Annotated in this window: 52 protein-coding genes and 3 pseudogenes; 22 read left to right on the forward strand and 33 right to left on the reverse strand. The window is 69.9% G+C overall.

Translation table 11 applies throughout. The features are described from left to right. Nucleotides 1-152, forward strand: a 152-nt coding sequence (locus ACWFR4_RS31675) for an acetyl-CoA carboxylase biotin carboxyl carrier protein subunit (protein WP_453655738.1), incomplete at its 5' end; no start/stop codon positions are given. A gap of 133 nt (nucleotides 153-285) precedes the next feature. On the opposite strand, the gene ACWFR4_RS31680 is transcribed toward ACWFR4_RS31675, so the two are convergent. Next, nucleotides 286-825, reverse strand: coding sequence for a YbhB/YbcL family Raf kinase inhibitor-like protein (locus ACWFR4_RS31680; RefSeq protein ID WP_453467710.1), 540 nt, complete (start codon nucleotides 823-825; stop codon nucleotides 286-288). Nucleotides 826-1,071: 246 nt separating this feature from the next. On the opposite strand from ACWFR4_RS31680, the gene ACWFR4_RS31685 reads away from it, so the two are divergent. The 5 genes from ACWFR4_RS31685 to ACWFR4_RS31705 all read left to right on the forward strand — a co-directional run bounded on the left by ACWFR4_RS31685 (nucleotide 1,072) and on the right by ACWFR4_RS31705 (nucleotide 6,627). Continuing rightward, nucleotides 1,072-1,521 (forward strand): MarR family winged helix-turn-helix transcriptional regulator, encoded by a 450-nt coding sequence (locus ACWFR4_RS31685; protein ID WP_453655604.1) that lies wholly within the window; start codon nucleotides 1,072-1,074, stop codon nucleotides 1,519-1,521. 81 nt (nucleotides 1,522-1,602) lie between these two features. Then, entirely contained in the window at nucleotides 1,603-3,327 is a 1,725-nt protein-coding gene (locus ACWFR4_RS31690; RefSeq protein WP_453655605.1) for an MFS transporter, read from the forward strand. A gap of 281 nt (nucleotides 3,328-3,608) precedes the next feature. Then, the gene (locus ACWFR4_RS31695; RefSeq protein WP_453469216.1) at nucleotides 3,609-4,643 is read left to right on the forward strand and encodes a phosphotransferase family protein; all 1,035 of its coding nucleotides are present in this window, start codon (nucleotides 3,609-3,611) and stop codon (nucleotides 4,641-4,643) included. A 6-nt stretch (nucleotides 4,644-4,649) separates the two neighbouring features. Next, complete coding sequence (locus ACWFR4_RS31700; protein WP_453655606.1) at nucleotides 4,650-5,864, forward strand: acyl-CoA dehydrogenase family protein; 1,215 nt, start codon at nucleotides 4,650-4,652, stop codon at nucleotides 5,862-5,864. A gap of 175 nt (nucleotides 5,865-6,039) precedes the next feature. After that, nucleotides 6,040-6,627, forward strand: coding sequence for a TerD family protein (locus ACWFR4_RS31705; RefSeq protein WP_227292713.1), 588 nt, complete (start codon nucleotides 6,040-6,042; stop codon nucleotides 6,625-6,627). A 97-nt stretch (nucleotides 6,628-6,724) separates the two neighbouring features. Here the strand turns inward: ACWFR4_RS31705 and ACWFR4_RS31710 are convergent, their stop codons facing one another. Then, nucleotides 6,725-8,092 carry a phosphoribosyltransferase family protein gene (locus ACWFR4_RS31710; RefSeq protein ID WP_453655607.1) on the reverse strand — a complete coding sequence of 456 codons (1,368 nt, stop codon included), beginning with the start codon at nucleotides 8,090-8,092 and terminating at the stop codon, nucleotides 6,725-6,727. Nucleotides 8,093-8,276: 184 nt separating this feature from the next. Here ACWFR4_RS31710 and ACWFR4_RS31715 point away from each other — a divergent pair, with 184 nt between their 5' ends. Continuing rightward, complete coding sequence (locus ACWFR4_RS31715; protein ID WP_453655608.1) at nucleotides 8,277-9,074, forward strand: PP2C family protein-serine/threonine phosphatase; 798 nt, start codon at nucleotides 8,277-8,279, stop codon at nucleotides 9,072-9,074. A gap of 171 nt (nucleotides 9,075-9,245) precedes the next feature. Here ACWFR4_RS31715 and ACWFR4_RS31720 read toward each other — a convergent pair whose 3' ends face one another. Together ACWFR4_RS31720 and ACWFR4_RS31725 are read right to left on the reverse strand one after the other, a co-directional pair. Beyond that, nucleotides 9,246-9,668, reverse strand: coding sequence for an SRPBCC family protein (locus ACWFR4_RS31720; protein WP_453655609.1), 423 nt, complete (start codon nucleotides 9,666-9,668; stop codon nucleotides 9,246-9,248). Between the two features lie 34 nt (nucleotides 9,669-9,702). After that, nucleotides 9,703-10,713 carry an aldo/keto reductase gene (locus ACWFR4_RS31725; RefSeq protein ID WP_453655610.1) on the reverse strand — a complete coding sequence of 337 codons (1,011 nt, stop codon included), beginning with the start codon at nucleotides 10,711-10,713 and terminating at the stop codon, nucleotides 9,703-9,705. Nucleotides 10,714-10,857: 144 nt separating this feature from the next. Here ACWFR4_RS31725 and ACWFR4_RS31730 point away from each other — a divergent pair, with 144 nt between their 5' ends. Continuing rightward, entirely contained in the window at nucleotides 10,858-11,772 is a 915-nt protein-coding gene (locus ACWFR4_RS31730; RefSeq protein WP_453655611.1) for a LysR substrate-binding domain-containing protein, read from the forward strand. Here ACWFR4_RS31730 and ACWFR4_RS31735 read toward each other — a convergent pair. Further along, complete coding sequence (locus tag ACWFR4_RS31735; protein ID WP_453655612.1) at nucleotides 11,765-13,012, reverse strand: MFS transporter; 1,248 nt, start codon at nucleotides 13,010-13,012, stop codon at nucleotides 11,765-11,767. The genes ACWFR4_RS31730 and ACWFR4_RS31735 overlap by 8 nt on opposite strands. A gap of 212 nt (nucleotides 13,013-13,224) precedes the next feature. On the opposite strand from ACWFR4_RS31735, the gene ACWFR4_RS31740 reads away from it, so the two are divergent. Beyond that, nucleotides 13,225-14,184 (forward strand): NAD(P)H-dependent flavin oxidoreductase, encoded by a 960-nt coding sequence (locus tag ACWFR4_RS31740; RefSeq protein WP_453655613.1) that lies wholly within the window; start codon nucleotides 13,225-13,227, stop codon nucleotides 14,182-14,184. Between the two features lie 70 nt (nucleotides 14,185-14,254). Here ACWFR4_RS31740 and ACWFR4_RS31745 read toward each other — a convergent pair whose 3' ends face one another. The 11 genes from ACWFR4_RS31745 to ACWFR4_RS31795 all read right to left on the reverse strand — a co-directional run bounded on the left by ACWFR4_RS31745 (nucleotide 14,255) and on the right by ACWFR4_RS31795 (nucleotide 21,770). Next, nucleotides 14,255-14,944 (reverse strand): HAD family hydrolase, encoded by a 690-nt coding sequence (locus ACWFR4_RS31745; RefSeq protein ID WP_453655614.1) that lies wholly within the window; start codon nucleotides 14,942-14,944, stop codon nucleotides 14,255-14,257. Between the two features lie 11 nt (nucleotides 14,945-14,955). Beyond that, nucleotides 14,956-15,789, reverse strand: coding sequence for an SAM-dependent methyltransferase (locus ACWFR4_RS31750; protein WP_453655615.1), 834 nt, complete (start codon nucleotides 15,787-15,789; stop codon nucleotides 14,956-14,958). 150 nt (nucleotides 15,790-15,939) lie between these two features. Further along, nucleotides 15,940-16,086 (reverse strand): hypothetical protein, encoded by a 147-nt coding sequence (locus ACWFR4_RS31755; protein ID WP_453468709.1) that lies wholly within the window; start codon nucleotides 16,084-16,086, stop codon nucleotides 15,940-15,942. Nucleotides 16,087-16,159: 73 nt separating this feature from the next. Next, on the reverse strand, nucleotides 16,160-17,317 hold the full coding sequence (locus ACWFR4_RS31760) for an RNA-guided endonuclease InsQ/TnpB family protein (RefSeq protein WP_453655616.1): 1,158 nt from the start codon (nucleotides 17,315-17,317) through the stop codon (nucleotides 16,160-16,162). A 41-nt stretch (nucleotides 17,318-17,358) separates the two neighbouring features. Next, complete coding sequence (locus ACWFR4_RS31765; protein ID WP_453655617.1) at nucleotides 17,359-17,592, reverse strand: hypothetical protein; 234 nt, start codon at nucleotides 17,590-17,592, stop codon at nucleotides 17,359-17,361. Between the two features lie 58 nt (nucleotides 17,593-17,650). Continuing rightward, complete coding sequence (locus ACWFR4_RS31770) at nucleotides 17,651-18,277, reverse strand: glyoxalase (protein ID WP_453655618.1); 627 nt, start codon at nucleotides 18,275-18,277, stop codon at nucleotides 17,651-17,653. Between the two features lie 5 nt (nucleotides 18,278-18,282). Then, nucleotides 18,283-18,726, reverse strand: a complete 444-nt coding sequence (locus tag ACWFR4_RS31775; protein WP_453655619.1) for a helix-turn-helix transcriptional regulator — start codon at nucleotides 18,724-18,726, stop codon at nucleotides 18,283-18,285. A 67-nt stretch (nucleotides 18,727-18,793) separates the two neighbouring features. Continuing rightward, on the reverse strand, nucleotides 18,794-19,204 hold the full coding sequence (locus ACWFR4_RS31780) for a VOC family protein (RefSeq protein WP_266571662.1): 411 nt from the start codon (nucleotides 19,202-19,204) through the stop codon (nucleotides 18,794-18,796). 108 nt (nucleotides 19,205-19,312) lie between these two features. Beyond that, nucleotides 19,313-20,368, reverse strand: a complete 1,056-nt coding sequence (locus ACWFR4_RS31785; RefSeq protein WP_453655620.1) for a chitinase — start codon at nucleotides 20,366-20,368, stop codon at nucleotides 19,313-19,315. Between the two features lie 125 nt (nucleotides 20,369-20,493). After that, on the reverse strand, nucleotides 20,494-21,063 hold the full coding sequence (locus ACWFR4_RS31790; RefSeq protein WP_453655621.1) for a hypothetical protein: 570 nt from the start codon (nucleotides 21,061-21,063) through the stop codon (nucleotides 20,494-20,496). A 95-nt stretch (nucleotides 21,064-21,158) separates the two neighbouring features. Continuing rightward, a complete protein-coding gene (locus tag ACWFR4_RS31795; RefSeq protein WP_453468655.1) occupies nucleotides 21,159-21,770 on the reverse strand; it encodes a TetR/AcrR family transcriptional regulator in 612 nt (203 codons plus the stop codon). An 89-nt stretch (nucleotides 21,771-21,859) separates the two neighbouring features. On the opposite strand from ACWFR4_RS31795, the gene ACWFR4_RS31800 reads away from it, so the two are divergent. From ACWFR4_RS31800 to ACWFR4_RS31810, 3 genes and pseudogenes are all read left to right on the forward strand, one after another. After that, nucleotides 21,860-22,279, forward strand: coding sequence for a DUF4345 domain-containing protein (locus tag ACWFR4_RS31800; RefSeq protein ID WP_453468656.1), 420 nt, complete (start codon nucleotides 21,860-21,862; stop codon nucleotides 22,277-22,279). A 60-nt stretch (nucleotides 22,280-22,339) separates the two neighbouring features. Further along, nucleotides 22,340-22,748, forward strand: a pseudogene (locus ACWFR4_RS31805) (hypothetical protein). A 147-nt stretch (nucleotides 22,749-22,895) separates the two neighbouring features. Then, a pseudogene (locus ACWFR4_RS31810) lies at nucleotides 22,896-23,045 on the forward strand (VOC family protein); the annotation flags it as partial. On the opposite strand, the pseudogene tnpA reads toward ACWFR4_RS31810, so the two are convergent. Beyond that, nucleotides 23,037-23,300 (reverse strand): annotated as a pseudogene (gene tnpA / locus ACWFR4_RS31815) (IS200/IS605 family transposase); the annotation flags it as partial. The pseudogenes ACWFR4_RS31810 and tnpA overlap by 9 nt on opposite strands. Nucleotides 23,301-23,374: 74 nt before the next feature. Here tnpA and ACWFR4_RS31820 point away from each other — a divergent pair. Further along, on the forward strand, nucleotides 23,375-24,616 hold the full coding sequence (locus ACWFR4_RS31820; RefSeq protein ID WP_453655622.1) for an RNA-guided endonuclease InsQ/TnpB family protein: 1,242 nt from the start codon (nucleotides 23,375-23,377) through the stop codon (nucleotides 24,614-24,616). Nucleotides 24,617-24,656: 40 nt separating this feature from the next. Here ACWFR4_RS31820 and ACWFR4_RS31825 read toward each other — a convergent pair whose 3' ends face one another. Both ACWFR4_RS31825 and ACWFR4_RS31830 read right to left on the reverse strand, forming a co-directional pair. Then, a complete protein-coding gene (locus ACWFR4_RS31825; RefSeq protein WP_453655623.1) occupies nucleotides 24,657-25,400 on the reverse strand; it encodes a cysteine hydrolase family protein in 744 nt (247 codons plus the stop codon). Further along, nucleotides 25,397-25,984, reverse strand: coding sequence for an isochorismatase family protein (locus tag ACWFR4_RS31830; RefSeq protein WP_453655624.1), 588 nt, complete (start codon nucleotides 25,982-25,984; stop codon nucleotides 25,397-25,399). The genes ACWFR4_RS31825 and ACWFR4_RS31830 overlap by 4 nt, the downstream gene beginning before the upstream one ends. A gap of 195 nt (nucleotides 25,985-26,179) precedes the next feature. On the opposite strand from ACWFR4_RS31830, the gene ACWFR4_RS31835 reads away from it, so the two are divergent. The 3 genes from ACWFR4_RS31835 to ACWFR4_RS31845 all read left to right on the forward strand — a co-directional run bounded on the left by ACWFR4_RS31835 (nucleotide 26,180) and on the right by ACWFR4_RS31845 (nucleotide 29,355). Further along, a complete protein-coding gene (locus tag ACWFR4_RS31835) occupies nucleotides 26,180-27,178 on the forward strand; it encodes a GlxA family transcriptional regulator (protein ID WP_453655625.1) in 999 nt (332 codons plus the stop codon). A 69-nt stretch (nucleotides 27,179-27,247) separates the two neighbouring features. Further along, nucleotides 27,248-27,892: a TetR/AcrR family transcriptional regulator gene (locus tag ACWFR4_RS31840; RefSeq protein WP_453655626.1), complete on the forward strand. Its 645-nt coding sequence runs from the start codon at nucleotides 27,248-27,250 to the stop codon at nucleotides 27,890-27,892. Beyond that, nucleotides 27,889-29,355 (forward strand): MFS transporter, encoded by a 1,467-nt coding sequence (locus tag ACWFR4_RS31845; RefSeq protein ID WP_453655627.1) that lies wholly within the window; start codon nucleotides 27,889-27,891, stop codon nucleotides 29,353-29,355. Before ACWFR4_RS31840 ends, ACWFR4_RS31845 begins: the two co-directional genes overlap by 4 nt. A 63-nt stretch (nucleotides 29,356-29,418) precedes the next feature. Here the strand turns inward: ACWFR4_RS31845 and ACWFR4_RS31850 are convergent, their stop codons facing one another. Continuing rightward, nucleotides 29,419-33,648 carry a S8 family serine peptidase gene (locus ACWFR4_RS31850; RefSeq protein ID WP_453655628.1) on the reverse strand — a complete coding sequence of 1,410 codons (4,230 nt, stop codon included), beginning with the start codon at nucleotides 33,646-33,648 and terminating at the stop codon, nucleotides 29,419-29,421. Between the two features lie 90 nt (nucleotides 33,649-33,738). Here ACWFR4_RS31850 and ACWFR4_RS31855 point away from each other — a divergent pair, with 90 nt between their 5' ends. Then, nucleotides 33,739-34,689 (forward strand): helix-turn-helix domain-containing protein, encoded by a 951-nt coding sequence (locus ACWFR4_RS31855; protein ID WP_453468495.1) that lies wholly within the window; start codon nucleotides 33,739-33,741, stop codon nucleotides 34,687-34,689. A 14-nt stretch (nucleotides 34,690-34,703) separates the two neighbouring features. Here the strand turns inward: ACWFR4_RS31855 and ACWFR4_RS31860 are convergent, their stop codons facing one another. The 3 genes from ACWFR4_RS31860 to ACWFR4_RS31870 form a co-directional block, all read right to left on the reverse strand. Then, nucleotides 34,704-35,444 (reverse strand): DUF899 family protein, encoded by a 741-nt coding sequence (locus ACWFR4_RS31860; RefSeq protein ID WP_453655629.1) that lies wholly within the window; start codon nucleotides 35,442-35,444, stop codon nucleotides 34,704-34,706. Between the two features lie 180 nt (nucleotides 35,445-35,624). Continuing rightward, complete coding sequence (locus ACWFR4_RS31865; protein WP_453655630.1) at nucleotides 35,625-36,872, reverse strand: RNA polymerase sigma factor; 1,248 nt, start codon at nucleotides 36,870-36,872, stop codon at nucleotides 35,625-35,627. Continuing rightward, nucleotides 36,869-37,213: a YciI family protein gene (locus ACWFR4_RS31870; RefSeq protein ID WP_383612864.1), complete on the reverse strand. Its 345-nt coding sequence runs from the start codon at nucleotides 37,211-37,213 to the stop codon at nucleotides 36,869-36,871. The genes ACWFR4_RS31865 and ACWFR4_RS31870 overlap by 4 nt, the downstream gene beginning before the upstream one ends. A 266-nt stretch (nucleotides 37,214-37,479) precedes the next feature. Between ACWFR4_RS31870 and ACWFR4_RS31875 the strand changes: the two genes are divergently transcribed. Beyond that, nucleotides 37,480-37,779 carry a hypothetical protein gene (locus tag ACWFR4_RS31875; protein WP_453468492.1) on the forward strand — a complete coding sequence of 100 codons (300 nt, stop codon included), beginning with the start codon at nucleotides 37,480-37,482 and terminating at the stop codon, nucleotides 37,777-37,779. 4 nt (nucleotides 37,780-37,783) lie between these two features. On the opposite strand, the gene ACWFR4_RS31880 is transcribed toward ACWFR4_RS31875, so the two are convergent. Then, complete coding sequence (locus tag ACWFR4_RS31880) at nucleotides 37,784-39,070, reverse strand: MFS transporter (RefSeq protein ID WP_453655631.1); 1,287 nt, start codon at nucleotides 39,068-39,070, stop codon at nucleotides 37,784-37,786. Then, nucleotides 39,067-39,555: a MarR family winged helix-turn-helix transcriptional regulator gene (locus tag ACWFR4_RS31885; protein WP_453655632.1), complete on the reverse strand. Its 489-nt coding sequence runs from the start codon at nucleotides 39,553-39,555 to the stop codon at nucleotides 39,067-39,069. The genes ACWFR4_RS31880 and ACWFR4_RS31885 overlap by 4 nt, the downstream gene beginning before the upstream one ends. Before the next feature lie 247 nt (nucleotides 39,556-39,802). Between ACWFR4_RS31885 and ACWFR4_RS31890 the strand changes: the two genes are divergently transcribed. Both ACWFR4_RS31890 and ACWFR4_RS31895 read left to right on the forward strand, forming a co-directional pair. Further along, complete coding sequence (locus ACWFR4_RS31890) at nucleotides 39,803-40,105, forward strand: ArsR/SmtB family transcription factor (protein WP_326714792.1); 303 nt, start codon at nucleotides 39,803-39,805, stop codon at nucleotides 40,103-40,105. Continuing rightward, entirely contained in the window at nucleotides 40,102-40,494 is a 393-nt protein-coding gene (locus tag ACWFR4_RS31895; RefSeq protein ID WP_453468489.1) for a VOC family protein, read from the forward strand. The genes ACWFR4_RS31890 and ACWFR4_RS31895 overlap by 4 nt, the downstream gene beginning before the upstream one ends. Nucleotides 40,495-40,527: 33 nt before the next feature. Here the strand turns inward: ACWFR4_RS31895 and ACWFR4_RS31900 are convergent, their stop codons facing one another. Beyond that, nucleotides 40,528-41,091, reverse strand: coding sequence for an NADPH-dependent FMN reductase (locus ACWFR4_RS31900; protein WP_453655633.1), 564 nt, complete (start codon nucleotides 41,089-41,091; stop codon nucleotides 40,528-40,530). Nucleotides 41,092-41,392: 301 nt separating this feature from the next. On the opposite strand from ACWFR4_RS31900, the gene ACWFR4_RS31905 reads away from it, so the two are divergent. Further along, the gene (locus ACWFR4_RS31905) at nucleotides 41,393-42,112 is read left to right on the forward strand and encodes a haloacid dehalogenase type II (RefSeq protein ID WP_453655634.1); all 720 of its coding nucleotides are present in this window, start codon (nucleotides 41,393-41,395) and stop codon (nucleotides 42,110-42,112) included. A 302-nt stretch (nucleotides 42,113-42,414) separates the two neighbouring features. On the opposite strand, the gene ACWFR4_RS31910 is transcribed toward ACWFR4_RS31905, so the two are convergent. The 7 genes from ACWFR4_RS31910 to ACWFR4_RS31940 all read right to left on the reverse strand — a co-directional run bounded on the left by ACWFR4_RS31910 (nucleotide 42,415) and on the right by ACWFR4_RS31940 (nucleotide 50,418). Then, the gene (locus tag ACWFR4_RS31910; RefSeq protein WP_453468920.1) at nucleotides 42,415-42,870 is read right to left on the reverse strand and encodes a DUF4913 domain-containing protein; all 456 of its coding nucleotides are present in this window, start codon (nucleotides 42,868-42,870) and stop codon (nucleotides 42,415-42,417) included. Between the two features lie 4 nt (nucleotides 42,871-42,874). Next, nucleotides 42,875-46,903 carry a trypsin-like peptidase domain-containing protein gene (locus tag ACWFR4_RS31915; RefSeq protein WP_453655635.1) on the reverse strand — a complete coding sequence of 1,343 codons (4,029 nt, stop codon included), beginning with the start codon at nucleotides 46,901-46,903 and terminating at the stop codon, nucleotides 42,875-42,877. A gap of 15 nt (nucleotides 46,904-46,918) precedes the next feature. Then, complete coding sequence (locus ACWFR4_RS31920) at nucleotides 46,919-47,227, reverse strand: trypco2 family protein (RefSeq protein ID WP_326714786.1); 309 nt, start codon at nucleotides 47,225-47,227, stop codon at nucleotides 46,919-46,921. Nucleotides 47,228-47,433: 206 nt separating this feature from the next. After that, entirely contained in the window at nucleotides 47,434-48,132 is a 699-nt protein-coding gene (locus ACWFR4_RS31925) for an HAD family hydrolase (RefSeq protein WP_453655636.1), read from the reverse strand. 82 nt (nucleotides 48,133-48,214) lie between these two features. Next, on the reverse strand, nucleotides 48,215-49,096 hold the full coding sequence (locus ACWFR4_RS31930) for a hypothetical protein (protein WP_453655637.1): 882 nt from the start codon (nucleotides 49,094-49,096) through the stop codon (nucleotides 48,215-48,217). A gap of 110 nt (nucleotides 49,097-49,206) precedes the next feature. Beyond that, complete coding sequence (locus tag ACWFR4_RS31935) at nucleotides 49,207-49,755, reverse strand: YciI family protein (RefSeq protein ID WP_453655739.1); 549 nt, start codon at nucleotides 49,753-49,755, stop codon at nucleotides 49,207-49,209. Nucleotides 49,756-49,944: 189 nt separating this feature from the next. Further along, nucleotides 49,945-50,418, reverse strand: coding sequence for a carboxymuconolactone decarboxylase family protein (locus tag ACWFR4_RS31940; protein WP_453655638.1), 474 nt, complete (start codon nucleotides 50,416-50,418; stop codon nucleotides 49,945-49,947). Between the two features lie 187 nt (nucleotides 50,419-50,605). On the opposite strand from ACWFR4_RS31940, the gene ACWFR4_RS31945 reads away from it, so the two are divergent. Continuing rightward, a partial coding sequence (locus tag ACWFR4_RS31945) for a serine hydrolase (RefSeq protein ID WP_453655639.1) occupies nucleotides 50,606-51,393 on the forward strand: 788 nt, incomplete at its 3' end.

The following is a 51,393-nucleotide window of genomic DNA, read 5'->3' on the forward strand; positions in this document are numbered from 1 at the left end:
AAGTCAAGGAAGGCGACCTCGTCGTCGTCCTCGAAGCCATGAAGATGGAACAGCCCCTCAACGCCCACCGCGCCGGCATCATCAAGGGCCTCAACACCGAAATCGGCGCCTCCATCACCTCCGGCGCCACCATCTGCGAGATCAAGGACTGATACGGCCCGTCGGGCCGAGCTCCGGCCCGCGTCCTGAGCTCACGGTGGACGTCGCCGCCCCCCGGCCCACGAGCCAAAGCCGACAGCCCAGGAGGACGTCCTCCTGGGCTGTCGGACTCTCGCTCCTATGCCCTCACGCCGGGATCTCGTAGACCGGGACGATCGTGGCCCGCGCGACCGCGTGGGTGAAGAGCTGGATGCCCAGCCATGCCGGGGAAGCCGCCGTCGGCACATCCAGCTCGGGCGTGTCCAGCGCATGGACGGCGTAGATGTAACGGTGAGGACCGTGCCCGGGAGGGGGCGAGGCGCCGAGGAAGCTGTGCCCGCCCGCGTCGTTGGCCAGCATCTTCGCTCCGGCAGGAAGGTACTTCCCGCCTGGCGCCCCGGCACCGGCCTCCAGCTCCTGTACCGACGCGGGGATGTCGTACACCGCCCAGTGCCAGAAGCCGCTCACCGTAGGCGCGTCCGGGTCGAAGCAGGTCACCGCGAAGCTCTGCGTGTCGGCCGGGAACCCCTCCCAGGACAGCTGTGGGGAGCGGTCCTCGCCCGGGCCGCCGAAGAGACTGCTGCACTGCGCGACGTCGAGGGACTTTCCGTCCGCGACATCCGTGCTGTGCAAGCCGAACGCGGGCACTGAGGGCAGGACGCTGTAGGGATCGAAGGAGTGGGCCATGTGCTTCTTCTCCTCTGGTCAGGCGGTCAGGTGCTCGCGGAGTGGTCGGTGACCGACCCGCCCTCATCGACCACACCTCCGACATTCGCACGACACCGGCACACGCCGCACGCCGCAAATGGGCGACTTCTGTCCCGGGCGACGTCCGTCCAAGTCGATATACGTCCCGAAACCGCGCTGCCCGAGGACACGAAATCGTGCGCACGCGATATTGATTCACGTTACACGTAGATGCATAATGCGCTTATGAATGGGCGCATCATGGAAGGCGGTGCCCAGGCCGAAGGCCTGATGATCGCCGTGGAGCAGATGGTCCGCTACGTGCGACAGAGCGCCGTCGCCGGCGGCCTGAGCACAGCGGCCTCGTCCGCGATCGGCCGGCTCGGCCGCGAGGGCCCGTACCGACTGAGCGAACTGGCGCGGGCCGAAGGCGTCTCCCAGCCGAACATGACCCAGCTCGTCACCCGCATGGAACGCGCGGGCCTGGTACGCCGTGTGGCTGACCACAACGACGGCCGGGCCGTCCTCGTGGAGGCCACCGACAGCGGCCTCGAGGTCTTCCGGCAGCGGCGCGCCGAGCGGGCCCAGGCTCTCGACCTGCTCATCGGGGAGCTGACCGAGCCGGAGCAGCAGGCCGTGCGGACCGCGCTGCCCGCCCTGGCCCGCGCCATCCAGGACCGCCAGGCCCACGACTGACCCACCCCCACCCACCCACCACCGCTCAAATCTGTCCGCTCTCCCCACCACCGCCTCTCGACGCTTTGGAGAGAACCGCACATGAGTGCATCGCATGGAAAGGCCGCCAGTCCCTTCAAGCAGCCCAAGGCCGTCTGGGCCGTGGCGTTCGCCTGCGTGATCTCGTTCATGGGCATCGGCCTGGTCGACCCGATCCTGCCCGCCCTGGCCGAGAACCTGCACGCCTCACCCAGCCAGGTCTCCCTGCTCTTCAGCAGCTATCTGATCGTGACCGCGGTCGCCATGCTCTTCGTCGGCTGGATATCCAGCCGCATCGGCGCCAAGCGCACCCTGGTCGTGGGCCTGATCGTCATCGTCGTATTCGCCGCCCTGGCCGGCATGGCCGGCTCCGTCAACGGCATCGTCGGCATGCGGGCCGGCTGGGGCCTGGGCAACGCGATGTTCATCGCCACCTCCCTCGCCGTCATCGTCGCCTCCGCGAGCGGCGGCTTCGGCGGCGCGATCATCCTGTACGAGACCGCGCTCGGCCTCGGTATCGCCGTCGGCCCGCTGCTGGGCGGGGAGTTGGGCGGCATCAGCTGGCGCGGCCCGTTCTTCGGTGTCGCCGTCCTGATGGCCATCGCACTGGTCGCGACCCTCGTCTTCGTGCCCTCACTGCCCAAGCCGAAGCGCCCCACCTCGCCGATCGCACCGCTCAAGGCGCTGCGCCACCGCGGCCTGCTGACCATGGGCATCATGGCCCTGCTGTACAACTGGGGCTTCTTCACGATGCTCGGCTACGCCCCGTACCCGATGGAGCTGAACGCGCACGAGCTCGGTCTGGTCTTCACCGGCTGGGGCCTGCTGGTGGCCGCCTTCAGCGTCTTCTTCGCCCCGCGCCTGCAGGCCCGCTTCGGCACCGCCCCCGTCCTGTACGCGAACCTGTTCGGCCTCGGCATCGTGATGGCGATCATCGCCGCCGGCGTCGCCACCCCCACGGTCGTCATCGTGGCCGTCATCGTCAGCGGCGCCTTCATCGGCATCAACAACACCCTGACCACCCAGGCCGTCATGCTCGTCTCCCCCGTCGAGCGCCCCGTGGCCTCATCCGCCTACGGGTTCCTGCGCTTCATCGGCGGTGGCCTGGCCCCCTTCGTCGCGGGCAAGCTCGCCGACGCCACGGACCTGAGCGTGCCCTTCTACCTGGGCGCCGCCACCTTCCTCCTCGCCATCCCCGTGCTGGCCAGCGGTCACGGTCTGCTGCGCAAGGCCGAGGCGAGCCTGGGCGAGGGTGAGCCCGTCATCCCGTCGCTCACCCCCGTCGGCAGCACGGCCGCCGCGACGGACGCGCCGCCCGTCATCGTCGCCGTGGGCGCCCACGACAGAGCCGCCTCCATCGTCGACGCCGCGGCCCGGCTCGCTCGCGACACCGGCAGCCCACTGGAGGTCGTCCACGTCCAGCAGACCGCGGTGGTCGAGGAACAAGCCGTCGACACCGAGACGGACGAGCAGGCCCGCGCCGCCGTGACCGCCCACCTCGACCGCCTCGGCGCAGACGGCATCTCTGCCACCGGGCAGATCCTGACGAGCGTGGGCGACCACGCCGCCACGGGCCGAGCCCTCGCCCACCACGCGGCGGAGGTGCACGCCCGTACGGTGGCCATCGGGCGCTCGCCGCGCGGCCCCGTCACGCAGTTCGCCGACGGCAGCCTCACCACCGCCCTCACCCACTCCGCCACGTGCACGGTCGTCCTGGTCGACCCCGACAGCACACCCCGGCACCTGACCAAGGACAGCCTGGCGGAGATGCGGAACAGCGCGGTCTGATCCATTGCCGTCCGGGCTGCGGTGCACGTCTGTGCCCGGTTCACGGTGGCCGGGGCCTCGCCGCGGGCCCCGGCGGTGCGCAACCGCGCCCGCCTGGCCGGGCACGGCCTCCAGAACCTCGGGGCCCTGAACTCGGCCGAGGCCCTCAACCACCCGCGGCAACGCCCCTGGAAGTCCGAATCCCGCTGAGACTCCGATCACTTTAGCGGCGCCCACTGGACGACATACCGACTAGTCAGGATGATGAGTCAGTCCAGTTCAGACGTCCCGTAGGAGCAAAGATGAGCGCCGGCCACCCTCCAGGTCTCGATCTCGACCAGTTGCGCGGCCACCTCGACCGGGAACGCCCGGGGCTCGTGGCCGGTCCGCTGTCCGGTCGGGTCGTCGAGGGCGGCCGGTCGAACCTGACGTACATCGTCGGCGACGGCTCGTCGACCTGGGTGGTCCGGCGTCCCCCGCTGGGTCATGTGCTCGCCACCGCGCACGACATGAAGCGCGAGTACCGGGTGATCAGCGCCCTGAACCCGACCTCCGTGCCGGTGCCCGAGGCACTGCTGATGTGCGAGGACGACAGCGTGCTCGGCGCGCCGTTCTACGTGATGGAGTACGTGGCGGGCACGCCGTACCGCACGGCCGACCAGCTCGCGCAGCTGGGCCCGGAGCGCACCCGCGCCGCCGTGCTGAGCCTCGTGGACACCCTCGTCGACCTGCACGCCGTGGACCCCGCCGAGGTGGGCCTCGCGGACTTCGGGCGGCCCGAGGGGTTCCTCGACCGGCAGCTGCGGCGCTGGGGCAAGCAGCTCGACGCGTCCAGGAACCGCGAGCTGGCCGGCGTCGACGAGCTCCACGCGGCGCTGGGCCGCTCGCTGCCCACCTCGTCCGCCCCCACGATCGTGCACGGCGACTACCGCCTCGACAACGTCCTCATCAACGAGGACGCCGACGGCGTCGACCGGATCAAGGCCGTCCTCGACTGGGAGATGTCCACGCTCGGTGACCCGCTCACCGACCTGGGCCTGCTGGTGATGTACAGCGCGAAGCTGGACATGCCCGACTCGCCCGTCTCCACGACCGCCGCGGCCGCCGGGCACCCCGACCCGGCCGAGATCATCGAGCGGTACGCCGCGCGCTCGGGGCGCGACGTGTCCGCCGTCTCCTGGTACACGGCCTTCGCGTGGTTCAAGCTCGCCGTGATCCTCGAAGGCATCCACTACCGCTACACCCTCGGCCAGACCGTCGGCGCCGGCTTCGACCGTATCGGTGAGCTCGTGCCCGTCTTCATCGACCACGGCCTGACGACACTTCAGAAAGGCTGACCCGCAATGGACTTCGCATTCGACGCGCGCACCGAGGAACTGCGGGCAAAACTCCTCGCCTTCATGGACGAGCACGTGCACCCGGCCAAGGCCGTCGCGCACGAGCAGCGCGCGCAGCTCGCCTCCCCCTGGGACACCCCGGCCGTCGTCGAGGAGCTCAAGGCCGAAGCCAGGCGGCAGGGCCTGTGGAACCTCTTCCTGCCCGACGCGCAGTACGGCGCCGGGCTGACCAACCTCCAGTACGCGCCGCTGGCCGAGATCACCGGCTGCAGCCCGCAGTTGGCGCCCACGGCCCTCAACTGTGCGGCCCCCGACACCGGCAACATGGAGGTGCTCTCCCAGTTCGGCGACGAGCGGCAGAAGAAGCAGTGGCTGGAGCCCCTGCTCGCCGGTGAGATCCGCTCCGCGTTCGCGATGACCGAGCCCGAGGTGGCCTCCTCCGACGCCACGAACATCACCACGCTCATCGAGCGCGACGGCGACGAGTACGTCATCACCGGCCGCAAGTGGTACATCTCCGGGGCGATGAACCCGGACTGCAAGATCTTCATCGTGATGGGCAAGACGGACCCCGAGGGCTCCGACATCCGCCGCCAGCAGTCCATGGTGCTCGTCCCCCGCGACACCCCCGGCCTCGAGATCCGGCGCGCCATGCAGGTGTACGGGTACGAGGACCACTACCACGGCGGTCACGCCGAGGTCGTCTTCGACCGCGTCCGTGTCCCGGCGAGCAACCTGATCGGCGAGGAGGGCGGCGGCTTCGCCATCGCCCAGGCGCGGCTCGGCCCGGGCCGTATCCACCACTGCATGCGGCTGATCGGCATGGCCGAACGGGCCATCGAGCTGATGTGCAAGCGGGCTGTGGCCCGTACCGCGTTCGGCAAGCCGCTGGCCCAGCAGGGCGTCGTACAGGAATGGATCGCAGACGCGCGGGTCGCGGTGGAGCAGCTGCGCCTGCTCGTCCTCAAGACGGCCTGGCTGATGGACACCGTCGGCAACAAGGGCGCCCACACGGAGATCCAGTCCATCAAGATCGCCACCCCGCGCACGGTCGTCGGCATCATCGACCAGGCCGTGCAGCTGCACGGAGCGGGCGGCGTCAGCCAGGACTTCCCGCTGGCCGAGCTGTGGGCGGGCGCGCGCACTCTGCGTCTCGCGGACGGCCCCGACGAGGTCCACCAGCGCTCGCTGGCCCGGCGCGAGCTCAAGAAGTACCTCTGACACGTGGAGATCTGGCCCACCGGGGCCGGAATCGCGATGTGGCCCCTGCCCGGTCGGGCGGGGGCCGTGTCCGTTGAAGTGCCCTTCCCGTCGCCAATTTCGGACCTGGTGTATCAAGCGACGAGTGATATCGGCAGACTTCATGCATTGCACTCCACCATCACGAGGAATTCACATGATCACGCTCACCAAGGAAGACGGACCGGCCGATCTCGACGGTGTGACCCACCTGTCGATCGGGGTGTCCTGGGACCCCACCGCCGGCAGCAGCGGCGGGCTGATGGGCAAGCTCCGCCGGAACGTCGGCACGGACCTCGACCTCATCGCCATCGCGCTGCAGGGCGCGGACCCGGTACGGCTGGCAGGCCTCGACTCCCTGGACCCGCTGGGCAACGGCTCCTTGGTGCACAGCGGCGACAACCAGACGGGGCGCGGTGACGGGGACGACGAGACCGTGACCGTCGAGTTCGGCCGCATCCCGACGAACATCACGTCGATCGTGTTCGTGGCCGCCGCGTACAAGAAGTCGAGCTCCTTCCAGAAGGCGCGGAACATCAGCTTCAAGGTGTACGACGCGACCGGCGGATCCTCCCAGCAGGTCGCCGACATCTGGCCGAGCCTGCTCACCAACGACAACGGCTGCCGTGTCGCCAAGGCGATCCGGGTCGACGGCAGTTGGAAGCTCGAGGTGCTGAACGAGACCGGGAAGATCAAGCAGGGTGACGAGCGGGCGCTGATGCGTTTCGCCGTGAGCAACCGGTAGACGGGGATCAATAAGGTGGACGGGGATCAATAAGCAGGAAGCCGGGCCCGTCGTGTACGGGCCCGGCTCCGCTTCTCTGCCCCGGGTGAGGGACCGCTCAGCGATGCGGCGCCCGGCGCGCCGACGTCGGAGGGTCGCTGCCTGCCGTCAGGTGCGTGGTGAACCACTGCCTCGCGAGGTCGGCGACCCGGTCGAGCGCTCCGGGTTCCTCGAAGAGATGCGTGGCTCCCGGCACGATCTCCAGCCTGTTCTCGCAACGGAGTTGAGCCTGGGCGCCACGGTTGAGGTCGAGCACCATCGCGTCGGCCCCACCGACGATGAGCAGGGTCGGCGCTCGTACGTCGTCGAGGCGCGGCCCGGCGAGGTCGGGCCGTCCGCCGCGGGACACCACGGCACCGATGTCCGGGTCGTCGGCGGCCGCCCGGAGCGCCGCCGCGGCCCCGGTGCTGGCACCGAAGTAACCGATCGGCGCCGACTCGCGGTCGCGCAGCCAGCGGGTGGCTCCCGCCAGCCTGCCGGCGAGCGTGCCGATGTCGAAGACGTTGTCCCGGTCGGCCTCCTCGGCGGGCGTGAGCAGGTCGAACAGCAGCGTGCCGAGGCCCGCTTCCTGCAACACCTCCGCCACCGCCCGATTGCGCGGACTGTGCCGGCTGCTGCCGGAGCCATGGGCGAACATCACCAGGCCCGCGGCCCCTTCCGGCCGCGCGAGGTCTCCGGCCAGCCGGACTCCGGCGGCCTCCACCTCGACGCCGGTCGTGACCGGTGCGGGACGGACGCGTGCGGGGTCTGCCACGGCCCGTGCCAGACACGCGGCCACTTCCTCGTCCGTGGTCTGCGAGAAGTCGCTGTACCACTCACCGACGGAACCGAAGAGGGGCGGTACGGAGAGGCACACCACGTCGTCGGCCACCGCGCTCAGTCGGCGCACCGCGTCGGGCGGCGCGACCGGCACGGCAAGGACCACGCGGGCGGCGCCCTGCGCCCGTACGACCTGGCATGCGGCCGCCGCCGTGGCACCGGTCGCGATCCCGTCGTCCACCACGATCACCGTACGGGCCTCACCGATCACCGTGGGAGCCTCACCCCTCACCACCGTTCTGCCCTCGCCGGCCGACGCGGGCCGGCCGCCGCGGTACCGCCGCGCCCGCCGCTCCAGCTCCTGTCGCTCCGCGCGCTCGACGGCCGCGATGTGGTCCGGTTCGATCCCGCAGTGGCGCACGACGTCGTCGTTGAGGACCCGCACGCCGCCCTCGCCGATCGCGCCGAAGGCCAGTTCCGGCTGGTACGGGACGCCGAGTTTGCGGACCACGATCACATCGAGCGGGGCGCCCAGCGCACGCGCCACCTCGAAGGCCACCGGAACACCGCCACGCGGCAGCCCGAGGACGACCGGCTCCTCATCACGCAGATGCTGCACCGCTGCGGCAAGCCGCCGCCCGGCATCAGTACGATCCGTGAACCGCACAGCGTTCGCCCCTCTCGGAGCCCCTCGCAGGTGACGGCAGGCATGTGTCTGTCTGCCCTTACCTCCGGGCTAGCCCCGTTCGCGGCACCGCGCAACTCGGGACGCGTGCACGACCCGAGCCGCTCTCCGGCGCGACAATGGTGGTGCGGATGATGCGCTCCTTCGCGGAGAGGCGGCACCGGCTATGCCGTACATATCGGTCACTGCGCTGAGCCACCCCGGACTCAGGCGCGAGCACAACGAGGACAGCCTGGTCGTCGGCCCGTGGACGCTGTGCGGAACGGTGACGGAGAATCCGCAGACGATGGCGTTCCCGCTCGGCCGTCCACTCGTGGTCGCTGTCGCCGACGGCATCGGCGGACAGCCGGCCGGCGAGGTGGCCAGCAGCCTCGTCGTCCGCCGGCTCGCCCTGTTCGGGCCTGCGCTGGACGGCGAGGAAGCGGTTCGTGACGCGCTGGGGATGTGCAATCACGCCGTGTACGCGGCGGCCGACCGCGCCCCGGAGCTGTCCACGATGGGGACGACCGTCGCGGGTGTCGTGATCCTCGAACAGGAACTGCTCGTGTTCAACGTCGGCGACAGCAGGGTGATCGAAGTGGGCCCGGCCGGTGACGGCGGTGACGGCGGCGGCGGCCCCGCCGGCGCCCGGGCCGCCACGGACGACACGCTCCACCAGCTGAGCGTGGACGACAGCCCGCCCCTCGCGCAGGGGCGGCGCACCACGTCGATCGTCACGCAGGCGCTCGGTGGCGCACCGACGTTCAGCGCGATCACGCCGCACGTCAGCACGTCACCGCTCACCCCAGGTACGCGCATGCTGGTGTGCAGCGACGGCCTGACCGACCCCGTACTCGACAACGAGATCGACGACATCCTTCGGGCACACGACGGCGGCCGGGCCGTCTTCGAGCTGTGGAAAGCCGCCATGAGCGCGGGCGGTCCCGACAACGTCACGATCGCGCTGGTCACCGTCACGGGCTGACCCGACAACGACCGATCGGCCGGCCCGCTCCCTGGAGAGAGAAGCAGCCTCCTGGCTGCTCCGCACCACGATCCATCAGGCCTCCGACCGGAGTGCACCGGGGGTGCCGACGGCGTCACAAGTCGGCACCCCCGGTGCCTGGCATGACCGGTCCAACGCCGGTGTCGGCCCTCAGGAGTTGAGGGTCTCGAGGAGCGCCGCGAGGCCGTCCGCGTAGATGCCGTGGAAGAGCTCCTCGACGTGGGCCTCGCTGACGCCGACGGGTGTGAACGAGCCCGTCCATTCCACCCGCGACGTTCCGGGCGTGCCGGGTATGTCGCGCACCGTCAGCGTGGAGAGGTAGTCGGTGACCGGGAACGGCGCCTGCTCGATCGCGTAGGAGTAGGTTCGCTTGTCCTGGTCGAAGGCCTTGAGGCGTTCGACGATGACGCCGCCGTCCTGATTGGTCAGGCGGCGTACGCGGCCGCCCTCGCTCAGCTCGCTCTCGGGGATGTACGGGAGCCAGTCGGGCAGGGAGTCGAAGCCGCCGATGAGTTGCCAGACGTCGTCGGCGGATCGAGGGAGGTCGATGGTGGCGGTGGCGGTGGTGGCCATGTGCTGTTCCTTTCGTGTGCCGTGAGGCCGGTGGTCAGGCAGTGGGCGTGGGGGCGTCGGCGGCGATGAGCTGTTCGTCGCGGAGCGCGGTCCAGAAGGCGGCCGGGACGTTCTCCTTGAGGGCGGCGACGTCTTCGGCGATGCGGCTGGGCCGGGTGGCGCCGGGGACGACGGCGGCCGTGGCCGGGTGTGCCAGGGCGAACTGCAGGGCGGCGGCCTTGATGCTGACACCGTGCCCGGCGGCGAGTGCCTTGATCCTCTCGACCTTGGCGATGATGTCCGCCGGGGCCTTCTGGTACTCGAAGTGCTGTCCACCGGCGAGGATGCCTGAGCTGTAGGGGCCGCCGACGACCATGTCGATGTTCTGCTCGGTGGCGGCGGGCAGCAGGCGCTGCAGGGAGCGGTTGTGGTCGAGCAGGGTGTAGCGGCCGGCCAGGAGGAACGCGTCGGGCTTGGGCTCGTCCAGGTCGAGGGTGAGCTCGATCGGCTCCACGCGGTTGACGCCGAGGCCCCAGGCCTTGATGACGCCCTCGTCGCGGAGGTTCTGCAGGACACGGAAGGCGCCGGTGCGGGCCGTCTCGTAGACGGCGAGCCAGTCGTCGCCGTGGAAGTCCTGGGCGACGTCGTGCACCCAGACGATGTCGAGCCGGTCCGTCTTCAGGCGCTTGAGGCTGTCCTCGATGGAGCGCAGGGTGGCGTCCGCGGTGTAGAGGTCGACCATCTTGTTCGCGCGACCGTGCTCGAAGAGACCGCCCTTCTCGCCCAGGTCGCGGTCGGAGGGGTCCTCCAGCTCGTCCAGGATGACGCGGCCGACCTTGGTGCTGAGCACGTACTCGTCACGCGGCCGGCCGGCCAGCACCTCGCCGAGGCGCAGCTCGGACAGGCCCGCACCGTAGAAGGGCGCGGTGTCGAAGTAGCGGATGCCCTGGTCCCAGGCGGCCTCGACGGTGGCGGCGGCCTCCTCGTCGGGGATGCTGCGGAACATGTTGCCGAGCGGGGCGGTACCGAAGCCGAGGGGTCCCGGCAGGAGGGACTTGATACCCATGAGTGGAATCTTTCTGTCTGTCACGTGATGCGAAGCTCAGGACGGTTTCTCCTGCTCCGCGGCTCTTGCTCTGTCGAGGTTAGGATCGAGGAGTCAGACTGTCCAAGACTTGCTTGGACACACTTGAGTCCCTAGAGGTCTTACATGCTTGACCTGCGACAACTTCGCTATTTCGTGGCCGTGGCCGAGGAGGAACACGTCGGCCGGGCCGCCGATCGCCTGCACATCTCCCAGTCGCCGCTGAGCCGGCAGATCGCCCAGCTGGAGAAGAACCTGGGCCTGACCCTGTTCGAGCGCAGCCAGCAGCGCCTGCGCCTCACCTCGGACGGCCGCGTCTTCCTCACCGAGGCCACGGCCCTGCTGCGGCATGCGGACCGGCTCGAGAACCTCGGCCGCCGCTTGGGGCGCGGCGAGGAAGGCGGCCTGTGCGTGGGATACGTCGGCGATGCCATGCACACCGGGATCCTGCCGCAGGCCCTGCGCGCCCTGCACGACGAGCGGCCCGGCATCCACGTCGCCCTCTACGACCTGACCGCGGCCCAGCAGTTCGAGGGCCTGCGCCAGCGCAGCCTGGACATCGCCCTCGTACCGGAGGCACCCCCCGAGGCGGACCCCGACCTGCGCAGCGCCCTCCTCCTGGAGGACCCCCTGCTCCTTGCCGTGCCGAGCAGCCATCCGCTTGCCGGGAGGGCGGAGATCCTGCCCGAAGACCTCGACAATCAGCCGTGGATCGCCATCGAGAACAGCCAACAGCCCGCATGGCGCGACGACTTCGTCGCCTCCTGCGCGGCGGCCGGGTTCACCCCCGACATCCGGCTCGAAGCCCCCGAACCCCTGACCGCTCTCGGCCTGGCTGCATCCGGCCTCGGCATGGCGCTGGTCCAGGAGAGCATGCTGCGGGCCGACACCCCAGGCGTCACGGTCCGTGAACTCCCCTGGTTCCAAAGGTCCGTACGCCTCTGGGCCGCCTGGCACCAGATCGATCTGCGCCCGGTCGTCACGTCCTTCCGCGCGACCGTGCTGAACACCGAGGAGGTCGCGGACGAGCCTGTCAGGTGATGCCGGCGGCCGCCTGCTCCCCCGCGTTCCGGGGCGCCTTCTCGCGGCGCGGGAGCAGCAGCGGGGTGGCCAGGAGGACGACTCCGGCGATCGCGATCGCGGTGCGGGGGCCGGCGACGGCGGCGATCACACCCCACACGGCGGTCAGGGCCGCGATGGACAGGCTGCTGCTGACCGACCACGCGGACAGCGTGCGGGCGACCCGGGCAGGGTCGGTGTGTTCGAGCCGGTAGGTGGCGAGCACCGGGTTGAACAGGCCGCAGCAGGTCACCAGACCGAGCTGGACGGCGATGACGAGCACGATCCCGGGAACTCCGGGCTGGACGAACGCGAGCCCGATGGGCCAGCACGCACGCAAGGCTCCAACGGTGAGCATCACCTTGCGCTGTCCGAACCGTGCCACGAGCGGGTGCGCCACGCGTGAGCCGATGAGTCCACCGATGCACGGGGCCGCGAACGCGAGACCGTACTGCCAGGGTGCGAAGCCGAGCCGGCTCAGCATGAGCACGGCGATCAGCGGCTCCGAGGCCATGATGAGGCCGTTGACGACGATCGAGTTGAGGAACAGCGGGCGCAGCGTGCGGTGGCTGAGGATGTAGCGCCAGCCTTCGAGCAGATCACCGGCGCGCAGCCGTGGTGCCGTGGCCCGGGCGGGGCGCGCTTCCTTCCCTCCGATGGCGCGGATGCCGAGCGCCGAGAGCAGGTAGCTGACCGCGTCGGCGATCACCGTCGTCACCGGGCCGAACATCCCGATCGCGGCCCCGCCGAGCGGTGGCCCGACCACGATCGAGGTCCACGTCGTGGACTCGAACCGGCCGTTCGCGACGAGCAGGTCCTCCGGCGGCACCAGCGACTTCAGATACGCGCCGCCGGCCGCCTTGAAGGCGATGTCGGCCGCGGCGACGACGACGGAGACGACGAGGAGCTGGGCGAAGCTGAGCCCGCCGAACGCGAACGCGGCGGGGACGCTCATCAGCGCCGCGAACCGGATCAGGTCCATCGCGATCATGACGGGCCGCTTGCGCCGGAACTCCATCCACGGCCCGAGCGGCACCGCGATCACGGCCCCCACGGCCCGCCCCGCGGCGGCCAGCGCCGCCACCTGCGTCGGCCCGGAGTGCAGCACGAGGATCGCGATCAAGGGGAACGCGCCGAACCCGAACCCCGTGCCGTACGAGCTGACCGCGAACGCCGCCCACAACCACCCGAAGCGCCGCCCCAGCGCCCGTCTGCCCTTCACGCCCACCGCACCTCTCGCCGCCCCCGACAACCACACGCTGACCACCGACATCAAAGCGAGGAGCAGACGACGAGATCAAACAACCGACCCGCCATGAGAACACAACCAGTCGTTGTGCGAGCACTCGGGCCACTCGGATCTCCCAGCGACGAAGCGGGAATCGCGCAGGCCTGAGGCTCGGAAGAGGCCGGGCGGGGAGCGATGATGTGGCCATGGCGTTGTCGACCGCGTTCACGGAGATGTTCGGCGTGCGACATCCGATCGCGCTGGCGCCGATGGGCGGGTCGGCCGGCGGCGCGCTGGCCGCAGCTGTCTCACGCGGCGGCGGGTTCGGATTCCTGGGCGGCGCGTTCGGGGACCCGGAGTGGCTGGCGCGCGAGGTGGCGATCGTCGCGGGCACCGACAGTCCGTGGGGCGTCGGATTCCTGACCTGGGGAATCGACGTCGCCGTGGTGGAGCGGGCTCTGGACTACGGGCCGAGGGCCGTGATGCTGTCGTTCGGCGACCCGAGCCCTTACGCGGAGCATGTCCGCCGAGCAGGGGCGCTGTTGATCCTTCAGGTCACGGATCTGGAGGAGGCCGAACAGGCCGTGGACCTGGGCGCCGACGTGATCGTGGCCCAGGGAACCGAGAGCGGTGGGCACGGAGCCCGGCACGGGCGCTCCACCTTGCCGTTCGTGCCGGCGGTCGTGGATCTCGTGGACCCGGTGCCCGTACTGGCAGCCGGCGGGATCGCCGACGGCCGCGGCGTGGCGGCCGCACTCGTGCTGGGCGCTGCCGGAGCGCTCATCGGCACCCGCTTCCAGGCCACCACAGAGGCCCTGGTCGACCCATCGATCACCAAGGCGATCCTCGAAGGACGCGGCGGGGACACCGAGCGCAGCACCGTGCTGGACATTGCCCGCGGCTCCCGATGGCCGGCGAAGTACCCCGCCCGCACACTCGGCCACCCGTATCTCGACCAATGGCGTGGCCGCGAGGCGGAACTCGCCGCCGACCCCCAGGCCCGTCGGAACTACCAGGACGACGTGGCACGCGGCGCGGTGCCCCCGCTGCCGGTCTGGGCCGGCGAAGCCGTCGACCTCATCACCGACCTCCCCTCGGCAGCCGACCTCGTCCCCACCCTGGCCGCCCAGACAGAGGCAGCACTGACCCGCGCGGGCCGCCGCTGAGAGACCAACTGCCCACGGGATTACGGCTCGCGGGCCGCGCACCCACGGCTCGGCCGGCCAGTGCCAGTGACTACGACGAGGGGTTGCCTCCACGCACCTTGAGCCAGTCCTCCAGCAGGGGGATCACGGCTCGGATGTCCTCACCGTCCACACAGACTCCGGCTGTTTCACGTGCCTGCTGGTCGGCGTTGAACGCGATACTCAGCCCCGCTTCCCTGAAGAGCGGCAGGTCCGAGCGGCTGTCACCGATGGCGGCGCAGTCCTGAGGCGAAACGCCGAGCGACCCGGCGTAGCGGACGGCGAAGTCACGCTTGCCGTACTCGTCCAGCTCTGCCAGGACGCGGCCTGTGAATCGTCCTTCCGCCGTCTCCAACTCGGGTCCACAGTACGCGTCGAACCCGAATCGGTGACAGAGGTGTTTGCCTATGGACTGCCAGGCGAGAGTGGCCAGAACAGGGATGAGCCCTTGCCCTCGGCACCACGCGACGGTCTCCTCGATGCCGTCCACGAGTGGAACGCCGGCCAGCCAGTCGTCGATCTCCCGCTCCGTGCAGCCGGACCAGGTTTTCGCGTCGGCAGCCGCAACCTGAGGATTGGTCAACCTTCCGGCCGCATAGTCGGCCTCGGCTTCGGCCATGGCCGCCTCGGTCCCCAAGTAGCGGGCGACGTAGACGGCCGAGCCCGGAGCCGGCACGAGCGTGCCGTCTATGTCGATGAAGACGACACCTGACACATCCGAAGGGCTCGGGATCAGCAGCACCGTATTTCCCCCTACCTCTTCCGCCCGACCCCACCGAACATCGCCACTTCATCAGGCTGCGCGGCGGTGGCGCCCTCCGGACGCCAGCGTGAGCAGGAGACCACTCCGGGGTCCAGCAGTTCCAGGCCGTCGAAGAATCGGGCGACCTGCTCCGGCGTGCGCTGGTTCAGCTTCGGTGTGCCGTGCTCGTTCCAGAACGCCACGGCCGCGTCCACGTCCGGCATGGCCGGGCTGGTGATGGTGTGGGACAGGACGAGATGACTGCCCGAGGGCAGGGCGTCGAGCAGGCGCCGGACGATGCCGTACGGGTCCTCGTCGTCGCCTACGAAGATGACGACGCCGAGCAGCATCAGTGCCACAGGCCGGGTGAAGTCCAGGGTCTTGGCGGCGGACTCCAGGATCTGCTCGACATTGCGCAGGTCCGCGTCGAGATAGTCGGTTCTGCCCTCCGGCGCGCTGGTGAGCAGGGCCTGGGCATGACGCAGGACGAGAGGGTCGTTGTCGACATAGACGATCTTCGAGTCCGGGGCTGTCCGCTGGGCGACCTCATGGGTGTTGTCGACCGTGGGCAGGCCGGTGCCGATGTCCAGGAACTGGCGTATCCCCACCTCGCCGGCCAGATGGCGCACCGCGCGCCCGAGGAACGCCCGGTCGGCCAGGGCGTAGTCCACGATGCCCGGGTGGAGCTGCCGGATCTGGTCACCCGCTGCCTCGTCGACGGGGTAGTTGTCCTTGCCGCCCAGCCAGTAGTTCCAGATCCGCGCGGTGTGCGGCCTGCTGGTGTCGATTCTGCTGTCCTGGCCGCCCGGGCGTGCGTCGCGTGTCACGGGTCCCTCTCCTAGCATCCGCCGATCACGATCTCGCCCCTCACCCTAGATGCTCTCGACGACGACAGGAGCGACCACTCAGGCATCAACTCCCGGTCAGGGATACTGTGATTGATGGATACTCAGCTGAAGGAGATCGGGCGGGACCGCCCTTGAGACCGGTCGGTCTCAGCCGGCCGCCCGCTTGATGAGCTCGCCGATCCGCGCCTCGTCGTCGGCGTTCAACTCGGTCAGGGCGTACGCGGACGGCCACATCGTGCCGTCGTCGAGCTTCGCCAGGTCGCTGAAGCCGAGCGTGGCATACCTGCTCGTCAACTGCCCGGCCCTGAAGGCCAGGCTTGGAGGTAGAGCCCAACTGGCTGCTGGGTGTTCTCCTCCGTCCAGCACCCTAGACGGGTGCAGGGGCGTGTGACTCCGCCCCGCTTCGCCACAACTTCCACGCACGAGCGCCGATGTTGCGGGAGGCATTGCGGTCTGCGTGATCAACGAATCCGCACGACCGGCACGCGAACCGTCCCTGAGAGACACGGTTCAGCTTGTCTGTGTATCCGCACTCCGCGCACATGCGGGAGGTGTAGGCGGGGTCAACGAACAGTACGAGGACACCGGCCCTGCGGGCCTTGTACTCCACGAACTGTCCGAGTTGGGCGAAGGCCCAGGAGTGCAGCGCAACCCGTTGGGGCTTTCTCAGCCGTACCCGGGTGCGGATACCGGCAAGGTCTTCCATGCCGATTCCGCGCCCGGTGCGTTCAGCCTCGGTCACGATGCTTTTCGAGATGATGTGGTTGGCCCCGGTCGCCTTACGCTGTTCCTTGCGGCGCTGCCGCTTAAGGACCCGCTTGGCTGACTGGGTGCCCTTCTTCTGAAGCTTCGCCCGCAGGGCGAGCTGACGCTTGCGGTAGCGATTCAGCTCGCGCCCGGCGTGGACCTTCCCGTCCGAGGTGGTGGCGATGTTGGCGATGCCGAGGTCCACGCCAAGGAAATGGGTCGGCTCGTACTGCTCAGCCTCGGGTACCTCGCACGTGGCAATGAGGAACCACATACCGTCACGGTGGACAAGATCAGACTCGCCCTTGCGGTGCTCGGCCAGCAACTTGCGAGCCGGTTCAGAGCAGGCGAACCGCACGCCCCGGATACGTCCGGCAGTGGTCCAGATACTGACGGTCTGCTCGTCCACCCGCCAACTGAGACACCGGTCGTCATACGGCTGTGCCGCGTTGGGACGGAAGACGATCGGCTTCGACTCGACCTTGGTGCGCCGCTTGCTTCCGGGCTTTCCGAGGTTCCCGTTGCGGATGTTGGCGCGCAGGGTCGTGTAGGCATCGGCGACCTTCCGCAGCACATGCAGTGAGGGCTGAGCCGACAAGCCCCGGTCTTTCAGGTCGCGGTAAGCGAATCCGTGCAACGCCTTACGGGAGGTCTCCCCCCGCTCATACGCCTGGCCCGACAGCCAGTTCGCCGCATCGTTCACCGCGCACAGGGTGCGCTCAAGCGCCGACGCCACCTCAGGCGTCGGCATGAGGCGAACCTGCACGACGAGCTTCACACGGGCACCGTAGCAGCGCGTGTATGTCACCACGATGGGAATCAAACCCCGATGGCACGGTCCGCTTCCGGCATCTCGGCGATCTTGGCGCGTACCTCGCTGTCGCCGTCCGCCTTGGCCGTGCGCGATCCGCGTCGAGAGGTTGCCTTGAGTTCCTTGGCGCGCTCCTTCATCGCACCTCGCTCCTCCTCGGTGAACCCGTCGTACGTCTTGTCGGTCGCGTCGCTGCCGGTGGTGCCCTTGGCGCTCTTCGTGGTCCTCTGCGTGTTCGTCATGACAGGTTCCTCTCGGGCAACACGTAGTCAGGGCGAGCGGGACGGGAGTGGCTTCGGGTCAGGCCGCGGAGGCGACCGTGGTGGCCTGCCAGGCGAAGTCGTCCGGGTCGGTGAAGGTCCCGGCGTCGCCGCCGAGTACGAGGCGGTGCGATCCACTGCCGTCGACGGGGACGCCGACATCCTTGGCCAGCGCGCGGCGCCCGTAGAGAGCCAGCTTGACCGGGCTCGAAGGCGTTTCGAACTCGACGTACTTGCGGCCGAAGCTCTTCGCCACGGTGAGACCGCGGTCGACGTAGAACTGCCTGCTCGCGGCCACGTCCGCCACGCCCAGCAGGAGCACGATGCTGTCGATCTGCCGGGTCGCCGGGCCCTTGTCCTTCCGCGCGGACGTGGCGATCTTCCAGATCGTCCCGTCCGGTGCCTGGACGACGCCGCCGTATCCCCACAGGGACTTCGTGACGGGCTTGAGCGGTGTGGCGCCGGCGTCGAGCGCGGCGTCGATGAGTGCCTTGACGTCGGCCGGCTGGGACACCGTGAGCGACAGCGAGAAACCGCGGAAGCCGGTCGTCGGCGCCTGCGAGGCGCTGAGTCCGACCTGAGTGTCCAGGCCGAAGGCGGCGGTGTAGAAGCGCTGGGCGGCCGTGGGGTCGGCCACCTCGAGGGTGATGGACTCGATGGAGGTCATGGACATCACGCTAGTTGTGGCTCGGTGAGGAATGCTTCTCCATTCCTGACCGGTATCGGCGGCGTCCTCGTCGCGGCTGCCGCCACCTCGCACCGGTATGCGCCGGGCGTCATGCCGGCCAGCTCGGTGAAGCGCGCAAGGAAGACACCTTGCGACGCGTAACCGACCAGGAAGCCGACCTCGGTGACCGTGAGGTCGCCACCGCGCAGCAACGCCTTCGCCCGCTCGACACGACGCGCCATCAAAAAGCCGTACGGCGACTGGCCGTACGCGAGCCGGAACTGCCGGCTGAGATGCCCGGCCGGCCAGTTCACGCCGCGGGCGAGCGCCTCCACGTTCAGCGGCTGCGCGGACGCCCGGTCGATCCGGTCACGGACACGGCGCAGTCGCACCAGGTCCTTCAGCCGCTGATCCTGGGCGAGCGCGCGCCCCCAGGCGGGATGGCACATACGACACCTACCTTCATGGGTATCCGCGCGCGCCAGGGGACCCCGGGGCCACCTGACGCGGCAGGGGTCAGCGAAGCTCCTGGATGCGGACCATGTTGCCCGCGGGGTCACGGAAGGCGCAGTCGCGGACGCCGTACGGCTGCTCGGTCGGCTCCTGTACGACGTCCACGTCGGCTGCCTGCACCTTCTCGAATGTGCCGTCCAGGTCCCGGGTGGCCAGCAGGATCCAGCCGTAGGTGCCCTTGGCCATCATCTCGGCGATGGTGCGGCGCTCGTCCTCGCTGATGCTGGGGTCCGCGGCCGGCGGCGCGAGGAGGATGGACGTGCCGGGCTGACCGACGGGGCCGACCGTGATCCAGCGCATCTTGCCCTGGCCCACGTCACTGCGGACCTCGAAACCGAGGACGTCGCGGTAGAAGGCCAGGGAAGCGTCCGGGTCGTCGTGCGGGAGCGAGGTGGTGTGAATGGTGATGTCCATGGCACCACGTTAGTAGCGGCCCGGCGGACTGCGCTTCTCCAATCCTGACCGGCCGGGCCGGCTCTCACCCCAGTGGGGTGAAGGGGGCATGCCCACGACTCGGTGCGGCTACCGCTCCAGGCCCTTCACGTTGTCCCCGAACGTCCACCCCTTCGACCCGTCCCAGTTGATCGACCAGGTCATCAGCCCCTTGAGGCCGTCGCCGTACGTGTTCCATGCCTGCGAAACCAGACTCGGCGCCATGTAGCCTCCGCCCGCGCCGGGCTGGGCGGGCAGGCCGGGGACCTGCTTGTCGTAGGGGACCTTGATCGTGGTTCCCTGGACGACGAGGCCCTTGTTCAGGCAGTCGGTCTGGGCGGTGAAGCCCTGGACGGTGCCGGCCTCGTAGGAGTCGCCGGAGCAGCCGTACATGCTGCCGTTGTAGTACTGCATGTTGAGCCACCACAGGCGGCCGTTGTCGGCGTACTTCTTGATGACGGGGAGGTAAGCGCCCCAGATCGAACCGTAGGTGACGCTGCCGCCGGTGACGTACGCCGTCTCGGGAGCCATCGTCAGGCCGAACCCGGCTGGCATCTGGGCGAGGATGCCGTCGATGATGCGGATCAAGTTGGCCTGGGACGTGGAGAGTTGGCTGATGTTGCCGCTGCCGATGAGGCCCGTCTCGATGTCGATGTCGATGCCGTCGATGTTGTACTTCTTCAGGATCGGGACGATCGTCTCGACGAAGTGGTCAGCGACGGCGGTCGAGTTGAGGTCGATGCCCGCCGCCGCGCCGCCGATGGACATCAGGATTGTCTGGCCCGAGGCCTTGGCCTGACACATCTCGGCGGGGGTCGCGACCTTCACGTTCGCGTCCATGCCGTCCTCCCACAGCGCGGTGCCGTCGGAGCGGATCACCGGGAAGGCCGCGTTGATGACGTTGTAGCCGTGCTGTGCCATCTCGGGGTTTGTGATGGGGGTCCAGCCGAAGGGCGGGTGCACGCCGTTGGAGGCACCGTCCCAGTTCTCCCAGTATCCCTGGAGGACCTTGCCGGCGGGTCGTGGTTTGGTCGCGCAGGTGTCGGCGGCGGGGGCGGCGGGCGCCGCGACGAGGACGGTGGAGAGGGACGCGGCCGCCGCGAGGGCGGCGCCGAGGAGACGGGACGTACGACTGCGACGGGACATGGGGGGCCTCCGCAGGATCGCCGGGCGAGTGGGGTTGGCGTGGGCATGACGCACGGTAGAGAGGTCCAGACCTTTCGTCAATGGGTCTGGACCAATGGGGAGTTGGGGTCGAGTCGCGATCGCGGCTAGTACGTCGCGCGTCGCTGCTGCGGCCGGGCCGCGCTCCCGTCGGCTGTGTGGGGGCGGTCCTCGGGCGCCGAGCGCTCGGCCTGCGCACGCAGCGCGGCGAGCCCCGCGACGACCTCACTGCGGTTGGCGGCCGAGGTCATCCAGTCGGGCAGCCTCGGGATCATCGCCAGGGACGACGACGGACTCCCCCGCTCCCTCAGACGCGCGCCGATGTACGCCGCGAGCGCGTCCACGTGCTCGATGTCGTACGCCCACAGCAGCCGGCCCGCGCAGCGCGTCTGCAACCACAACGGCCGGCCGAAGAACGGCTCGGCCGGACCGCCGAGCGTCGCGCCGATACGGGCACCGCCGCGCCGCTCCGGCTCCCACTCGGCAGTGGCCCCGCAGCGGGCGCAGGCCAGCCGCCTGGGCAGGAACAACAGGTCTACGGAGTAACGGAGTTCGGGCCCTCCAGGCCGAGGAACAACCACGGCACGCCCGGAGCAGCGGGGGCACACCACGAGGATGCGGGCCGCGAATTGGGCCAGCATGGCGCCCCTGTCGACGTGCCGGTACCCGGCGTCCATGGGGCCTCCCCTGCGTACTTCACCACTCGGATCCGCTTACCTCGACGCGCCGAATCGTACGCAACGGCCGACCACGCCGCGCGGTCCGCGCCAGGTCACCGGCTCCCCTCCACTCCGGTCAGCGCATCGAGATCCAGCACAGCGCCCAACGCCCCCTTCAGCGCACCGACGCACATCCCGTGCAGTTCGGCGCGGGTGAGCGACTCATTGGTCAGCCAGTCCACGCAGAGCACGCGGACGAAGACCAGCCAGCTCGTGAGCGCGGCCGACACGAGGTGCGTCGGCCCGTCGCCGAGCACCGTCGCCTCCAGCAACCGCCGCCGCAGCTCGGCCAGTTCGCCCGTGATGATCGCCTGGATGACCGGGTCGCCGGCTAGCACCCGGTTCGCGGCGAGCACGGTGTGCCGGTTGGCGGCGAAGTAGTCGAAGTGCGCATCGAGCCCTGCCGAGAGCTGCTCCATGACGGGTGCCGACTGGTCGAGCCTGGTCGCGGCCAGCAGTTGGTCCGCGGCCTGTCGGTAGACCTCGGCGAACAGGGCGTGCTTGCTCGGGAAGTAGCGGTAGAGCAACGCGCGTGAGACGCCCGCCCGTTCGGCGACGTCCTCCATGAACACCTCGTCGTACGGCTTCGCCGCGAACAGTCGCGCTCCGACATCGAGCAGTTCACTGCGACGCTCGGCGGGATCGAGTCTTCGGCGCGCGGTCATGCGCCCACCTTACTTGACACATGTCTACTAACAGTTCTAGCGTCGCGCTAGTAGACACGGGTCTACTAGTGAGCGGAGGCGGTTCCCTCATGGCCAGACTTCTCAAGTGGCTCGCGATGGCGATGGGCATCGCCTGCGCGGCGATCGGCCTCTACCACCTCGTCCTCGGCATCGCCTCCGTACCCGGCGAGGGCTCGACGGGAGCGACCGTCGACAGCCGGGAGCGGTTCTACAACGCGATCTTCTTCGGATACGGGCTCGCGTGGATCTGGGCCGCACGCCAGTCGCCGATCCCCTCCACAGCAGTGCGCTGGCTCGCCGGCATCTTCCTGCTCGGAGGCATCGGGCGCGTGCTGTCCGTCGCCGTCCACGGCTGGCCGCACTGGTTCCAAGTGCCGCTCAGCGCCCTCGAACTCGCCCTTCCCCCGCTCCTCTTCTGGCTGTCGACCGCGGACGAGCGGAGGGCGAGGGAGACGGCCGCGGGCGGAGACCGAGTCGGAGCACTCTGACCACGGACATGTGGCAGAAGGCTCGGTATCGGTTCGGCACTGGGTGTCGGCGTGGTCGCCATGAGCGCCCTCGCGCCCGTGGCGACCGCGGTGACCCCCGACACCGCCACCATCTCGTTCGACTGCGGAATCTACGGGTCGGGCACGGCGACCCTCACGGCCACCCAGGACGGCACGGCCGCGACGATCAGCGTGTCCACCTCGGCCATCCCGGCACCCATCGACGTCGGCGGCGGGCTCGGTCGACTCGACACTCACACTCACCAACAACGGCACCGGGTCATCCGCGTTCACCGGCAACTCCAACCCGGCGATCCCGGCCGGAAGCCCCGTGTCCACCGGGCCGCTGAACGGGACCGTCGCCGCCGGGGACAGCCTGGAGGCCAAGTCCCTGAAGGTCGTGGTCATGGGTATCACCGTGACCTGTAACGCCACATCCGCCCAGGCACCCGGTCCGTTCGTCTTCTGACGCGCAGGGCCGACCCCGCCGGGCGGTGCCACTCTCCTCTGGGGGCAGTGCCGCCCGGCTCCCCACGAGGTGACTCCGGCGCGTCGCCTACGCCGGCGGTGTGCCGTAGTCCGCCAGAATCTGCGCACGCTGAGAATCGGATCGGTTGTGCTGAGTGTCTCGGATGTGCCGCGTGCGGCCGCGTTCTGGACGGAGGCCCTGGGATACGTCCCGCGCGAGGCGATGGAGGAGGACTGGGTGGTGTTGGTTCCGGCGGGAGCGGGCGCGCACCGACCAGGGCTTGTTGGCTCGCCAGTAGTGCCGGGGCAGGTCGTCGAATTCCTGGCGCAGCCGCAGGGAGACGCCCTTGAGGGAGTTGACGAGTTTCGTCACGGCGACTTTGGGTGGGAAGTTCACGGGGAGGTGGACGTGATCGGCCTCGCCGTTGAACTCCACCAGCTCGCACTCGAAGTCTGTACAGACGGCTCGCATGATCTTCTTGATCCGGCGCAGAAGGACATCGTCGAACACCTTGTGCCGGAACTTGGTCACGAAATCCAAATGAACATGCATCACGAAAACACGGTGTCTACCAGTTCTGATCTTCTACATCTCGGCCAAAACCTAATTATGTGGAGTGACCGGTCATGCAGCTTCGGTACAGCTTTCGCCTGTATCCAGAGCCCGGCCAGGAGCGGGCGCTGGCGCGGGCGTTCGGGTGCGCCCGTGTCGTGTTCAACGACGCGGTGCGCGCCCGTCGTGACGCCTACGAGTCCGGCAGCCCCTATCCGTCGGCGGCCCTGCTGTCCAAGGTATTGGTGACCGGGGCGAAGAAGCGCCCGGAGCGGTCCTGGCTGGGCGAGGTCTCCTCGGTCGTGCTCCAGCAGTCCCTGAAGGATGTGGAGTCCGCCTACCGCAACTTCTTCGCCTCCCTCAAGGGCGAACGCAAGGGACCGAAGGTCGCCGCGCCCCGGTTCAAGTCCCGGAAGGACGCCCGGCAGTCCATCCGCTTCACCGCCAACGCCCGCTGGTCCATCACCCCCGGTGGGCGGCTGAACCTGCCGAAGATCGGGCCGGTGGAGGTGGCCTGGTCCCGCACCTTGCCCACCACCCCCTCCAGCGTCACCGTCATCAAGGACAGTGCGGGCCGGTATTTCGCCTCGTTCGTGATAGGGACCGATCCGGACGCCGATGCCGCTGCAATGCCCGAGACGGGGCAGAGCATCGGCATCGACCTGGGCCTGGCCTCCTTCGCGGTGTTGTCCGACGGCACGAAGATCAACTCCCCCAGGTTCCTGCGCCGCGCGGAGAAAAAGCTCAAGAAGGCCCAGCGGGATCTGTCCCGCAAACAGAAGGGATCGAAGAACCGGGCCAAGGCCCGGCTGAAACTCGCCCGCGCCCACACCCAAGTGGCCGATGCCCGACGGGAGTTCCACCACCAGCTCTCCACGATGCTGATCCGCGAGAACCAAGCGATCGCAGTGGAGGACCTGGCCGTGAACGGACTCGCGCGCAGCTGGCTGGCGAAATCGGTGCACGACGCAGGCTGGTCATCCTTCGTGAACATGCTCGAGTACAAGGCGGCACGGTACGGACGGACCTTCGTCCGGATCGACCGGTTCGAGCCGACCAGCCAGACCTGCTCAACCTGCGGCCACCGGGATGGGCCCAAACCGCTCGACGTGCGCGAGTGGACCTGTCCCGCATGCGACACGGTTCACGACCGGGACGTCAACGCCGCGAGCAATGTGAAGACGGCCGCCGGACTGGCGGTATCGGCCTGCAGAGCGCCGGTAAGACCAGGACTTGTCCTGGCACAGCGCGCAGAAACAGGAAGCCAGGGAATCCCTACCGGGCACCGTGCCGCGAAGCGGCACAGCACCCGGTAGGGACGGCCAGAATCCTCGCCCCATCAGGGCGAGGAGCATGTCAATTGAGCGAGCTCTGCTTGGGGACCACGACTCCGTAGAGGTCCTGAACCGTGGCGAGTGCGGCCTCGTGGACCTGCTTCGCGGGGATTCCGTTCGGGTTGCCCTTGAGCGGCAGCGGCCGGGTCGCGGAGGCGTCGCCCACCACGGTCGGGTTGTTGCCGTTGAGGAACGCGCCCTGGGTCGTGAACAGGGTGCACATGTTGGTCATGAATCCGGCGATGATGACGTTCTTGCGCCCGGCCTTCTTGACCTCTTCGGCGAGATCGGTGTGGTGGAAGCCGTTGGGGACGGTCTTCTCGACGACGGGCTCGCCCTTCGCCGGCTTGAGTGCCGGAATGATCTGACCCGCCTTCGACTTCAGGTCGTAACCCTTGTCGACGATGTGGATGACGGGCGTGCCCGCCGCACGGGCGCGCTTCAGCAGGGCTTCGGCCTTGTTCACCGCGGAGTGCCACCCGTCGAGTTCCATCACACCCTGGGTGTAGGTGTTCTGGTAGTCGACGAGGATCAGCGTCGCGTCGGAGAGTTTCGCCGGGGTCTCGTCCAGCTTGTTGAGCTGCCGCAGCGTCGTGGTGTCCTTCGCGACGTTCTTCTCCCCGGCGTTCCCCCCGGCGTTCTCCACGGCCGGCGACGGCTTGCGGTCGGTGCGCGCGGCGGCTTCGGAGCTTCCGCCGCACGCCGTCGCGGTGGCCGCGAGAACGGTGGCGAGGCTCAGCGCGGCGGCTGAACGCAGCGGCTTCATCCGACGATCTCCTTCTGGGTCGGTACGACGACGCCGTACAGGTCGGCGATGGTGGCGAGGGCGCTGTAGTGCACCTGGCAGGCGTCGAGGTCGGTACCGGCCACCGGCAGCGAGCGGGTTGCGGTGGCATCGGCGACGACCGTGGGACGGTTGCCGCGCAGGAACGCGCCCTGCGCTGTGAACGCCACACACATGTGCGTCATCCAGCCGGCGATGATGACGTCCTGCCCGTCCGGGACGTGTGTGCCCAGGTCGGTGTCGACGAACGCGTTCGGGACCTGCTTGACGACGACGGCCTCACCCGCGACCGGCGCGACACGGGGGTGGATCTGACCGATCTCGGCCCGGATGTCGTACGGGGTGCCCTCGCCACCGTCGTTGATGACGTGCACGACCTTCGTGCCCTCATGGCGAGCCCGTGCCAGCAGCTGCGCGGCGGCGTCGAGCGAGGCCTCCCACCCGTCGAGTTCCATCACGCCCTGGGTGTAGGTGTTCTGGAAGTCGATCAGGATCAGCGTCGAGCCGGCCAGCTTCGCGGGCGTTTCGTCGAAGCCGTTGAGTTCGCGCAGCGTAGTTCTGGACATGGGTGTACCGCCTTCGGTCTTCGCGTGAGGTTGGCAGCCCGAGCGTTGCGGTGGGCTACGACCAGAACGCTACGGCCCAGCAGGCGTGTCAACAATGACGTCTAACATGCAGATACCGACATGCCGCTCGCGCATCACTGATCGCCAACTGCCAACCACCAATGGCCAATCGCCAATCGCCAACCAAGGGGACTCATGCAGGACATCGCCAGACGTCTCATCGTCATCGTCCTCTTCGATGGCGTCGACCTGCTCGACGTCACCGGGCCACCGGAAGTGTTCTCCCTGGCCCGACGCGAGACCGAGGACGCGGCGGGCTATCACGTCGTCCTCGCCGCCGAGAGCATGGACCCGGTGACCACCTCCGCCGGAGTCCGCATCCTCCCGGACATCACCTTCCGGGAAGCCGTCGAGGGAAGCATCGACACCCTTATCGTGCCCGGCTCGGTGGAGGTCGACAGCGAGCGCCGCGTACGGGCGCTCGTCGACCCCGAGCTGGTCGGCTGGGTGAAGGCCCTCGCCGACCGGACGCACCGGGTCACGTCCGTATGCGTCGGAGCGCACCTCCTCGCCGCGGCCGGCCTCCTCGACGGCAAGCGGGCGACCACGCATTGGTCGACCGCACCCCAACTGGCCGCGGACCACCCGGCGGTGAAGGTCGACGCCGATCCGATCTTCATCCGCGAAGGCAACGTCTGGACCGGAGCCGGCATCAGCGCCTGCCTCGACCTGTCGCTCGCCCTGATCGCCGATGACCTCGGCGAGGCCATTGCGCTGCGCGTCGCCCGGCAGCTCGTGATGTACCTGAAACGGCCGAGCGGGCAGAGCCAGTTCAGCGTCCCCCTGGAACAGCTCTCCACGACGCGGCGCATCGAGGATCTCCGCCACCACATCATGCGCAACATCAGCCGGCCGCTGACCGTCGTGGACCTGGCCGAGTACGCGCATGTCAGCGACCGGCACCTCACCCGGCTCTTCAAGACCGAACTGGGCATGACCCCGCACGCCTACATCGAATCCGTCCGGGTCGAGAAGGCACGCCACGACCTCGAATCCTCCGACGCCACGCTCGAACGCATCGCGTCCACCTGCGGGTTCGGCACGACGGACACCCTGGTGCGGGCGTTCCGACGACGGCTGAACACGACACCCACGGAGTACCGCCGCAGATTCCGGGTGCCCCAGACCCGTTGACGACTGACACCCGCCCGCCCTCCCGGTCACCCATAGACACTGTCTACGCAACAGTGGTAGACAGTGTCTATGGGTGATGAGAACTCGCTTCGCGAGCGGCTGATCGACGTCGGTGTGGACCTGGTCCTCACCGAAGGTTCCGCGTCTGTGGGGCTGCGGGAGATCGCCCGGCGGGCCGGGGTGTCGCACGGGGCCCCGCGCCGGTACTTCGCCACGCACCACGCCCTGCTCTCGGCCATCGCACGGCGCGGCTTCGAGGACCTCACGGCCCGTTTCGAGGCCGCCGTCGACCGTGAGGCGCCACCACGCGCCCAACTGGAGCGGCTCTCCAAGACCTACGTCGGGTACGCGCTGGAGTGCCGCGGCATGTTCGAGCTGATGTTCCGCCACGACCTGCTCGACGGCGCGCAACAGGACCCCGGCCAGCCTCAGTTGCGCACCTCCACGCTTCCGCTGTTCGAGCGGATGGCCGCGTTGGTCGGCCGGTGCGGGGAGGGTCCGGACGCCGTGCACCGGCCCGGCCCGCCCGGCGGTTCGGCCGTATCTCCTGCGGTGACCGCCGCCGCCCTGTGGTCCGGGCTGCACGGCATCGCCCAGCTGTGGACCTGGGGAAGCCTCCAACTGGCCCTCGCCACTCCCCCGCCCGGCGATCAGGAACGCGACCAGCTCGTCACGGCAGTCCTGGACGCTCACCTCGGTCCGGTGACGACGTGAGCACTTCCGCACGGCGGCCCTTCGCCCTCCTGGCCTCCGTGTCCGGGGCGATGATCGTGGCACTGGACGGGACCATCCTGCTCGTGGCGCAGCCCAGCCTCCGGCGTGATCTCGACGCGAGTGTGGCCCAGGTCCAGTGGACGAGCACCAGCTACCTGATCGCCGTCGCCACGCTTCTCGTCGTCGCCGGTCGCCTCGGCGACCGGCACGGACACGCGCGGCTCCTCTTCGTGGGCGTCCTCGGGTTCGGGGTCGCGTCGGCCGGCATCGCGCTCGCGCCCACCATCGGCTGGGTCATCGCACTGCGCGCCGCTCAGGGCGTCTTCGGCGCGCTCCTGCAGCCCGCGACACTCGCCCTGCTGCGGCTCACGTACCCGCCGGACCGTCTCGGCACGCCCATCGCCGTCCGCACCAGCGCGATCGCCGTGGCCGCCGGGGTCGGTCCGGTCCTCGGCGGGATTCTCGTGCAACATCTCGGATGGCGTGCGGTGTTCTGGGTCAACGTGCCGGCCGCGCTGGTGATCGCCGCGCTCACCCTCGCCGTCCGTACGCCCATGCCTGAACGCTCCGGTTCACAACGACTGGACCTCACCGGCACGGCCCTGCTCACGGCGGCACTCGCGCTGCTCGTCCACACGCTGGCCGGCGTGCCGGGGCGCGGCTGGACCTCTGGGTCGACGCTGCTCGAACTCGCCGCCGGCCTGGCCCTGTCGGGGGTACTCGTCCTGCACGAGCGCCACGCCGCTCACCCGATCGTGCCGCATGCCGTGGCCCGGTCCGTCCCTGTGACCGCGGCCATGGCACTCCTCCTGGTCGTCAGCGCGGGTCTGTTCGGCGCACTGTTCAGGGCCACGTTCTTCCTTCAGGACGCCCTGCGCCTCGCCCCGCTCGCCACGGGTCTGCGCGTCCTTCCGCTGACCGCGCTGATGGTCCTTGGCGCGCCCGTGGCCGGCGCCGCACTGCGCCGGTACGGCCCACGGCACACCTCCATAGCGGGCACGGCTCTCGTCGTGGTGGGCATCGCGCAGCTGTCGTCGCTCGGTCCGACCAGCCCGTGGCCGTCCATGACAGCCGCCTTCGCCGCGCTCGGTGCCGGGTTCGCCACGGTGATGGTCACCGCCACGGGGACAGTCGTCGGCGATGCGCCGCCGGGGTATGCCGGAGTCGTCGGAGGGCTCAAGCAGACGGCGATGAACATCGGCCCGTCGCTCGGCATCGCCGTCGCAGCCGCCGCGACGGGCGCAGCGGGCGCGACCGGTTCGGCCCATGCCTCCGCTTCCGCTTCCGCTTCCGCTTCCGCGATGAGCATCAGCCTGTTGCCCCTGGCCTTCCTCGCCCTCCTCGGCCTGATTCCCGCCTTCCTACTGCCTCGGCACGCGGACGGCGACGTCGACCCCGCTCCCCCAAAACGACAACTGGGGCCGCAGAAGGGCCCTGTTGCGGATATCGGCGAACGCCGGTAGCACCACGAAGCGGCGCACGCGACCCCACCCCAGGGTCGCGTGCGCCGCGTATGCGGGAGAGGATCAGAGCTTCAGGCGGTGCACACCTCCCCGGACCGTGCCCACGTACAGCCAGCCGCCGTTGGCCGCGAGGCTCGTCGCGTCGAGGTTCTGCAGGCCGGTGGAGATGTTCTGCCAGGTGCGGCCGCCGTCCGTGGAGCGCAGCACTCCGCGGCCGCCGCGCGGCAGGGCCGTCTCCCAGTAGCCGGTGGTCGCCGCGTACAGCGTGCCGCCCACCTGCAGCACGTCCTTGACCCGGAGCGGCAGTTTGCCGGTGTCGCCGGTGCGGAAGGTCTTTCCGCCGTCCGTCGACACCTTGATGGCGTCGCCGCCGGTCAGCATCCGTGAACCGGTGAACTCGATGGTGTCCACGCGGCCGTCGGCGACCTTGGTGATGTCGTCGCCGCCGTTGTCCGAGCGGTAGAGGCCGTCGGGGGCGCCGAGCCACAGCCGGTCCGGGTTCTTCGGGTCACCCGCGACCGCGGTGAAGTACGTCTGGTCGTTGAGCAGGTTCTTCCAGTTGGCTCCCCCGTCCTCGGTGGAGAACAGGCCCACGCCCAGCAGGTTGCCGTACGAGACATACACGCGGTCGGGGTCGGCGGGGTGCACGGCCATCGCGAACACCGTGCCGTTGCTCTCGCCCTTCTTCTTCCAGGTGACGCCCGAGTCGCCGCTGCGCTCCAGACGGAAGCCGCCCCAGGCGTTGTACTGCACCCGCCAGACGATCCGTGAGTCCTTGGGAGAGGTCTGCAGCAGCCGGGTCTCGACGCCTATCCTGCCCTCGCCGCCGGTGGTGCCCCACTCGGCCCCGGAGACGGGGAGCCGGGAGCGGTGGGTGCCCTGCCAGCCGGCCGCGAGCAGCTGGTCGCCGCTCGCCGCCAGGGAGTTGACGGTGCCGCCCTGGACGCCCAGACGCCGGTAGTCCTTGCCGTCCGCCGTGCCCCGGTACACGCCGGCCGCGTCCGCTGAGACGGTCAGCGAGCCGTCGGCCCAGCGGTCGAAGTCGGAGACGGTCGAGGCGCGGTTGACGCCGGCGATGGTGCTCCACTCGCGGCCGTGGTTGCGGCCGACCCGGGTGTCACCGCCGTAGCTGACGTACAGGTCGCCGCCGGTGAGGGTCATTCCGGAAGCGCCGTATCCGTGATTGTCCAGCGCCGCCCAGGTCTTGCCGCCGTCGAAGGAACCGACGATGCCCGAGCCGATCTCGTAGATCGCCACGACCTGGCTGTCCGCGACCACATTGACGGAGACGCCGCCGTCCACCGAGTCGTGGACCTTGACGGCTGCGCCGAGCGTGCCGGTGGAGAGGCCGTCGCGCTTCCAGAGTGACTTGCCCGCCGAGAGGTAGAGGCTGTCACCGCCGATCGCCAGGTCGTAGACGTGATCGGCGGGAAGGCCTATGGGCTCGGACGCCCAGGTGTCGCCACCGTCCCTGCTGATCAGCAGATCGGTGGCGGTGCGGGCGACGAGGGTCTTCGTCGCCTCGTCGGCGAGGAAGTCGTAGACGGGGGTGTCGGGGGTGTTCAGGGTCTTCCAGCTGCGGCCGGCGTCCTCCGTGCGCAGGATCGAGCCGGTGCGGGGTATACCGGAGGCGCTGTTCGCGGCGTACCACCAGCGCTTGGCGTTCGTCGGGTCGATGACGGTGAAGGCCTGGCCCGACACATTGCCGAGCGGCAACCTGGTGTGCTGCTTCCAGGTCGCGCCGTTGTCCTCGGTCGACCAGGGGCCGGCCTTGTTGTACTGGGTGAGGACAGCGGCCCCGGGATCGCTCTGCGCGGTGCTGATGTCGCCGCTCTGCGAGTTGGGTCCGACGGGCTGCCAGCGGGAGTCACGGCTGTCCTCGGGGGTGACCTCGAAGCCGTCACGGTTGCTCGTCAGGGTCTTGCCGTCGGTGGTCCGACCGGTCACCGAGACGAGATGCGCGCCGATGCCGCGGCCGGTGATCTCGGCCTGGTAGACGTTCCCCGAGCGGAGTCCGGTGGCGACCGTGTAGGGCCTGCCGTGCGGCGGGGTCACGGTGAGGACCGGCGGCTTCGCCAGCGGGGCCGGTGTGAACACGACCGCGGTGGACCCGCCGTCGCTCGGATCGGGACCCGCCTGCACGAACAGCTGCCGTACGACCAGGAGATACGGGACGCGCAGGGCCGCGCCGCCCTCCGGCGTGACCGTGACCGTGCCGCTGATCTCGGCCTCGCCCGCGGGGCGGTCGGCGCCGAGCGTGACGGTCGCGGTGGCGCTCCCGCCCGCCGGGATGCGCAGAGTGCGCGGGCTGACCCGGGCCTCGCCGCTCACCTTCAGGCGGACGGAGCGGGTCCGGGTTCCGGAGTTGTTGACGGTGAGCTTCTTGCTGCCGCCCACGGTGTGCTCGGCGAGGTCCGCGAGCCCGTACGAGAGCGTGGCCGGAGTGGTGGTGATGGCGGCGTCCGCCCGGTCCGCGGCCGCGGCGACGTCGAGCCTGCCGGAACCGGTGGTCGTTGCCCCGTAGTCCTTCAACTGCTCGGTACTGCCCACCAGTTCGGAGGTCACCTTCGCCGGGGTCTCACCGGGGTGGAGCTGGCGCAGCAGCGCCGCGGCGCCCGCGACGTGCGGTCCCGCCATCGACGTACCGGAGAGGCGGTAATAGCCGGGCGCGTACAGAGACTTGGGGATCGTGGAGCGGATGTCGTATCCCGGTGCGACCAGGTCCGGCTTGAGGTCCCAGTTCAGGTCGGGGCCGCGCGAGGAGAAGGAGGCGATCTTGTCGGTGACGTCCGTGCCGCTGATCGTCACCTCGACCTTGCCGTCCGCCAGGCGGCGGCCGAGCTCGGCGTACTGGGTCGAGTCGACGCCCAGCATGACCATGGAGTCCATGCGCATCGAGTCGCCGGACTCCCTGACGGAGGTGGCCGGGGCGAGCGGCACGGTGCCGTCCGCCTTCGCCGGGGGCTGACCCGCGGTGTCCGGCCGGCCCGCGTCCTCCGGCTGTCCGGCGAGCACCGGACCGCCGCCCGAGCTCTTCCCTCCGATGATGGCGAGCGCCCCATGGCGCTCCGCCTCGCGGGCCATCTCGATCTCCCAGGCGGACAGATGCTCCTGGGTGTCCGCGACGAGCATGTCGATGCGGACGGCCTTGCCCTTGACGTCTCCGGCCCGCTCCCAGTCCTCCGCGGCGCCCTGGCCGAGGTCGACGACCTCCGTCGTGACGGGGGCCGCGGGCGGGTTCGCGGAGATCACGCCGCGGTACGTCTGGATCTTCTTGCCGCCCTTGTAGGTGGCGCCTGGTATGCGCAGGCCACTGACCGAGGCCCCGACCGCTATGACGCCGTCGGCGGCGGCCGGGGTGCCGACGGTGCCGCTTCCCGGGCCCTCGTTGCCGGCCGAGGCGACCACGACAACTCCGGCCTTGGTGGCGGCGGTTGCGGCCAGGCCGAGCGGATCGCGGCCGTCTCCATAGCCGCCGAGGCTCATGTTGACGACATCGGCGCGGTGCGGATTGGCCGGGTCGATCGCGGCCTCGATACCGGCGACGATATCGGAGGTGTATCCCTCGCCCGCATCGTCCATGACCTTGTACGCAAGGAGGTTGGCACCCGGGGCCACACCGGTGACGCCGCCCTTCTCGGCGGCCTTGCCTGCGATGATGCCGGCGACATGGGTGCCGTGGCCGTTGTCGTCCATCGGGTCGGTGTCGTCGTTGACGAAGTCGTAGCCGCCCACGACCTTGTGGCCCTTGCCGAGGGCGCTGCCCAGGTCCGGGTGGCTGTAGTCGACGCCGCTGTCGAGGATGGCGACGGTGACGCCCTTGCCGTCGGCGCCGTTGCCCGCCGGGTCCTTGCGTTGCCAGACCTGCGGGGCGTTGATCAGCGGCACACTGTCGTCGGTGAGGATGTGCATCTTGGCGTCGGGGACCACGGAGGCCACCCCGGGCACTTGCTTCAGCTCGGCGACCTCGGAGGCCTTCACGGTCACTGCGACCGCGTTGAGCAGCAGGTTCAGCCTGCGCGGCGAGCCGGTGCGCAGACCGGCGTCCTTCGCGTCACCGAGGAACGTCTTCTGCCGGGCGGCGAGGGAGGCGCGGTCGGCGCCGATCTCCCTGGCGTCGGCGGACCGCAGCCGGCCCTTTCCCGTCGCGGCGGCGGCCCCGGACAGCGTGACGATGACACGCTGCTCGGGGTCCTGGTGTGGGTCCGCGGTGGCGGACTGGGGCACCGCGGACAGCAGGCCGCCGATGACGGCGGCCGTGAGTCCGGCGGTGAACGTTCTTCGAGGGGTCATGCCAGACGAATTAATCGGACGCGAGTGGTCCAGACAACGATTTGGACTGGCCCATTGCTGCCCCTGGCACACACGGGCCAAGATCCGGCCATGCCCCAGTTGACCGCCGCAGGAATCGAAGCCTTCGACGAGAGCGTCTACCGCGCGATCCTCGTCCGGCACACCGCCGCCCCCGCCGAGCTGGCGGATGACTTGTCCTGCTCCACCGAGCGGGTCGCCCGCGCCCTCGACCGACTGCGCGAGAACGGCCTGGTCGGACGACTCTCCGGAACCCGCCGCCGGTACGCGGCCATTGAGCCGGGCGCGGCCCTGGAGTCGCTGGTCCGCTCCCGAACCGCGGATCTCGACGGCGTGCGGGCGGCGGCCGGCGAGCTGTCACGGCTGTTCGCCGCGGCCAGGCAGGGCGCCTCCGAACAGGTCGAAGTCATCAGCGGCGGCGAGGCGTTGGGCCGCTGGTTCGTACAGCTTCAGCAGGAAGCGCGTGACGAGGTCATCACCCTGGACCGCCCGCCGTACGCGCTCACCACCTCCAACCCGGTCGAGGCGACCGCCCTCACCCGGGGCGTCCGCTATCGCGCCGTCTATGCCCCCGAGGCGCTGGAGTGGCCCGGAGTCCTGGGCGACATCCGCGAGCTGGTGGCGCACGGCGAGCAGGCCCGCGTACTGCCGGGCCTGCGCATCAAACTGGCCATCTCCGACCGCCGCCTCGCCCTGATGCCGCTCACCCTCGACTTCACCACAGAGGTACGCGCCGCCGTCATCCGCCCGTCAGCCCTGCTCGACGGCCTCATCGACTACTGGGAACTGTGCTGGCGCACCGCGACCCCGCTGGGCGCCCCCACCGAGGACGACCCCCTCGGCGAGGAGGACCGCCAGATGCTGACCCTCCTCGTCGGCGGCCTCAAGGACGAGGCGATAGCCCGCCAGTTGGGCTGGTCGGTCCGGACGATGCGGCGCCGGATCAGCCGCCTCCACGAGGAGCTGGGCGCCGCGAACCGCTTCCAGGCGGGGGTGATCGCGGCGCGCCGGGGGTGGATATGAAGTCCCTTGAGCCGTCAGCCGGTTGACTGGCGGCCGACGGCCGCGAGGTCGTCGGAGCGTCCGGCCTGCAGCCGGGACCACTGGGCGGTGGGGCGTCCGTCGGTGCTCATGTAGTTGCCGCTGATCTGCGGCCAGCCGGCGGGCGAGTCCTCCCACGGCTCCTGCCGTCCGTACGCCGTCCGGTCCAGCAGGCCGTACGTCTGGTCCATCGCCTCGACACCGCGGCCGGTGGTCCAGTACGTCTCGAACACCCGGTCTCCCTGGCGCAGATAGCACGCCAGCATGAACGGGCCACGCCCCGCCATCAGTGTGTCGATCGACTCCCGGGCCGAGTACCAGGGCACGTCCCAGCCCATGAAGTCGCGGTAGCGGACGCTCTCCTCGTAGGGGCCCTGGCACAGCGTCGCGTAGGTGACGTCACGGGAGTGCAGGTAGGACAGCTCGCGGACCTGACTGTTGAAGAACGTGCAGCCCTCGCACTGCTCGGCGGCGGGGTGGTCGGCGTGCCACATCTGGAAGTACGCGATGAGCTGCGTGCGGCCCTCGAACGCCTCCAGCAGCGTGACCTGACCGGACGGGCCGGTCAGCGGGGTGCCGGCGTCCACTTCCACCATGGGCAGCCGGCGGCGGGCCGCCGCGATCGCGTCTCCTTCGCGGGTGTACGCCTTCTCCCGGATCCGCAGCGCGTCCAGTTCTGCCTGGTAGGCGGCTCGGTCCACGGCCTTGGGTGCCGGAGCGCTCGTTTCGGTGCTCATGAGAACTCAATCCCTTCATGTCCTGTCCGGAGGGTCCTGTCCGGAAGGGTCCAGTCCGAAGGGTCTTCTCCGGCTGTCCTCCGGCTCAACTCCAGAGCGACTGTCACCCCACCGACGAAGGCGGCCCCGCCGGATCGACATCGGCAGCGGAAAAAGTTCGCGGAATGTGCGCGACGCTCGTCAGAGCTCGCCGTTTCCACTGGTCAGCTCGCTGATCCGGCTGGTCAGGTAGCGACGCTCGGCCTCGGTCGGCGCCAGTTTCAGGGCGTCCTCGTACGCCTGCCTGGCCTCGTCCCTCCGGCCGGAGCGGCGGAGCAGGTCGGCCCGGGTCGCGGGCAGCAGGTGGTAGCCCTCGAGGCGCCCGGACGCCGCCAGCTCGTCGACCAGCGCCAGACCGGCCGGGATGCCGTCCGCCATCGCGACCGCCACCGCCCGGTTCAGCTCGACGACCGGGGACGGGGCCAACCGGGCCAGCTCCGCGTACAGCACCGCGATCTGCGGCCAGTCCGTGCTCGGCGCGTCGGGCGCGGTGGCATGGACGGCGGCGATCGCGGCCTGGACCTGGTACGGCCCGGTATGCCTTCCGGCCAGCGCCTGGTCGAGGATCTCCACGCCCTCGGCGATCAGCCCCTGATCCCACCTGCGCCGGTCCTGCTTCTCCAGCGTGACGAGGACGCCGTCGGATGTACGGGTCATGCGGCGCGCCTCGTGCAGCAGCATCAGGGCGAGCAGTCCGCGCGGCTCGGGTTCGCCGGGCATCAGCCGGATCAGGACCCGGGCCAGCCGGATCGCTTCGGCGGTCAGCGCCCGGCGGGCGTCCTCGCCCTCGTCGTCGTACCCCTCGTTGAAGATCAGGTAGAGCACCGCGAGGACGGCGGCGAGTCGCTGCGGAAGCAGGTCGGCGCCTGGCACGCGGTACGGGATGCCGGCCTCGGCGATCTTGCGCTTGGCGCGGACCAGGCGCTGCGCCATCGTCGGCTCGGCCGTCAGGAAGGCCCGGGCGATCTCGGCGGTGCTCAGCCCGGCCAGCGTACGCAGGGTGAGCGCGACCCGGGCCGGAAAGGGCAGCGCCGGATGGCAGCAGGTGAAGATCAACCGCAATCGCTCGTCCGGGATGTCCTCCACCGGCGGTTCATCCGGATCGGGGGTGATCACGGCGAGCCGGCGCAGCTTGGCCGCGCCGACGGCGTCGCGCCGCAGCCGGTCGGTCGCGCGGTTGCGGGCGGCGGTGGTGAGCCATGCGCCCGGGCGGCGCGGCACACCGTCGCGCGCCCAGGTCGTCAGCGCGGCAGCGAACGCGTCCTGCGCGCAGTCCTCCGCCAGGTCCCAGTCGCCCGTCATCCCGATCAGGGTCGCGACCACCTGGCCCCACTCGTCCCGGAACGCCGCGTCGACGGCCTTCCGGACCCGGTCGTCCGGCGCGGTCACTCCCAGACCGGGCGGATCTCGACGCCGCCCCAGCGCGCGTAGGGATGGCCTTCGGCGATCGCGATCGCCTCGTCCAGGTCCGCGCACTCGACGATCACGAAGCCGCCGACGAAGTCCTTGGTCTCCGCGAACGGGCCGTCAGACACCAGGGTTTCGCCGTCCCGGACCCGGACCGTGGTCGCGTCCACCACCGGACGCAGCCGCGCGCCGACGAGCATGCCGCCCCGCCGGTCGAGATCCGCGAGCCAGGCCTGATGTACGGGGTCCGCCTCGAGTTCCTCGTTGCTGGGCGAAGCCTTCTCGTCGTCGCAGATGAGCAGCACGTACTTCACCCTGTTCATTCTGCCCCTGACGCCGCCGGCGTGAGGGCCGCGAATCGCATCGCAGACGGGCAGAAGCATCGTGCTTCGGCGCGGTCGTTCGTCGGCGGCCTCGGGGCCGGGCCCAGGCTTCCTCGTGAGCGTGAGAGTGTCTGGGCGTGTCAGAGATGTCGAGCAGGTTGGAGTCGGCCTTGGCTGAGGCTTTCTCTCCTTCGTGGTCGCGACGCGCTCGGGCCGGGCGTGACCTTGCATCGTTCGCCCATGTTCCCGAGGCTGCGGAAGCGTTGGTGGGGCTGCTGCTGGACGTCGAGGACACGGCGGTTACCCGGCAGACGGCAGAGGCCCTGGCCCGCGTGGGAACGGTGGCCTCCGTAAGGCTCCTCGCTCTCGCGATCGCCGGCGCCGGCGCCGACGACAGCCAGGCCGACTGGATGGAGACCGGAGTGCATGACGCGCTCGTGGGGCCGGACAGTGCGCCGGACATCGCAACGGTCTGCGGACAGCTCGGCCGGGACCCAGTAGCGGCTGTCCGTCAAGGTGCCGCGGAGATCTTGGCATGGACGGACGGCAGACCGGGTCCGCCATGACCTGCTACCCAGCGGCTGTCGCCGCGTCCACGGTCTCGGGCGCGGTCGGCTCATTGGGGGTCGGCGGCGTGCGGTACGCACGGAGGGAGGCGTTCGTCGCTGCCACCACGGCGACTGCCAGCGCGGCAGACAGTCCGCCGGTGACCAGGGCGAAGGGGGCTGAGGTGGCCGATGCCATCAAGCCGCCCCGGAAGTTGCCGAGTTCGGGGCCCGCGACGCCGATGACGTGCTCCACGGAGGAGACCCTCCCCCGATACGCGTCCGGGGTCTCCAGCTGGACCAGCGCACTGCGGGTGACGACGGAAACGGTGTCGGCGGCGCCGGCCACGGCCAGGCATCCGAGCGCCGGCCACAGCGGCCCGGACAGGCCGAAGCCCGCCAGCGCGAGGCCCCAGACGGCGGCAGCGCACAGCTGGACCAGGCCGCCGCGGCGCCAGCGTGTCACCGTGCCGGAGAGAAGGCCGGTCGCGATCCCGCCGACCGCGACGGCCGAGAGGAACAGACCGAGGGTCTGCGGGTTGCCGTCGAATCGGATCTCGTTGACCAGTGGGAAGAGCGCGATCGGCATGGCGAGCAGCGTCGCGGACAGGTCGGTGGCCATCGAGCCCCACAGTGTCGGGCGGCGCAGGACGATCCGCCAACCTCCGTGCTCCGGACGGCGCCTGGTGACGTTCGCGTCGGTACCGTCGGGCTTCATGGCCGGGAGGCGGATCACCGCGAGCACCGAGACCAGCGTCGCCACTGCCTGGGCGGCGTATGCGGCTGGGAGGTCCCAGCGGGCGATGATCAGCCCGGCCAGCGCGGGCCCGGCCAGCATCGCCGCCTGGAACGAGATGTTGGTCAGCGCGAGACCGGCCGCGACCTGGTCGGCCGGAAGCAGCCGGACGGGGAAGGTGCGCCGGGCAGGGGCACCCAGCGCGCCGCAAGCGGTCCCGGCAGCAACCAGGGCGAGCAGCAGGAAAACGTTCCGGTTGCCCGCCACGGCTTGGGCGGACAGCCCAGCGGCCACCAGCAGTTGGCCTGCCGTCGTGGCCCGCACCAGCGCCCGGCGGTCGACACTGTCGGCCAGCGTGCCGCCGAGCAGCCCGAACAGCACCATCGGCAGGCCGGTGGCGAGCCCGATGGCGCCGGTGCCCACCGTGCTGCCGGTCAGGTCCCAGACCTGGGCGAGCACGGCCACCGTCGCTATCTGGCCGCCGAGTTGGGAGGCCGAGGTGCCGATCCACAAGTCGCGAAACGGCCGGCTGCCACGCAGCGGGCGAGTGTCGAGGAACCGGACACGCCTGGTCACTGAGGTGGCTCCGTGAGGTGGTGAAGGACCCGCTCCCGCATCGACCGATGCTCCAGTGCCCGCCGCACCTCCTCGACGACAGCAGTCATCGCGTGCGGGATCTCGCCGTCCAGCTCGGCGACCGTCGCGTGCGTGGCCCGCCACTCGGCCTCCAGGAACGGCACCAGCGAACGCCCGCGCTCGGTCAGGTTGATCCGCCGGGTACGGGCGTCGGGTCCGGGTTCGGAGGTGACCAGATCCTCCTTGCGCATGGCGGCGATGGTCTGGCTGATCGCGGAGTGCGAGCGGTTCAGGGACTCCGCGAGTTCGCGGATGGTCAGCGGTCCGGTGTGGGCGAGCCGGATCAGCGGGTACGCGAACCGCGGCCGCACCCCCTTGATGCCCCGCTCGACGTAGACCTGCTCGATCTCGGCGTCCATGGCGGCCAGCAGCTGGTGCAGCGACTGCCAGGGATCGGGCAGCACCGTGGGATCAGTAGATGTCACAGCGCTAATATAACAGCGCTGCGATAAATGAGCCTGCGACGCCGCCTCCCAGCCGAACTGGCCGAACTGACCGAACTGACCGACCGTACCGATGCCCCCATGGCATGAACGACCTCGGAGGCCACCCCGGTCACGCCTCCGATTCGGACGGGTTCCAGGGGACTCAGGGCCACTGCCCGGCGGGCCGGTCCAGGACGCGGCTCGCCTCGACTTGATAGGCAAGTGTGGAGTTGCCTATCATATGGCCATGGCCGACGATCTTTTCAAAGCCTTGGCCGACCCCACCCGCCGCACCATCCTCGACGAGCTCTCGGAGAAGTCCGGACAGACACTGTTCGAGATCTGCGGGCGACTGAGCATGAAGCATCAGCTCGGCATCTCACGCCAGGGCGTCTCCCAGCACCTCGCCGTACTGGAGGCCGCCGGGCTCGTCGAGACCAGGCGGGAGGGCCGCTACAAGTTCCACGACCTCAACACGGCGCCGTTGCGCCACATCGCCGAGCGATGGCCCGTGCCCGACACATCCGGACCGGAGGAAAGCACCTCATGAAGATCCACCTGACCAGCGTCTTCGTCGACGACCAGGCCAAGGCCGAGCGCTTCTACACCGAGATCCTCGGCTTCGTGAAGAAGCACGACGTCCCGGTCGGCGAGAAGGACCGCTGGCTGACCGTCGTCTCGCCCGACGAGCCGGGTGGCACCGAGCTCCTCCTGGAGCCGGCTGGTCACCCGGCCGTCAAGACCTACCGCGACACGCTCGTCGCGGACGGCATCCCTCTCGCCCAGTTCGCCGTCGACGACGTCAAGACGGAGTACGAGCGCCTGCGCGCTCTCGACGTGGTCTTCACCCAGGAACCCGTGGAGATGGGCCCCGTCACCACCGCCGTCTTCGACGACACGTGCGGCAACCTGATCCAGATCGCGACGAAACCGGAGTAGCCGACCGACCGCGCGGGAGGCCGCCGGCCGGGACTACGCTTCGTCGGGCTTCGCGGCCGATGCGTGGAACTCGGCGAGCAGGCCGAGGACCTTGCCGAGCTGCTCCCGCACCGCCGGATCGGTGATCACTCCGTCCGCGCCGATCATCCGGCGCTCCACCGCGACCCTCGTGCAGGCCGACTCCACGATGTCGGCGCCCGTGTAGCCGAGTACGGTGCGCAGGGTCGCCGCGGCGCCCTCGCCCCGGCCCCGGGCAGCCGCGTTCACGAAGGCCACGGGCTTGTCGCAGATCTCGGTGCCGCCGACCGTCCAGTCCAGCAGGTTCTTGAACGAACCCGGCAAGGTGCCCGCGTACTCCGGCGCACAGATCAGGATCGCACTCGCCTCCGCGATCGCCGTGCGCAGCGCGGCCACGGGGACCGGCAACGGATCGGCGTCATTGTCGGGGTTGAAATGCGGAAGCGCCGCCAGCCCGTCGTACATGACCGTGCGCACCTGAGGGGAGGCCAGGGCCTGCGCGGTGCGCAGCACGGCCTCGTTGGAGGAATCGGTGCGCAGGCTTCCGGACAGCAGCAGGATCGAAGGCGGCGTAGACATCTGCTCAACCTATCGGGCCGTTCGCCGGATCCGGCTGCCGCTCCCCGCGGCGCACAATCTGAATCCAACTCCCCTACTTTCGGCCTCAGTTGTCTGTGACGGCAAGCGTCGCCGCCACTCCGGCAGCGGCGAACCCTCGCCGTCCCCGCCACCACGAGCACCCTGCACCGGTCACCCGCCCTCCTGAAGGTCGCGGGACCCGCCATCCAGGCGTAGGCGTCCAGCGCGCCTTGCCGCCTTTGCGACCCTCCCGCTACTTTCGACCATCAGGCGTTTCACCCCATACATGGAGACCTCGCCCATGTCGCAGCTGGAGATCGATGCCGTCGTCTTCGACGTACTCGGCACCCTCGTCGACGAACCCGCCGGTATCCGCAACGGCATTCGCGGACTCGACCCGTCGCTCGACAACCCCAGTGTCGAACTGCTTTTGTCGCTGTGGCAGCAGCACATCGAGCGTGAGCAGCGTCGCATCCTCGACGGCGGCCGGCCTTACCTCACCAGTGACGCGCTCGACCAGGAAGCCGCCCGGCTCGTCGCCGACGCCGCCGGAGTCGGCGACCCTGCCTCCGTAGCGGCCCTTGCCCGGTCGGCCCGACGGCTCCCGCCGTGGCCCGACACCGTGACAGGCCTCGCCCGACTCGCGGAACGGCACCCCCTGATCGGACTCTCGAACGCGAGCCGGACGGCGCTGCTGGAAGTCAACGCCCACGCCGGCCTGCGCTGGCACCAGGCGCTGTCCGCCGAGGACGCCCGGACCTACAAGCCTGACCCAGCGGTCTACCAACTGGCCGTCACGGTCTCCGGACGACCGCCCGAGCGGCTGCTGATGGTCGCCACCCACGCCTGGGACCTGCGTGCGGCCCAGACCCTCGGCCTGCGCACCGCCTACGTCACCCGCCCCGTCGGCGACCCGCCCACCGCCACGGACCAATTCGACGTGTGTGCCGACGACTTGGACGACCTGGCCGAGCAACTCGACAAGGGCGGCCCTGCCCGCCTCGGCCGGCCCAAGCCATAAGGTGGTTTGCCCAACCAGCGCTGCCCGACCGTCACATGACGCTCGCGCGAGGGCTCACGATCGAGTCCGGGTCTCCCGACGTCCACACCGTGTCGCAGGAAGTGCAGGCGAATCTGTTGGACAGGCCGTCGGTGTGACAGCCGCAGCTGGGGCACTGTTCCGTCGTGAAGTAGGCGTTCACGACATACGAGCGTAGCGGCGAACGCCCAGGACGCTGCCGGCAGTTCGCGCGCTTCATGGCGTCCATCGATTCCGTTGCCGGGCGGATGAGAAGTCCTCCGCGGGACGCATGACAGGCCGGCTCAGTCCAGGGCGAACGGGTCCTTCGCCGGTGGCTGCGTGTGTTGGTCGAACAATCCTTCCGGCACCGGGTCGATCGGGAGTGGCTCCTCGCGCTGGTGGCCTTCGGCGCAACGGGCGAACGGTCCTGTGACCGGGTCCAGCAGGGCGCTCAGATGTGGGTCGAGATGGTGGAGCCACCAGTTCGACATTCCCAGCGCACCGTCCCAGCGCAGTGTCTCCCAGGCGCGCCACAGGGAGTCCAGCCGGGACAGCGCCTGAGCGTGCCTGAACCAGCTCGGGCACCACACCCGCCCGGATTCGGGGGTGGGCCGGGGGACGAGATAGATGAATCGGTCGGCGACGAACTCGGCCACGTTCGGGTAGTGCAGCTCTGCCGGCCGGGTGGCGCTCTCCTCGTCCCGCCGGATGTCCTCGAGCGACTCGTCCCTCTCCCCGTCGGGCAGTGGTGATGTCACGGCGTCATGCTCCCTTTCGCAGCTGTACGTCGATTGCCTCGGCGTGGCGGCCAAGGCGTTCCAGGACTCTGGTGAGCGTGTTGAGGGCCCATGCCAGGTCGGCCTGGTACGTGCCCGGGTCCTGGTCCACGAGGCGGCGGTAGATGCGGACGGCCCGCCGCGCCGGTTGCTCCGCGCGGGCGGCCCGGCGCCAGTCGCGGCGACCGCACAGGCTCAGCGCTCTGCCCAGTCGCCACAGGAGCAGCGCGCGCTGGGCCGGTGGTTCGCCGGGGCGGTCGACCAGCGTCAGGCAGGCCTGCTCCGCCTGCAGTGCGGTGGGCCATGCCTCGACCTCGTTCCCCGTCGACGCCCGCCCCTCGGCCAACCGTAGGAGCGCGAAGCACAGCGGGCGCTCGTGGCGGGCCCGGTTCGTGACGAACAGGCGGCGGCGAAGGCTCACCTCGTGCTCCGCGATACGGACGGCTTCGTGGAAGGAACTCTTCATCAGCAGGGCGCGGGCCAGCTGCGTGCAGGTGGCGGCCAGGTCCTCCTCATGTCTCGCGTCATCGGCCGACAGCCGTACCCGCAGTTCGTACGCCTCCCGCAGGGACGTCACCGCGCGGTCGGCCGTCACCCAGGACGTGGCGTAGCTCGTGCCGAGGTCGTGCAGACACCAGGCCAACCCCTCGCGCCCCTCCTCGCTGACGCGGGACAGTCGGCGGTACAGAGGTTGCGCCTGGCGCAGCAGGATGCGCTCCGCGACCGGGCGGTCGTACTTGCGGTACAGGTCGGAGAGGTCGTGGAGGGCAGTGGCATACTCCTCCGTGTACAGGCTGGGGGCGTACTCCCCGAGGCGGTGCCGGACGGCGAGGGCCTGGTTCAAGGCGGTGAGCGCGTCCGCCGAGCGGCCCAGGGCGTCGTAGGAGAGGGCGAGCCTGAGGGATGTTCCGGACTGATTCTTCAAGTCGTTCGCACTGAGCGGGAGTTCGGTGCGCTCGTAGGTCGCCAGGGCTTCCTCGAAGCCCTCCACCGCCAGCCGGTGATCGCCGGCGCTCGCGTGGTAGGTGGCGAGCGCGCTCACCGACTGGGCCAGAGCGGGAACCGGCGTCCCATACGGTCGGTGCATCAGGGCCCGGCGATGCTCGACGGCCTCTGCGATGGTCTCCCGCGCGGCCGCGTCGTCCCCCGCCTTGGACTGTTCCCAGGCGAGGTTGTGCAGCATCTGCGCCAGGGTGGAGCGGTGGACGTCGGGGAGATCCGTGGCCAGCGGGCGCAGCAGTTCGATCGCTTTCCGTACCAGCGCCATGGCCTCGCCGGGTGGCCGTGTGGCGTTGCTGTAGTCGACCGCCAGGCCCATCAGCGCGCTCGCGAGGTCGGCGGCGTAGGCATCGGGGTTCTCCCTGGCCAGCCGGCGCGCGGTCTCGGCCGCTTCCTCGCTCACCGACAGCGCCTCCGAATGCCGTTGGAGGCGCCACAGGTTCGCCCCTCGCTCGGCCAGCGCCTTGGTGAGCAGGAGGGGGTCCAGATCGGGGTGCCGGGCCACCAGAGTGCGGGCGCGTCGGACGGCCTCGTCCGTGTGGTCGTCGGACCTGGCGATCTGGTCGAAGGGAATCGCGCTCGGATCGAGCCGCCAGACCACCTGTGACTGGTTGATGAGCGCCCGCACCAGACCGCGCTCGCGCTTCTCCCAGTCCTCGCCACCCTGTGCAGCGAGCGTGCGGAAGAGGCCCAGCGCCTGGTCGCCTGCGTCGTGAGCCTCCATCAGGTGCCTGGTCATGCGCCGGGCTTGCGAGAGCGCCAACAGCGAGTCGGCCCACTCCGTGCCATACGTGTTCGCCCCGTCGTCCGTCGGCGTCCCGCGGATCGCGGCCGCGGCCCCGGCCGCCACCCGGGCTTCCTCCCAGTCGCCGACCGCCATGTGCCGTTCCGCCAGGTTGTGCAGCGCCCACGCGCGGTCGCGCAGCGCCTGTGGGCTGTCGCCCGTGGCTCGGCACAGGCGGCTCAGTTCGCGGGCGACGTCGAGGGCGTACTCGCGCAGCACATGGGACTGTTCCGGCAGTGCGTCGGAGTGCGCGCGCAGGGCGGTGACTGTCAGCGGTTCGTCGGCGGTCAGCCCGCTGGTGGTGTGTGGCTCGCCGGTGGAAGCCGGGCGCACCGCCTCGCGGAGCCGGTCGATGATGATGCGGGCCTCGCGCGTGCGGCCCTCGTTGACGTGGGCCACGGCAGATCGGGCCAGTACGGTGAGCGCCTGCACCTGTTGATGGTCCGGGGCTCCGGCGAGCAGCCTGCCGAGCAGCCCCGCATCGTCGATGACCTGCTCGGAGGCCTGGTACTCCGCCAGCCGGTCCGGTTCGAGCTGGCCCCAGTAGCGGCCCTCGGGCGGCGGATACAGGTCGCGCAGCCAGGCGGCGATGTCCGCGGTCAGCCACGCCGGCTCGTCGGGGAGCAGCCGCGCGATGGTGGCACGGGCTTCCCGCTCGTCCTGCGCAGGACACAGCACGGCCGCCGCCACGGCCCGTGCCTGCAGCCGCTGCGCCCGTCGGCCCATGCCCCACTCCTCGGCGGAATCCTGCCAGTACTTCTGCTCGTGCCACAGGAGTTGGGGCTCCAGCGCGTCCCCGACCGGCTGGGGGACCCGTACGTGGCGCAGCAGCGCGGCAAGGGCAGCCATCTGTACGGTCAGCGCCGTCTCGACCCGCGGGCCCGCACCTCGGACCGCTGCCGGGAGGACGTCGGAGATCCGGGCCCAGTCGACGTCCGTCTCACCGGTCACGTCGGCCATGCGGCCGGAGAGGTCGCGGGCCGCCGTCAGAAACGCGTGCTCCCGGTCCGCGGCACCCGTGGTGAGCGCGTGCAGCCGGGTCTCGGGGAGGGCGCCCGTCGCCCTGGTCCGCCAGGAACCGAGGGAGCGGGCGAGCAGCAACAGGCGTACCGGATGTCTGGCCTCCTCGGTCTGCTCCCGCAGCTCCCTGACCAGCTCGGGCCGGGTCTCGGCGTAGTCGACGACGAGGAGCAGCGGGTGCTGCACGGTGCACAGCGCGTCCAGGTCGCGTGGCTTGTGGCGTACCTGTCCGGCCACCCAACCGCGGTTCCGCAGCCGCGCCATCAGCTGTCGCGCCAGTCGGGTCTTGCCCTGACCGCCCGGGGCGGTGATCACGCGGACAGCGGTTGCGCCGTCGGAATCCGCCAGGCACCACTGCTCCAGGTCGGCGAGGGTGTCCTCCCTGCCGTGGAACGACACGACCTCGGTGTCGGCCCGCAGCAGCATGGTGGGGGACGTCACCTCCTTGGGCGGCGCCGACTCCAACAGACCTGCGAGCTCCACCGGTTCGGGCTGCGGGTCGACGGAGGTCGCCTCGCGGACCACGGCGCGGAAGTCGTCGCAGGCCAGCAGGTCCTCGCTGCGGGTGTATGTCAGCCGGGTGCCGTGGCGCGGCTGGCGGTCCTTGCGCACCACGCCGAGCAGCAGCTTCCCCCGCTCCTGGAAAAGGGCCGCGCCCGACATCCCGGACCACGGGGTGGTTTTCGCGGCGGTCTCGTGGTTGAGCTCAGTGGTGTCGAATCCCAACAGGCCCGCGTCGTCAATGATTTCGGAGATCCTGCCGCCGTGCGGCCTGACCCGGCCGAGCAGTTCCTCGCGGTACCGGCTGCCGTCCGCGGCCCGCTGCTGCTGCTGCTGCCGGGGGAACCCCGTGGCGGTGACCCGCATCTCGGAACCACCCGTCACGAACCAGCCCCAGCGTTGCGGTCGACGGCCGAGGGCGCCGCGCAGCGTGGCAGGCGTGGACCACTTGAGGTTATCGGCCGGGATCTCCAACAGGGCAGCGTCCACGGCCTCGTCAAGCCGTCGCCACCGCACCACCACCGGGAACGGGTCCGTCGAATCCCGCAGCATCACAGTGATCTTGGCCCGCGTTGCCGGCGGCGGCAGCAGATGCGCGGCGGTCAGGACGAGCCGCGGCGCGATCAGATAGCCACTGCCGGTGTTGGCCTTGGCGTCGGGGTCGGCGTCGGCGTCGGCGCCGCGGACAAGTACGACCTGTTCCTCCTCCATCAGCCCACCGCCCTACTAGTCGACGTCGCCCACGGCCACGTCTCCGCCGCCGCGGCGCTCCGGGTTCAGACGCAGGGTCACGCGTTGAGCGGAGCGCTTCGACCGCTCCTGACGGCCGTTGGCCTCCACGACGCCGAACCGCAGAGCCCCGCCGCCGTTTCGCGTGCGCACCAGCTCGATCTCGAACTCCGCGGTGATCTCGCCCAGCACGAAGCGCAACTCCGATCCCTGGCCCCGGCGTTGCGCCTCAGACAGCTGGGAACGCAACACCTCGATGGCATCGGCCAGGTCCAACCAGTCCTCGTCGCGCTCCCTGCTCGCCATGCCCTACCCCTCGTCACGACTTCAGCATCGGCACCCATTCTATTGATCCCGGGTCACTCTCGCCCCTACGAGCCGTCATCCCGCACGAAACGCAGACAACGATCCGCGGACCGCCGGAACGCGGCCGCCCCACCGCACGAGCCACAGTTCGGGAGTTGCAAGCCTGCAACCGGAACAACCCTCTTCGAAGAGGAAAACACCACAACTCATCGTTCCCGTACGAGGTCAAGAACGGCCCGCAGTGCGTTCGGGCGTCGATCGACGGGCAGGTGGTCGACCAGATGAACGGGACACCCGAGCGCCGCGGCCCCGGCGTCCGCGACGCGATCGTCGCCGACCATGAGGACGTCGCCGGGCGGCAGTCCGAGCTTGTCGCAGGCCGCTTGGAAGAGCCCCGGATCCGGCTTCTGCACTCCGTGTTCGAAGGAGAGGATGTACGCGTCGACGAGGCCGTGGACACCGTGGTCGCGGAAGACGGGCCGCAGGTCCCAGCCGATGTTGCTCACCACGGCGACCGAAACGCCCCGCCCACGCAGAGCACGAAGAGTCGCCTCGGTGTCGGGATAGGGGCGCCATGCGGCCGAAGTGCGGTGCCGGTCGTACAGCGCCTCGGCCAGTTCCGCCGACGGGAGTGACGCCTCACGGGCGAGAGCGGTATACGCAGCACGGTGTTGCTCGGCGCTGAGGTCCCGTTCACGCCACAGCCCCTCGAGGCGCGACGGCAGTGCGCGAGGCGGAGCCCCTCCGGGCAGAGCGCCCACTTCGGTCAACCGACCGGCGCACGCGGCGAGTTCGTCCGCACTCATATCGAGTCCGGCCTCGGCAACAACCGCTCCCAGCCACTCCGAAACCGACTCGATACGGAAGAGGGTCCCGGAAAAGTCGAACATCACACCTTTGACCATGCGGGTGATCCTCGCCTTCCCCATCATCCTTACGCAAGCCCGGAAGCCTGCCAGGAAACGGACGACGCCGCCGGCGCCTTCGTCACGACTTCCGGTACGTCACCAGCGGTGTGGCGTCACCGAGGTTCCTGAGCTCCATCGGCCCGTCGGCCGTCGCCACCACGTACTCGGAATTGAAATCCTCGGGCGGGCAGTACGTGGTCTTCTCGCCCTCCAGGACCTTGGCTCCCCTCGGCTGTACGCGGTCCTCCCAGATGTCGATCAAGTCCATGCGGACCTTGCACGCGGGACCCTTGAGCATCTCGACCGTGGCCGACGCGGGAGCGTTGAGCCTGCTCTGATGGAAGGTCACCTGGTGGCTGCCGTCCTCGGCCCGCCAGGTGCCGAGGAACCGTTCGCCGAGCTTCTTGTACGTGGTCGCGACCGCGCCGAAGCCCTTGCCCGCGCGCCAGTCGAGCGTCGACGTGCTGGCTGAAGACCTGGTCGAGAACGTCGCCGACTTCCCGTTCCGGGCGATGTCGACCCGGTCCCAGCCGTCCCAGTCCTTGGCGATGTGGGTGTCCCACTTCCCCAGTCCACCGGTGCCGACGGCGGCGACGCTCTCCGTCGGTGGCTCGCCGTCCCGGCAGTACTGTGCGAAGTTGGCACGGACGGTGACGGTGGCGCGGTTCGCCTTCAGGTCGATGCTCCGGCAGGGTTCGGTCTTGGTGGCGTAGATCGTCTTCGACTTGGACCAGGGCTTGCCGCCGGCGCTCCGGTGCCGTTCGAGCAGGCCCGTACCGGCCTGGTAGCGCAGGGAGACCCGGCGTCCGTCGGACAGTTCGATGACCGCCTCGTCGTCGGTGTCCTTGACGACGTGCGCCGCGCCGGCCTGCGCGGCCGAGGCGTCGCCCTGACAGGCGGTGACGCCGGCTGTGGCCAACAGCACGGCCCCGGCGACACCGAAGACACACTCGCGTTGCATCTACGTCCCTCAAGTTTCGAAGTGAACTCTCGGATCATTGACGCACGCCGGGCCGGAATCGTTGCACGGCTCGCCCGTCTTCCGCGCTCGAGGCGGGGTGACGGCCGTCTTCACCGCCTGCCGCCGAACTGCCAGTTGTGGATCTCGATCTCGGCGTAGAGACCCACGGTCAGAACGGCGCATGCCGTGTCCGGGTCCGGCGCCCGGACCAGCGCCGCCGTGCCCAGCCAGGTGGCGCCGTCGTCGGACAGCAGAGGCCCGTACGCGATCAAGTCGTCCTGGTCGGCGGGCACATCGAGGTCGGCGGCCTGCCCGGAACCAAGGCCGAGCACCAGGTACCGGTTGCCTTCGGTCGGGCCGCCGGGGTAGTCCCACATGGTGCGCCCGAGCCTGTTGCGCCACCGGCGCAGCATCACGTCCCGGTACACGCCGGCCTGATAGCCGGGTTCGTCGAACGCGAACGCGCGTGCCGCGGCGGTGTCCGGCAGGTCGACGATGTGCACACTCCCCGTCGGCTCCTCACCGTCGTCGCTGAGGGTCGGGCCGCGCGCGATCAGCTCTTTGCCGTACTGGTCCATGTAGGACCAGTGCTCTTCCAGCAACTCATGGCGTAGCGCCAGGGAGTCGAGACGATCGCGGTGGTAGCAGAAGAACTCCATGCGCACACTCTCTACCACCATGCCCTGCGTCATCTCGCGGCCGTCCTCATTCGGCCTGCGAGCAAGGTCACCTGAACGGGCAGGCCACCTGATCGGGCAGGTCAGCCTGATCAAGCAGGTCGGCCGGCCCGGCGGGCGTCCGGAGAGCACCGCCGGGCCGGGCACACCCCGTCGTCCGCCCGGACCGAGTTATCCCAGCTGGCCGGGCTGGTAGTCGCCGGCCGGCGTCTGGATGATGACGTTCCCGCGGTTGAACGCGTTGATGATGGCGATCTGCGACACAAGGGCGACGAGCTGGTCCTCGTCGTAGTACTTGGCGGCGTTCGCCCAGACCTCGTCCGAGACACCACCGGCCGCGTCGGCGAGGCGGGTGCCCTGCTCGGTCAGCTCCAGCGCCGCGCGCTCGGCCTCGGTGTAGACCGTGGCCTCCCTCCACGCCGCGACCAGGTTGAGGCGCGTCGAGGTCTCACCGGCGGCAGCGGCGTCCTTGGTGTGCATGTCGAGGCAGCCGCCGCACCCGTTGATCTGGCTGGCGCGGATCTTCACCAGCTCCAGCGTCGCGTGCGGCACCGACGACTCGGCGAGCGCCTGGTTCGCCGCGATGACGTGCTTCCAGATCTTCATGGCCGTCGGGTTGCCGAACATGTTCAAACGGGCGTTCATCGTGAACTCCTCCGTCGTTGCCGATGCCTACACCCCTATGACGGAACGGCTCCGCGCGCTGTGACATGGCTCCATGTGACCTGCCTCTCCACGTCCTGCGCTGTGGCAGCGCCCCACTGAGGTTCACGGAACGGACGAGTTCACGGGATGAGCGAGGTTCACGGGATGAGCGTCGCGACGCCGGCACATGGGCGAGCCCGGCGAGACCCCTGTTCCCACGCCCCTGTGGAACATGCTGCCGCGCTCCGCCGGTCCGTACGGCACCCTGGTCTTCCCGGCCGCCGTGGTCGAAGCGATGCTGACTCGCGAGGTCGAGATGCCCGACCAGTGGTTCCTCGGGGCTCACTGGGGCCTGGGCTGGGGCCTGTTCGAGTGGGACGGTGTGCGCGGCTTCGGCCACGACGGGAGCACGTTCGGTCAACTCGCCTATCTGCGCGCCCTCCCCGGGAAGGGTCTCGCCATCGCTCTGCTGACCAACAGCGGCGGCGCCGCGCCCAAGGTCTTCGAGGCGCTCTGCCGGGAACTGTGCGCCGAAATCGCCGGGGTCGCCATGCCCGGGTTCGCGCCGGCCTCCGAGCCCCTGGCCGTGGACACGGCGCCGTTCAAGGGCAGCTACCAGCGCGAGGGCTTTCTCATGAGCATCGCCGGCGGCGACGACGGCCCGGGCACGCTGCGGCTGACGTACGAGGGCGGGGACGGCCTGAAGGGCACGTTCGACCCGCTGCTCTGGCACCTGCCCCCGGTCTCGCACACACCGGAGAAGACGGTGCACGCCGGGCGCCGCAACGAGAAGGACGCGTGGATACCGGTGGCGTTCTACGCACTCGCCGACGGCAGCCGGTACGTCCACTTACTTCGGAATACGGGCGACGGCCAAGGCGGCGTAGACGCGTCAGTCGGTGCGGCCGGGGGGCGTCCCCCCGCCGCCCCCACAGGGCGCCACGGCCCCCAGGACCACGCGGCCCCAGACACCGC

The organism is Streptomyces sp. NPDC055140 (assembly GCF_053607285.1).

Bases quoted from the DNA above. Each gene is read 5' to 3' on its own strand.
- ACWFR4_RS31680 (WP_453467710.1), bottom strand. From the start codon at position 825: ATGGCCCACTCCTTCGATCCCTACAGCGTCCTGCCCTCAGTGCCCGCG.
- ACWFR4_RS31685 (WP_453655604.1), top strand. From the start codon at position 1,072: ATGAATGGGCGCATCATGGAAGGCGGTGCCCAGGCCGAAGGCCTGATG.
- ACWFR4_RS31690 (WP_453655605.1), top strand. From the start codon at position 1,603: ATGAGTGCATCGCATGGAAAGGCCGCCAGTCCCTTCAAGCAGCCCAAG.
- ACWFR4_RS31695 (WP_453469216.1), top strand. From the start codon at position 3,609: ATGAGCGCCGGCCACCCTCCAGGTCTCGATCTCGACCAGTTGCGCGGC.
- ACWFR4_RS31700 (WP_453655606.1), top strand. From the start codon at position 4,650: ATGGACTTCGCATTCGACGCGCGCACCGAGGAACTGCGGGCAAAACTC.
- ACWFR4_RS31705 (WP_227292713.1), top strand. From the start codon at position 6,040: ATGATCACGCTCACCAAGGAAGACGGACCGGCCGATCTCGACGGTGTG.
- ACWFR4_RS31715 (WP_453655608.1), top strand. From the start codon at position 8,277: ATGCCGTACATATCGGTCACTGCGCTGAGCCACCCCGGACTCAGGCGC.
- ACWFR4_RS31720 (WP_453655609.1), bottom strand. From the start codon at position 9,668: ATGGCCACCACCGCCACCGCCACCATCGACCTCCCTCGATCCGCCGAC.
- ACWFR4_RS31725 (WP_453655610.1), bottom strand. From the start codon at position 10,713: ATGGGTATCAAGTCCCTCCTGCCGGGACCCCTCGGCTTCGGTACCGCC.
- ACWFR4_RS31730 (WP_453655611.1), top strand. From the start codon at position 10,858: ATGCTTGACCTGCGACAACTTCGCTATTTCGTGGCCGTGGCCGAGGAG.
- ACWFR4_RS31740 (WP_453655613.1), top strand. From the start codon at position 13,225: ATGGCGTTGTCGACCGCGTTCACGGAGATGTTCGGCGTGCGACATCCG.
- ACWFR4_RS31750 (WP_453655615.1), bottom strand. From the start codon at position 15,789: ATGCTAGGAGAGGGACCCGTGACACGCGACGCACGCCCGGGCGGCCAG.
- ACWFR4_RS31765 (WP_453655617.1), bottom strand. From the start codon at position 17,592: ATGACGAACACGCAGAGGACCACGAAGAGCGCCAAGGGCACCACCGGC.
- ACWFR4_RS31770 (WP_453655618.1), bottom strand. From the start codon at position 18,277: ATGACCTCCATCGAGTCCATCACCCTCGAGGTGGCCGACCCCACGGCC.
- ACWFR4_RS31775 (WP_453655619.1), bottom strand. From the start codon at position 18,726: ATGTGCCATCCCGCCTGGGGGCGCGCGCTCGCCCAGGATCAGCGGCTG.
- ACWFR4_RS31780 (WP_266571662.1), bottom strand. From the start codon at position 19,204: ATGGACATCACCATTCACACCACCTCGCTCCCGCACGACGACCCGGAC.
- ACWFR4_RS31785 (WP_453655620.1), bottom strand. From the start codon at position 20,368: ATGTCCCGTCGCAGTCGTACGTCCCGTCTCCTCGGCGCCGCCCTCGCG.
- ACWFR4_RS31790 (WP_453655621.1), bottom strand. From the start codon at position 21,063: ATGGACGCCGGGTACCGGCACGTCGACAGGGGCGCCATGCTGGCCCAA.
- ACWFR4_RS31795 (WP_453468655.1), bottom strand. From the start codon at position 21,770: ATGACCGCGCGCCGAAGACTCGATCCCGCCGAGCGTCGCAGTGAACTG.
- ACWFR4_RS31800 (WP_453468656.1), top strand. From the start codon at position 21,860: ATGGCCAGACTTCTCAAGTGGCTCGCGATGGCGATGGGCATCGCCTGC.
- ACWFR4_RS31820 (WP_453655622.1), top strand. From the start codon at position 23,375: ATGCAGCTTCGGTACAGCTTTCGCCTGTATCCAGAGCCCGGCCAGGAG.
- ACWFR4_RS31825 (WP_453655623.1), bottom strand. From the start codon at position 25,400: ATGAAGCCGCTGCGTTCAGCCGCCGCGCTGAGCCTCGCCACCGTTCTC.
- ACWFR4_RS31830 (WP_453655624.1), bottom strand. From the start codon at position 25,984: ATGTCCAGAACTACGCTGCGCGAACTCAACGGCTTCGACGAAACGCCC.
- ACWFR4_RS31835 (WP_453655625.1), top strand. From the start codon at position 26,180: ATGCAGGACATCGCCAGACGTCTCATCGTCATCGTCCTCTTCGATGGC.
- ACWFR4_RS31840 (WP_453655626.1), top strand. From the start codon at position 27,248: ATGGGTGATGAGAACTCGCTTCGCGAGCGGCTGATCGACGTCGGTGTG.
- ACWFR4_RS31850 (WP_453655628.1), bottom strand. From the start codon at position 33,648: ATGACCCCTCGAAGAACGTTCACCGCCGGACTCACGGCCGCCGTCATC.
- ACWFR4_RS31855 (WP_453468495.1), top strand. From the start codon at position 33,739: ATGCCCCAGTTGACCGCCGCAGGAATCGAAGCCTTCGACGAGAGCGTC.
- ACWFR4_RS31860 (WP_453655629.1), bottom strand. From the start codon at position 35,444: ATGAGCACCGAAACGAGCGCTCCGGCACCCAAGGCCGTGGACCGAGCC.
- ACWFR4_RS31870 (WP_383612864.1), bottom strand. From the start codon at position 37,213: ATGAACAGGGTGAAGTACGTGCTGCTCATCTGCGACGACGAGAAGGCT.
- ACWFR4_RS31890 (WP_326714792.1), top strand. From the start codon at position 39,803: ATGGCCGACGATCTTTTCAAAGCCTTGGCCGACCCCACCCGCCGCACC.
- ACWFR4_RS31895 (WP_453468489.1), top strand. From the start codon at position 40,102: ATGAAGATCCACCTGACCAGCGTCTTCGTCGACGACCAGGCCAAGGCC.
- ACWFR4_RS31900 (WP_453655633.1), bottom strand. From the start codon at position 41,091: ATGTCTACGCCGCCTTCGATCCTGCTGCTGTCCGGAAGCCTGCGCACC.
- ACWFR4_RS31905 (WP_453655634.1), top strand. From the start codon at position 41,393: ATGTCGCAGCTGGAGATCGATGCCGTCGTCTTCGACGTACTCGGCACC.
- ACWFR4_RS31915 (WP_453655635.1), bottom strand. From the start codon at position 46,903: ATGGAGGAGGAACAGGTCGTACTTGTCCGCGGCGCCGACGCCGACGCC.
- ACWFR4_RS31920 (WP_326714786.1), bottom strand. From the start codon at position 47,227: ATGGCGAGCAGGGAGCGCGACGAGGACTGGTTGGACCTGGCCGATGCC.
- ACWFR4_RS31925 (WP_453655636.1), bottom strand. From the start codon at position 48,132: ATGGTCAAAGGTGTGATGTTCGACTTTTCCGGGACCCTCTTCCGTATC.
- ACWFR4_RS31930 (WP_453655637.1), bottom strand. From the start codon at position 49,096: ATGCAACGCGAGTGTGTCTTCGGTGTCGCCGGGGCCGTGCTGTTGGCC.
- ACWFR4_RS31935 (WP_453655739.1), bottom strand. From the start codon at position 49,755: ATGGAGTTCTTCTGCTACCACCGCGATCGTCTCGACTCCCTGGCGCTA.
- ACWFR4_RS31940 (WP_453655638.1), bottom strand. From the start codon at position 50,418: ATGAACGCCCGTTTGAACATGTTCGGCAACCCGACGGCCATGAAGATC.